The 57671-nt window shown below is 27.8% G+C and carries 46 protein-coding genes, 1 other RNA gene, 1 pseudogene and 1 other annotated feature (2 of these 49 only partly in view); of the genes and pseudogenes, 40 read left to right on the plus strand and 8 right to left on the minus strand.

Translation table 11 applies throughout. From position 1 onward, the window contains the following. The 4 genes in view from AC4FQV_RS04130 to AC4FQV_RS04145 are tightly spaced (at most 36 nt apart) and all read left to right on the plus strand, a layout consistent with a single transcriptional unit that may run on beyond the window. Positions 1-1491 carry the 3' portion of a serine protein kinase gene (locus AC4FQV_RS04130; RefSeq protein WP_491164586.1) on the plus strand. 432 nt of this gene lie to the left of the window's left edge, so only the last 1491 of its 1923 coding nucleotides appear in the window; its start codon lies off the left edge, out of view; the stop codon is at positions 1489-1491. A 3-nt stretch (positions 1492-1494) separates the two neighbouring features. Continuing rightward, a complete protein-coding gene (locus AC4FQV_RS04135) occupies positions 1495-2661 on the plus strand; it encodes a YeaH/YhbH family protein (RefSeq protein WP_491164588.1) in 1167 nt (388 codons plus the stop codon). Positions 2662-2697: 36 nt separating this feature from the next. Next, positions 2698-3993, plus strand: coding sequence for a SpoVR family protein (locus tag AC4FQV_RS04140; RefSeq protein ID WP_491164590.1), 1296 nt, complete (start codon positions 2698-2700; stop codon positions 3991-3993). Between the two features lie 31 nt (positions 3994-4024). After that, on the plus strand, positions 4025-4366 hold the full coding sequence (locus AC4FQV_RS04145) for a hypothetical protein (RefSeq protein ID WP_491138625.1): 342 nt from the start codon (positions 4025-4027) through the stop codon (positions 4364-4366). Between the two features lie 46 nt (positions 4367-4412). Here AC4FQV_RS04145 and AC4FQV_RS04150 read toward each other — a convergent pair whose 3' ends face one another. Then, positions 4413-4952, minus strand: coding sequence for a CDP-alcohol phosphatidyltransferase family protein (locus AC4FQV_RS04150; RefSeq protein ID WP_491138624.1), 540 nt, complete (start codon positions 4950-4952; stop codon positions 4413-4415). A 296-nt stretch (positions 4953-5248) separates the two neighbouring features. Between AC4FQV_RS04150 and AC4FQV_RS04155 the strand changes: the two genes are divergently transcribed. Both AC4FQV_RS04155 and AC4FQV_RS04160 read left to right on the plus strand, forming a co-directional pair. After that, a complete protein-coding gene (locus AC4FQV_RS04155) occupies positions 5249-6139 on the plus strand; it encodes a YegS/Rv2252/BmrU family lipid kinase (protein WP_491138623.1) in 891 nt (296 codons plus the stop codon). Between the two features lie 62 nt (positions 6140-6201). Beyond that, positions 6202-6873, plus strand: a complete 672-nt coding sequence (locus AC4FQV_RS04160) for a hypothetical protein (protein WP_491164593.1) — start codon at positions 6202-6204, stop codon at positions 6871-6873. Between the two features lie 51 nt (positions 6874-6924). Here AC4FQV_RS04160 and AC4FQV_RS04165 read toward each other — a convergent pair whose 3' ends face one another. The 3 genes from AC4FQV_RS04165 to AC4FQV_RS04175 are packed head-to-tail and all read right to left on the minus strand — an operon-like array spanning position 6925 to position 9056. Further along, complete coding sequence (locus tag AC4FQV_RS04165; protein ID WP_491164596.1) at positions 6925-7602, minus strand: amino acid ABC transporter ATP-binding protein; 678 nt, start codon at positions 7600-7602, stop codon at positions 6925-6927. 11 nt (positions 7603-7613) lie between these two features. Further along, positions 7614-8258: an amino acid ABC transporter permease gene (locus tag AC4FQV_RS04170; RefSeq protein ID WP_491164598.1), complete on the minus strand. Its 645-nt coding sequence runs from the start codon at positions 8256-8258 to the stop codon at positions 7614-7616. A gap of 18 nt (positions 8259-8276) precedes the next feature. Then, positions 8277-9056 carry an amino acid ABC transporter substrate-binding protein gene (locus AC4FQV_RS04175; protein ID WP_491164601.1) on the minus strand — a complete coding sequence of 260 codons (780 nt, stop codon included), beginning with the start codon at positions 9054-9056 and terminating at the stop codon, positions 8277-8279. A gap of 325 nt (positions 9057-9381) precedes the next feature. Here AC4FQV_RS04175 and AC4FQV_RS04180 point away from each other — a divergent pair, with 325 nt between their 5' ends. The 6 genes from AC4FQV_RS04180 to nth all read left to right on the plus strand — a co-directional run bounded on the left by AC4FQV_RS04180 (position 9382) and on the right by nth (position 14908). After that, on the plus strand, positions 9382-10653 hold the full coding sequence (locus AC4FQV_RS04180) for a magnesium transporter (protein WP_491138615.1): 1272 nt from the start codon (positions 9382-9384) through the stop codon (positions 10651-10653). 60 nt (positions 10654-10713) lie between these two features. Further along, positions 10714-10952, plus strand: a binding site (T-box leader). A 42-nt stretch (positions 10953-10994) separates the two neighbouring features. Then, positions 10995-11897, plus strand: a complete 903-nt coding sequence (gene cysK / locus AC4FQV_RS04185) for a cysteine synthase A (protein WP_491164604.1) — start codon at positions 10995-10997, stop codon at positions 11895-11897. Between the two features lie 18 nt (positions 11898-11915). Further along, the gene (gene epsC, locus AC4FQV_RS04190) at positions 11916-12425 is read left to right on the plus strand and encodes a serine O-acetyltransferase EpsC (RefSeq protein ID WP_491164606.1); all 510 of its coding nucleotides are present in this window, start codon (positions 11916-11918) and stop codon (positions 12423-12425) included. Positions 12426-12528: 103 nt separating this feature from the next. Next, the gene (queG, locus tag AC4FQV_RS04195) at positions 12529-13521 is read left to right on the plus strand and encodes a tRNA epoxyqueuosine(34) reductase QueG (RefSeq protein WP_491164608.1); all 993 of its coding nucleotides are present in this window, start codon (positions 12529-12531) and stop codon (positions 13519-13521) included. 37 nt (positions 13522-13558) lie between these two features. Next, positions 13559-14260, plus strand: a complete 702-nt coding sequence (locus tag AC4FQV_RS04200; RefSeq protein WP_491138610.1) for a lysophospholipid acyltransferase family protein — start codon at positions 13559-13561, stop codon at positions 14258-14260. Positions 14261-14278: 18 nt separating this feature from the next. Beyond that, positions 14279-14908 carry an endonuclease III gene (nth, locus tag AC4FQV_RS04205; RefSeq protein ID WP_491164611.1) on the plus strand — a complete coding sequence of 210 codons (630 nt, stop codon included), beginning with the start codon at positions 14279-14281 and terminating at the stop codon, positions 14906-14908. A gap of 30 nt (positions 14909-14938) precedes the next feature. Here nth and AC4FQV_RS04210 read toward each other — a convergent pair whose 3' ends face one another. Beyond that, positions 14939-15802: a DMT family transporter gene (locus AC4FQV_RS04210; RefSeq protein ID WP_491138606.1), complete on the minus strand. Its 864-nt coding sequence runs from the start codon at positions 15800-15802 to the stop codon at positions 14939-14941. A gap of 190 nt (positions 15803-15992) precedes the next feature. Here AC4FQV_RS04210 and AC4FQV_RS04215 point away from each other — a divergent pair, with 190 nt between their 5' ends. The 21 genes and pseudogenes from AC4FQV_RS04215 to smpB all read left to right on the plus strand — a co-directional run bounded on the left by AC4FQV_RS04215 (position 15993) and on the right by smpB (position 42073). Then, positions 15993-18356 carry a sensor histidine kinase gene (locus AC4FQV_RS04215; RefSeq protein ID WP_491138605.1) on the plus strand — a complete coding sequence of 788 codons (2364 nt, stop codon included), beginning with the start codon at positions 15993-15995 and terminating at the stop codon, positions 18354-18356. Between the two features lie 116 nt (positions 18357-18472). Beyond that, positions 18473-19378, plus strand: a complete 906-nt coding sequence (locus AC4FQV_RS04220; RefSeq protein ID WP_491164613.1) for a D-alanine--D-alanine ligase — start codon at positions 18473-18475, stop codon at positions 19376-19378. Positions 19379-19459: 81 nt separating this feature from the next. Then, a complete protein-coding gene (locus AC4FQV_RS04225; protein ID WP_491138603.1) occupies positions 19460-20407 on the plus strand; it encodes a glycoside hydrolase family 25 protein in 948 nt (315 codons plus the stop codon). 168 nt (positions 20408-20575) lie between these two features. Then, positions 20576-22048: a VanW family protein gene (locus AC4FQV_RS04230; protein WP_491138601.1), complete on the plus strand. Its 1473-nt coding sequence runs from the start codon at positions 20576-20578 to the stop codon at positions 22046-22048. 79 nt (positions 22049-22127) lie between these two features. Continuing rightward, positions 22128-22958 carry a Cof-type HAD-IIB family hydrolase gene (locus AC4FQV_RS04235; protein WP_491164614.1) on the plus strand — a complete coding sequence of 277 codons (831 nt, stop codon included), beginning with the start codon at positions 22128-22130 and terminating at the stop codon, positions 22956-22958. A gap of 87 nt (positions 22959-23045) precedes the next feature. After that, positions 23046-23507, plus strand: a complete 462-nt coding sequence (locus tag AC4FQV_RS04240; RefSeq protein ID WP_491138598.1) for a tRNA (cytidine(34)-2'-O)-methyltransferase — start codon at positions 23046-23048, stop codon at positions 23505-23507. A 14-nt stretch (positions 23508-23521) separates the two neighbouring features. Beyond that, positions 23522-24361 carry a DegV family protein gene (locus tag AC4FQV_RS04245; protein WP_491164617.1) on the plus strand — a complete coding sequence of 280 codons (840 nt, stop codon included), beginning with the start codon at positions 23522-23524 and terminating at the stop codon, positions 24359-24361. Between the two features lie 220 nt (positions 24362-24581). Continuing rightward, positions 24582-25541, plus strand: a pseudogene (locus tag AC4FQV_RS04250) (BMP family lipoprotein). A 321-nt stretch (positions 25542-25862) separates the two neighbouring features. After that, entirely contained in the window at positions 25863-26435 is a 573-nt protein-coding gene (locus AC4FQV_RS04255) for an ECF transporter S component (RefSeq protein WP_491138594.1), read from the plus strand. Next, the gene (locus AC4FQV_RS04260; protein ID WP_491164618.1) at positions 26422-27189 is read left to right on the plus strand and encodes a hypothetical protein; all 768 of its coding nucleotides are present in this window, start codon (positions 26422-26424) and stop codon (positions 27187-27189) included. The genes AC4FQV_RS04255 and AC4FQV_RS04260 overlap by 14 nt, the downstream gene beginning before the upstream one ends. Positions 27190-27401: 212 nt before the next feature. Next, a complete protein-coding gene (rpoN, locus tag AC4FQV_RS04265; RefSeq protein WP_491138591.1) occupies positions 27402-28781 on the plus strand; it encodes an RNA polymerase factor sigma-54 in 1380 nt (459 codons plus the stop codon). A gap of 212 nt (positions 28782-28993) precedes the next feature. Beyond that, positions 28994-30028 carry a sugar-binding transcriptional regulator gene (locus AC4FQV_RS04270; protein WP_491139517.1) on the plus strand — a complete coding sequence of 345 codons (1035 nt, stop codon included), beginning with the start codon at positions 28994-28996 and terminating at the stop codon, positions 30026-30028. Between the two features lie 90 nt (positions 30029-30118). Further along, the gene (gene gap, locus AC4FQV_RS04275) at positions 30119-31117 is read left to right on the plus strand and encodes a type I glyceraldehyde-3-phosphate dehydrogenase (protein WP_491138589.1); all 999 of its coding nucleotides are present in this window, start codon (positions 30119-30121) and stop codon (positions 31115-31117) included. 141 nt (positions 31118-31258) lie between these two features. After that, a complete protein-coding gene (locus tag AC4FQV_RS04280) occupies positions 31259-32452 on the plus strand; it encodes a phosphoglycerate kinase (RefSeq protein WP_491138588.1) in 1194 nt (397 codons plus the stop codon). A gap of 221 nt (positions 32453-32673) precedes the next feature. Beyond that, positions 32674-33420, plus strand: a complete 747-nt coding sequence (tpiA, locus tag AC4FQV_RS04285) for a triose-phosphate isomerase (RefSeq protein ID WP_491138586.1) — start codon at positions 32674-32676, stop codon at positions 33418-33420. 123 nt (positions 33421-33543) lie between these two features. Then, positions 33544-35082, plus strand: a complete 1539-nt coding sequence (gene gpmI / locus AC4FQV_RS04290) for a 2,3-bisphosphoglycerate-independent phosphoglycerate mutase (protein ID WP_491138585.1) — start codon at positions 33544-33546, stop codon at positions 35080-35082. A gap of 320 nt (positions 35083-35402) precedes the next feature. Then, on the plus strand, positions 35403-36860 hold the full coding sequence (gene gadC, locus AC4FQV_RS04295) for a glutamate/gamma-aminobutyrate antiporter (RefSeq protein ID WP_491138584.1): 1458 nt from the start codon (positions 35403-35405) through the stop codon (positions 36858-36860). Positions 36861-37084: 224 nt separating this feature from the next. Then, positions 37085-38377, plus strand: a complete 1293-nt coding sequence (gene eno / locus AC4FQV_RS04300) for a phosphopyruvate hydratase (RefSeq protein WP_491138583.1) — start codon at positions 37085-37087, stop codon at positions 38375-38377. A gap of 278 nt (positions 38378-38655) precedes the next feature. Next, entirely contained in the window at positions 38656-38886 is a 231-nt protein-coding gene (secG, locus tag AC4FQV_RS04305) for a preprotein translocase subunit SecG (RefSeq protein ID WP_491138581.1), read from the plus strand. Positions 38887-39106: 220 nt separating this feature from the next. Beyond that, positions 39107-41362, plus strand: coding sequence for a ribonuclease R (gene rnr / locus AC4FQV_RS04310; protein ID WP_491164620.1), 2256 nt, complete (start codon positions 39107-39109; stop codon positions 41360-41362). 240 nt (positions 41363-41602) lie between these two features. Further along, positions 41603-42073: an SsrA-binding protein SmpB gene (gene smpB / locus AC4FQV_RS04315; RefSeq protein WP_491138578.1), complete on the plus strand. Its 471-nt coding sequence runs from the start codon at positions 41603-41605 to the stop codon at positions 42071-42073. An 84-nt stretch (positions 42074-42157) separates the two neighbouring features. Here smpB and AC4FQV_RS04320 read toward each other — a convergent pair whose 3' ends face one another. Next, entirely contained in the window at positions 42158-43147 is a 990-nt protein-coding gene (locus AC4FQV_RS04320; protein ID WP_491164623.1) for a tetratricopeptide repeat protein, read from the minus strand. A 168-nt stretch (positions 43148-43315) separates the two neighbouring features. Between AC4FQV_RS04320 and AC4FQV_RS04325 the strand changes: the two genes are divergently transcribed. The 3 genes from AC4FQV_RS04325 to AC4FQV_RS04335 all read left to right on the plus strand — a co-directional run bounded on the left by AC4FQV_RS04325 (position 43316) and on the right by AC4FQV_RS04335 (position 47227). Continuing rightward, positions 43316-43894, plus strand: coding sequence for a xanthine phosphoribosyltransferase (locus AC4FQV_RS04325; RefSeq protein ID WP_491138576.1), 579 nt, complete (start codon positions 43316-43318; stop codon positions 43892-43894). 302 nt (positions 43895-44196) lie between these two features. Next, positions 44197-44557: a transfer-messenger RNA gene (gene ssrA / locus AC4FQV_RS04330) on the plus strand. 183 nt (positions 44558-44740) lie between these two features. Further along, positions 44741-47227: a hypothetical protein gene (locus AC4FQV_RS04335; RefSeq protein ID WP_491164625.1), complete on the plus strand. Its 2487-nt coding sequence runs from the start codon at positions 44741-44743 to the stop codon at positions 47225-47227. Positions 47228-47310: 83 nt separating this feature from the next. On the opposite strand, the gene AC4FQV_RS04340 is transcribed toward AC4FQV_RS04335, so the two are convergent. Continuing rightward, entirely contained in the window at positions 47311-47763 is a 453-nt protein-coding gene (locus AC4FQV_RS04340) for a DUF1097 domain-containing protein (RefSeq protein WP_491138558.1), read from the minus strand. A gap of 331 nt (positions 47764-48094) precedes the next feature. Between AC4FQV_RS04340 and AC4FQV_RS04345 the strand changes: the two genes are divergently transcribed. Then, positions 48095-49216, plus strand: a complete 1122-nt coding sequence (locus AC4FQV_RS04345) for a S41 family peptidase (RefSeq protein WP_491164627.1) — start codon at positions 48095-48097, stop codon at positions 49214-49216. A gap of 408 nt (positions 49217-49624) precedes the next feature. Next, positions 49625-50806, plus strand: coding sequence for a NupC/NupG family nucleoside CNT transporter (locus AC4FQV_RS04350; RefSeq protein WP_491164629.1), 1182 nt, complete (start codon positions 49625-49627; stop codon positions 50804-50806). Between the two features lie 42 nt (positions 50807-50848). Here AC4FQV_RS04350 and AC4FQV_RS04355 read toward each other — a convergent pair whose 3' ends face one another. Beyond that, entirely contained in the window at positions 50849-51598 is a 750-nt protein-coding gene (locus AC4FQV_RS04355) for a GntR family transcriptional regulator (protein ID WP_491138554.1), read from the minus strand. 506 nt (positions 51599-52104) lie between these two features. Between AC4FQV_RS04355 and AC4FQV_RS04360 the strand changes: the two genes are divergently transcribed. Both AC4FQV_RS04360 and AC4FQV_RS04365 read left to right on the plus strand, forming a co-directional pair. Continuing rightward, complete coding sequence (locus AC4FQV_RS04360) at positions 52105-53487, plus strand: MFS transporter (protein WP_491164632.1); 1383 nt, start codon at positions 52105-52107, stop codon at positions 53485-53487. Positions 53488-53920: 433 nt separating this feature from the next. Further along, a protein-coding gene (locus AC4FQV_RS04365; RefSeq protein ID WP_491164634.1) for an NPCBM/NEW2 domain-containing protein crosses the window boundary here: on the plus strand, positions 53921-57671 show its 5' portion. The gene runs 1889 nt beyond the window's last position; the window shows 3751 of its 5640 coding nt (coding positions 1-3751); it begins with the start codon at positions 53921-53923; its stop codon lies beyond the right edge, outside the window.

Below are 57671 nucleotides of genomic sequence, written 5' to 3' on the forward strand. Positions count from 1 at the left end.
CCTATGAATGAGGAGCCTCTTCACCTAATACCAAGGCATTTAAGAGAAGAATTTAGCAAGATTTTAGGAGTTAAAATAGAAGGTGATTTATGTCCTGTCTGCAAGGAAAGATTATTAAGAGAATTTTCCGGTGAATATGAAAGATTTCCAGTAACAACTAAAAATTTTTCTGTAAGGTCTAGAAAGGGAATTGGGGTTGTACCTCCAGTAGACCCTAATAATCAAGACACCTCAATTTTAACAGGGTCTATTGATATTTCTAAAATGGATATTTATTCAGAGGAAGACCCAAGAATTTTTTCTTTAAATGGAGCTTTTAATGTAGGAAATAGAGGGTTGGTTGAATTTATTGAAATATTTAAAAATGATATTGAGTATTTACACACAATAATAACAGCTACTCAAGAAAAGTTAATACCTTCTCCAGGAAAGGGAGCTATGATATATTTTGATGGGCTTATAATAGCTCATTCAAATGAAGCGGAATGGAATAGATTTAAAGCAGACCATACAAATGAAGCTATTTTAGATAGAATAGTTAAAATAGAAGTTCCTTATTGCTTAGAACTTGATGAGGAAATTAAAATTTATGAAAAAATATTAAAAAAATCAAATTTTAAGGCCCATATAGCTCCTCACACCATGGAAATTGCAGCTATATTTGCTATATTAACAAGATTAATACCTTCTAGTAAGGTTGATTTAATGACAAAGTTAAAGCTTTATAATGGCTCTGAAGTTTTAGAAAATGGAAGTATAAATAGAGTGGATATTTCAGAACTTAAGGAAGAATATGAAAATGAAGAAGGTATGAAGGGGATTTCAACAAGATTTATAATAAAAGCTATAGATAATTCTTTATGTAATGCAGAACATAATTGTATAAATCCATTAAGTCTTATGGATAGTTTGATAAAAGCTATTAAGGATATGGATGTTTATATAGAAGAAAAGAAAAAGTATTTAGGATATATTAAGGACATTGTTAGAAAGGAATATAATATAATTCTTCAAGATGAAATAACAAAGGCTTTTATTCATTCTTTTAAGGAACAAGCTGAATGTTTATTTAATAATTATATAGATAATGCAGAGGCCTATGTAAATAAAACAAAGATTAAAGATTTTACAACAAAAGAAGACTTAGAGGTAGATGAAGACTTTATGAGAAGTATTGAGGAACAGATAGGCATATCAGAGGCTTCTTGTAAGGGATTTAGAAAGGATGTAACATCTTACATGTTTTATATGGTTAGAAATGGAGGGAAAATAGATTATAGTTCTTATGAACCTTTAAAAGAGGCTATTGAAAAGAAACTTACTTCTTCTGTTAAGGACTTATCTAGAATAGTAACAAAATCTAGAATAAGAGATAAAGGACAGGAGGAAGAATATAATTTAATGGTAAAAGAACTTGAAAAAATAGGTTACTGTCCTCATTGTTGTGATGTTATATTAAAATATGCTTCAAATAATTTGTGGAAGGATTAAAATATGGCTATATTCAGAGGAATAGAAGATTATTATATAGAATATGATAGAGCCTTAGAAGATAAAAGAAGACATAAAGAATTAGTTGAAAAGCTAATTAAGGAAAATCTAGGAGATATTTTATCAAAGGAAAGTATCTTAGAGGAAAATAAAAATAAGATTTATAAAATACAGATTAAAGGAGTAAAAGAATATAAGTTTATCTTCGGAGAGGGTAATAAGGGAGTAACAACAGGAAATGGAGAAGAAAAAAGAGGAGATAGAATATCAAGTGATAAAAGAAAGGCGATTTCTGATAAAAAGGCAGGAAATGAAGAAGGGCAAGACTTTTATGAAACAGAAATTACTTTAGAAGAAATAATGGAATATATGATAGAAGATTTAAATTTACCTAATTTAGATAGAAAGAAGTATTCTGAAATAAATATAGAAAAATCAAATAAAAAAAGAGGCTATAAAAGGCATGGGATTAAATCAAGAATTTCAAAAAAGAAAAGCTCAATGTGTAAAATAGCTAGAGCTAAGGGAAGAAAAAGGATTTTAAAGGAAAAAGATAAAGATTATTTCTTAGAAAGAGTACCCTTTAGAGAGGAAGATTTAAGGTATTATAAAACAAAGAGGGCTCCTAAAAAAGAAAGTAATGCAGTTATGATATTTATAATGGATGTATCAGGTTCTATGGATAATACAAAAAAATATTTAGCAAGGTCATTTTTTTTTCTTTTATCTAGATTTATAAAAAGAAAATATAATAATTTAGAATTTGAATTTATATCCCATACAACTAAGGCTAAAAATGTTAGCGAGTATGAGTTTTTTCATAAAGGTGAATCAGGAGGGACATATATATCTTCAGGAATAAATAAGGCTATAGAGTTAATAGAGAATAAGTATGATAAAGGAAGATGGAATATCTATCCCTTTTATGCATCAGATGGGGATAATTGGAGCGAGGATAATGAAAAAGCTATGAAGTCTGTAGAAGAAATTTGTAGGATAAGTAATATTTTTGGTTATATAGAGCTTCTTCCTTCAACATATTCTACAACAATGTTTTACAGATTTAAAAAAGAAATAAAAAGTGATAAATTTGTTTCTGTTAAGATAAAGGATAAGAAAGAGTTGTGGAATTCTATAAAATATATACTATCTAAAGAGGACGGTGAATAATAAGTAGTAAGTAAAATTTAACAAGGGGCTTTAAATATGGATTATACCTTAAAGGATTTAAGATTTTTTAGTGAAAAAATAGAGGAGATAGCTAAGGAAGAAGGATTAGATTTTTATAATCAAGAATTTGAAATTATAAATTATAAAGAAATGTTAAGTTACATGGCTTATTTAGGTATGCCTTGTAGATATCCTCATTGGAGTTATGGAAAAGCTTATGAAAAAAATAAAACTTTATATTCTTTAAAGCTTATGGGACTTCCTTATGAAATAGTTATAAACTCTAATCCTTGCATAGCTTATTTAATGAAAAACAATAATTTGCTTTTGCAAATTTTAACTATGGCTCATGTATATGGACATAATGATTTTTTTAAAAATAATAGGTTGTTTAAAGAAGAAACAAAGGCTTCTACTAGCCTAGAAATGTTTAAATTAAATGAAGATATAATAAGAAAATATATAAAAGAAAAAGGCTATGAAAGGGTAGAAAAAATTTTAGATGCTGCTCATTCAATAAGGTATCAAGTAAGCAAAGAGTTTAATAAAAAAGAATATAAGTCTTTAAATAAAGAAGTTTTAAAGGAAGAAGAAAAAGAATTTAAAAGCGATGAGGTTATTTGTTTTGATGGATATGATGATATATTGAAGTTCTTAATAGATTATAGCGATTTAGAAGAATGGGAAAAAAATATTCTAGAAATAGTTAGAAGAGAAAGCCTTTATTTTAATCCTCAAATTGAAAGTAAAATAATAAATGAAGGTTGGGCAAGTTATTGGCATTATAATATTTTGAAAAAATTGAATTTAAATCAAGGAATGCATTTAGAATTTTTAAAAAGACATAATGATATAGTTTGTCCTATAGGTTATGGCATTAACCCTTATTACTTAGGATTTAAAATTTTTCAAGATATAGAAAAAAGGTATGGAAAAGAGGAGCTTTTTAAAGTTAGAACTTTAGAAAGAGATGCATCTTTTATAAGAAAGTATTTAACTAGAGAACTATGTATAGAACTTAATCTTTTTAAATATGGGAAAAGAGGTTTTGATTATATCGTAGAAGAAGTATCAGATGATTTAGGTTGGGAAGATATTAGAAATTTAATTTCAGATAGATGTGGAAAGGGAAATATTCCCTATATAAGAGTTGAGAAGGTTGATAAAAAAAATAAGATTTTATATTTAGAACATGTTTTTGATGGAAGATATTTAGAAACAAAAAATGCAAAAAAAACTTTAGAACATATAAATTTTTTATGGAGAGGAAAAGTTGTTTTAAAAAGTAAAGGAAAAGATTTTAAAGATGTAGTATTTACTTGTGATTTATAATTTTAAATTTAAAAAGTAAAGGGGAGAATTTATGGCGAAAAATGAGGTTTTTAGAGAGCATTTTAAGGAAATAAATAGTTTGAGTTCTGTTTTAAATAGTTATGCAAACACTTATAGACTTTTAGTTGGAGCTACAGGAGAGTTAAATAATATATGTAAGGTTAGGAAAAGAGATTTAGATGAAGCTTTAGATAGAGTAAATGAGATGGGTAAAATTATTGACTCAATTTTAGATGTAATTAAGGATAATGAAGAAGCTTATATTAAATACATTAAATTAAAGTCTAAATTTATAATGGAAAAAGTTTCAGAGGATAAAATTTTAACTGAAGTTCAAGAGGATGTTCTTTTCGAAAACTCTAATAGAGAATAGCAAATTAAAAAGTCTACTTATGAATTTTTCATAAGTAGACTTTTTATTAAAATTTCTTTAATTCAATATTACTAACCATTAAGTAAGAAAAGATTAATAAAATTACAATTGGGAAAATTATGTTAAAATTAATTACTAAAGATAATAAAATAAATAAAGCAACTACAGCTCCAGCTATAGTTATAGGTACTCCTCTAAAAACACCATCAAATTGTGTTGCATTATATCTAGCTAATCTAAAAGCACCACAAATTGGGAAACAAAGCAATAAAGCATATCCTATAATAATTAATATAATATGTGATCCTGAAAAATCAAGGTCAAAAAATCCGAAACGTAAGAAAGTTAGTACTGCAGGTGCAACACCAAAAGATACTAAATCTGCTAAAGAATCTAACTCTTTACCAAGGTCGCTAGAAACCTTTAAATAACGGGCAACTCTACCATCGTATCTATCTACTAAACCAGCTAAAATTATAAATATTGCAGATAGTAAATAGTTTCCTCTAAAGCTTTGTAATAATGATAATATACCAAAAGATAGGTTTATAAAAGTAAATATATTTGGTATACTACTTTTTCTCATATAATCACTCCTAATAAAAATATTAACAATATAAAATTATACTAAGTTAAATCTTAAAAATATACTTTAAATTTAATATATACTTTAATGAGATTAAAAAAATAATTATTATTTCATAAATTTAGTATAAGTCAAAATTTAATTACTTATACTAGATTATCGACAATAAGATTAACAAATGATATAATTTTATAATATTGCAGGGTTTTATAATATATTAAAAATCATACCATTAATTGAAGGAAATATCAATTTAATTTATTTATAACAAAGAATTAAAAGTGGAGGGAAAAACATTGAAAAAGGTAAGATTTATATATAATCCATATTCGGGAGAAAATGCTATTTTAAAAGAACTTGATAAAATAATAACTATGCATCAAGAACAAGGATACACCATAGTTCCTTATAGAATACAAAGGGGAGTAGATGTTATAAATGCTTTTGATATTGTAGACTCCTCTTATGAATACATACTTATAGCAGGTGGAGATGGAACAATAGATACTGTTGTAAATGCTATGAAAAAAAGAGGTTTAGATATTCCTATAGGAATAATACCAGTTGGAACTGCTAATGATTTTGCAAAGCATTTAGAGATGCCTCAAGATGCAGGAGCTTGTGTTGAGAAGATATTAAATTCTCATGCAGTTGGTGTTGATTTAGGAAAGGTTAATGATAATTACTTTGTAAATGTATTATCTACAGGACTATTTACAGATGTGTCTCAAAAAACAGATACAAATTTAAAAAATACTATAGGAAAACTTGCATATTACCTAAAGGGTTTAGAGGAAATACCTAATTTTAGAAAATTAGAGGTTAAGATAACAGCAAACGGAAAGGTGTTTGATGAACCTATATATTTAATGCTTGTTTTTAATGGGCAAACAGCTGGGAACTTTAAATTAGCTACAAAAGCTAAGGTTCAAGATGGACTTTTAGACATAGTAATTTTTAAAGCTTGTCATATACCAGAATTAATACCTATGTTTATAAAGGTTTTAAAGGGAGAACACTTAAATGATTCTAGAATTGAGTACATAAAAACAGACGAACTTCTTATAGAATCTAATGAGGATATAGTAACAGATATAGATGGGGAGAGAGGACCAGATTTTCCTTTAAGAGTTCAATGTATCAAAGATGGAATTCAAGTTTTAGGAATAAATAGTAAAGATAAATAATACTTTATAGTAATGAGATTAATATGTAAACAAGAAAGGTAAAAATAAATTAGGAGGGCTTTATGAATGAAAGATTTATTTATTACACAATATTGTTTCTTATAATTTTCATTGCTATAAATAATTTAGTTGGAAATTATAAATATTCACCTAAAAAATTAAAAGGTACTATATATTTAGTATTTTTTTTACAGTTTTTAAAAGCAGTTACCTTAATAGTGCTATCAGTATTTAATAAGCAAGAGTATATAAATCTTTTTAAATATGTAGTTTTTTTAGATATAATCTATATTCCTATATTAAGTTTAATTGCTTTTTTTATTTTTCTTAGAAGTGATAAAAAAGAATTTAAAATATTTAAGTTTATGCCTTTTTTAATTTTAATATCTTTAATATTTTTTATAGGATTTTCTAGAACTTATTTTGAAATTTCTTTAGACTATGGGTACTTAGTAAGTGCTTTAGGAGAAAACATTATAAAGTCTATCTTTATAATATTATTATCAATTTTATTAGGTTTTTTTATTTTTTTAGAAAAGGAAAGTCATTCAGATAAAAGAGGACTTTTTATTTTAAGTGTAATTTTAGCCTTTGTAATAATTGAAAATTCTTTAGGATTTTTAGGGATGAAATTTTTAAATGGGTATATAGTAAGTGATTTGATTTTAGGAATGTTAGGAAGTTACTTACTTATTAGCTTTAAGAAAAATAGAATTTTTAAAAGACTATATTAAGTTTTAAGATTAAATTTTATCTTTTAAAGACTTTAATATAGTCTTTATCTTTTAAGGTAAAAAATTTTTTTCTAGGTTTCCTTGATTTAATTTTATAATTTTACTTGAAACATCCTTTGCAAAGTTTAAATCATGAGTTATTATTAATATTCCTATATTTTCTTTTGAAAGTTTCTTTATTAATTTAGAAACTTCTAAAGAAAGAATAGGGTCTAAAGCAGAGGTTGGTTCATCAAAACATAAATATTTAGGATTTAGCATTAAAGCTCTTGAAATTGCAACTCTTTGTTTTTCTCCACCAGATAGTTCAAAAGGGTAGGAAAAAGCTTTATCTTCTAAAGAAAGTTTACATAAAATATCCTTAGCCTTTTTAGTAGCTTCTTCTAAGGGCATTTTTAAATTGTTAACAGGAGCTAAAATTAAATTTTCTAAAACATTTATATGAGGAAAGAGATTAAAGTTTTGAAAAACTAAGCCAACCTTTTTATGTAAGAAGGAAAAAGCTTTAGAATCTTTATATATACCATCTTTGCAAAGTTTTAAAGAGTCTATAGTTATATCGCCATAATCACACTTTTCTAAGCCATTTAAAATTCTAATTAAAGTTGTTTTACCAGCTCCCGATTTTCCTAATAAGGTAACTATTTCTCCTTCTTTTATATTTAAATTTATGTTATTTAAAACTTTTTTTCCTTTAAAGGATTTTTCTAAATTTTTTATTTCAATCATTTTAAAACCTCCTAATTTTCATAATAAGAATATTTTTTTTCAAGAGTATTAAATAGGTAAGTTAAAATTATTATAAGGATTAAATAAATAATTCCTACTAAAAATAAAGGCATAAGAGAAGCATCTCTATTACTTGCTATTTTCCCTGCTCTTAAAAGTTCTCCTATACCAACTACATAAACTAAAGAAGTATCCTTAATTAAAGTTATGGTTTCATTGCCTAAAGAAGGAAGAATTTTTTTAAAGGCCTGAGGTAATATTATTTTTTTAAAGGTAAATAACTTTGAAAAACCTAAGATTTTACTTGCTTCTAATTGTCCTTTATCTATATCCTTAATACCAGACCTAAAAATTTCTCCAAAATAAGCAGAATAATTTAGTGTAAAGGCTATAATAGCAGCAGGAAATCTATCTAAAGTTATTCCTATTAAAGGTAGTCCAAAAAATATAAAAATTAATTGTAAAAGTAGAGGGGTTCCTCTTAAAATTAGAACATATATGTAAGATATATAATTTAAAAATTTATTTTTGCATAATCTAAAAATAGCAATTAAAATTCCTAAGGGAATAGATAATATTAAGGTTAAAATAAACACTCCTAAGGTATTTTTTAAACCTTCTAAAATTGAAGGTATTAAAGAAATTATATAGTTCAAAATAAAAACCTCCTTAATTTAATTATTTCCAAACCATTTTTCATAAATTTTATTAAAGGTACCATCTCTTTTCATTTCTTCTAGAGTTTTATTTATATTTTCTAGTAAATTTGAATTTTTTCTAAGACCTACATTATAACTTTCCTCTCCTAAATCTTCCTCTAAAATATAAAAGTTTTTAGGATTCTTTTTAGAAATATAGTATTTAGCTAAAACTTCATCACAGAGAATAGCATCACTTCTTTTAGATTCTAAATCCATAAAGCAATCATTAAAATTATCATAAAGCACAGCTTCTTTATTTTTTAAAATATTTAGAATATCCTCCCTTTTAAAAAGAGTATGAAGGGAACTAGAACCATCTTGCGTTGTTAGAGTCTTGCCTTTTAAATCTTTTAGAGATTTTATATTAGAATTAGATAAGGTTACTACAACTTGTCTATTTTTTAAGTAAGAATTAGAGAAAGAAACTTTTTTTTCTCTTTCCTTTGTAAAACTATATCCATTCCATATAAGGTCTATATTTCCATTATTAAGTTCAGTCTCCTTCATAGACCAGTCTATAGGTTGAAATATAGGTTTTAAATTAAGTCTTTTTAAAGTTTCTTTAGCTAAATCAATATCAAAGCCTGTAAGCTCTCCCTTTTCATTTCTAAAGCCCATAGGCACAAAGGTATCATCTATTCCAACTATAACTTCATTTTTTTCTTTAGGATTTATTCTTTTATTTTTTGAACAACCTAAAAAACATAATGAAAGTATTAAAAAAGAGATTGTTAAAAATAATGTTTTTTTCATAAATAAACCTCCTTGCTTTGTTAGTTTATTACTTTATCATATTAAAGTAATAAAGTCAAATAAAAATAATTTTATTTAAATATTTACAAAACGTTGCATTTTAAAGTTTATATAATATAATAAATTAGAGAGTTATGTAATTTAAGTAATTATAGGTGGTGAAACTAAATGGAAGATAGCCCTCGAGAAGATAGGTGCATTTTAAAATTAAATATTAAGAAAAGAGGGAAGTTCTTTTTAGCTCTATAAACCTTTTAACTTCCTCCTTTTCTTAGAGGTAATTTTAAAAATTGAAAATTTAAAATTAAAAAGGAGGAGAGCTTATATGAATAAATTAACAATGTTTTTATATAGTAATATAATAAACAAAAAGATTTATGATGAATTTAATGAAGTTCTAGGAGTTTTAAAGGATGTTTACGTAACTACAGAGGATGGTTACCCAAGAATTATAGGATATAAAGTTAAAAGAGATGGGGTAATATTCGATTACGAATTTAAAAGTATAGACTTTTATCAAAAGGATAATGGGAAATTTAAAATACAAATAAGAGGAAGTAGAGAGATACTTCCAAGAAATTATACTTATCTTTTATCACAGAATTTACTAGATAAAAAGATAGTTGATTTAAAGGGTAAAAAAGTTGTAAAGGTTGATGATTTAAGAATAGTAAAGATTGCAGGAGAGTTTAGAGTAATAGCTGTTGAAACAGGTAAAATAGTAAAGTTTAGACGTAGAGGTTTAGAGGGCTTAGGAAAATTGTTAGCTAGGTTTTTTAAGGAAAAATTCCAAGAAAAAGTTATTATGTGGGAAGATGTAGAATCCTTAGAAATGATAAATGATAACTTAAAACTAGCTCTTCCATATAAAAAGCTTCAGAAACTACATCCTGCTGACTTGGCAGATATCTTAGAAGAACTTGATGCAATTAACAGAAAAAAAGTTTTTGATAGCTTAGATGAAGACTTAGCAGCAGATACTTTAGAAGAAATAGAACCAGAGGTTCAAAGTAGTATAATAAAAGGGCTTTCTCATTCAAAAACAGCAGAGCTTTTTGAAAATATACCAAATGATGAAATTGCAGATATTATAGATGAACTAGATGAAGAAGAAAGAGAAAAGGTATTAATAGCCTTAGAAAATGAAGATGCTAAGGAAGTTAAGGAACTTATGGCATATTCAGATGAATCTGTAGGAAGTATAATGAATAAGGATTTTATATCCTTTAATTTAGACCTTACCCTACAAGAAACCGTGGAACTTTTAAGAGAATTAAAGGCTGATGAAGAAGTTATGTACTATGTTTATATAACTGATGAAGAGGATAGATTAAAGGGTGTAGTAACTTTAAGAGACTTAATTATGAATGAAGGAGATAAAAGACTTAAAGAAGTTATGCATACATCTTCTATAAGCGTTAATATAGATAGTACTATAGAAGACGCTATAGAAAAATCCACAAAATATGATTTAATATCAATTCCAGTTGTAGATTATGAAGAAAAGTTAGTTGGTATGGTGCTTATTCATGATATAGTAGATGAACTTATTCCAAATAATATGAAAAAGAAATTTAAGAAAAAGTATAATGATTAGTTGACAAATTTTAATAAAAGAATATAATAAAGTATATAATTCATATCAAAATAGTCAGAGATAAATGTTGTGATAAAGTAGAGTATTATAAAGAGAGGTTACAGAGAGAAAGTGGTGCTGGAAATCTTTCACTGAATCTTTATAAGAAGTGCACTTTTGAACAGAAATTTTGAAATTTTTGAAAAGTAGGAATTTTCGAGTATCACCCGTTAAAGTGATTTAAGTATTTTTTAGTACTTTAAATAAGTGAGGTCTTTACCTAATTAGAGTGGAACCACGGAGTAAAATCCGTCTCTAAATAGAGTAGAGACTTTTTATTATATTTTTTAGGAGGATTTTATATGATTTTTAATAATGTTTTAGATCTAATAGGAAATACACCAATTTTAAAAGCGAATAATCTATTTGAAGGAGAAAAGGTTTTTGTAAAACTAGAGAAGTTTAACCCTGGTGGAAGTATAAAGGATAGAGCGGCTTTAGGTATGATAGAAGAAGCGGAGAAAAAGGGGGTATTAAAAGAAGGTGGAGTTATAGTTGAGCCAACTAGTGGAAATACTGGTATTGCTCTTGCAATGATAGGAAAAATTAAGGGATATAAAGTTATTATAACTATGCCAGAGACTATGAGTAAAGAAAGAAGAGATATGATTAAGGCCTATGGAGCAGAGATAATATTAACAGAAGGAAGCAAAGGAATGAAAGGTGCTATAAGTGAAGCAGAAAGATTAGCAAAGGAAAAGGGATATTTTATGCCACAACAGTTTTTAAATAAGGCAAATGCAAAGAAACACTATGAAAGTACTGCAGAAGAAATAATAAAAGAAATGCCAGATTTAGATATATTTATAGCTGGAGTTGGAACAGGAGGAACTATTACAGGTGTTGGAAGAAAGTTAAAAGAATACAATAAAAATATTAAAGTAATAGCAGTAGAACCTAAGGATTCAGCTGTTTTATCAGGAGAAAATCCAGGACCTCATAAAATACAAGGAATAGGAGCAGGATTTGTACCAGGAATATATGATTCAAGTATTGTTGATGAAATAATAAAGGTTACAAATGAAGAGGCTTATTCTATGGCAAAAGCCTTTGCAGATAAAGAAGGTGTTTTAGTTGGAATATCTTCAGGGGCAGCTTTATTTGGTGCTAAAGAAGTTTTAAAAAATGTAGACAAGGATAAGAAGGTTTTAGTTATAGCACCTGATGGAGGAGAAAAGTATTTTTCAACAGGCTTATATGATTAATTTTTAGGAGTGAAAAATTTGTTCAAAAATTTAAGATATGATATAGAAAATGTTATGAAAAATGATCCCGCAGCTAGAACAAAGATAGAAGTTTTATTGCTTTATCAATGCATACATGTTTTAATTTTTTATAGAATAGCTCATAAACTATATAATATAAAAATGTTTTTTCTAGCAAGGTTAGTTTCTCAACTAGGAAGATTTTTTACAGGTATAGAAATTCATCCAGGAGCTAAAATAGGAAGAGGTTTATTTATAGACCATGGAATGGGAGTAGTAATAGGAGAAACAGCAGAAATAGGAGATAATGTTACTATATATCATGGAGTTACCCTTGGAGGAACAGGAAAGCATAAAGGTAAGAGACATCCAACTGTTAGTAATAATGTTATTATTGGATGTGGAGCAAAGGTTTTAGGACCTATACATATAGGAGATGGTGCAAAGATTGGAGCTAATGCGGTAGTTTTAAAGGATGTGCCAAAGGGTAAAACAGCAGTTGGAATACCAGCTAAATTTAAAAATTGATTTATAGAATATTTAATATTTTGTTTTATAATAGGACTATAGTTTTAATTAACTTTATAAAAAGTCAATTAAACTATAGTCTTTTAAATTTGAGGTGAACATATTGAAGGAAAAAATTTTAAGTTTTTGTAATTCTTTAGGACTAGATACAGTAGGCTTTATAAAATGTAGAGAGTTTACAGAACTTAAGGAAGTTTATGAAATAAGAAAAGAAAAGAATTTTGAAAATGAATTTGAAGAACAAGATATAGAAAAGAGAATTAATCCAAATATATACATGGAAAATGGTAAAACTATAATAAGTATAGCTTTTCCATATCTACATGATAGAGAAAGTAAAGAGAATGGTTTTTCTATTTATACAAGGGGAAGGGACTATCATTTTGTACTAAATAATTATTTAGAAAAAATAGTAAACTATATAAAATCCTTAGGAGGAGAAGCTATAGCTTTAGTAGATAGTAACTCTTTACCAGAGAGATATATTGCATATTTAGCTAAGGTTGGTTTTATAGGGAAAAATAATATGCTTATAACTAAAAAATATGGTTCTTATGTTTTTTTAGGAGAAATAATTACTGATTTAGATATTCCTTGTGATGAAGAAAGAAGTTTAGAGGAGTTAAGAGAATATAAGGAGTGCAATGATTGTGAAATTTGTTATAAAGCTTGTCCTAGCAAGGTCTTAAATAGAAGTAAAATGACAAATACTAATTCTTGTATGTCTTATATAACACAAAAAAAGAATGTAGAAGAGAAATATTTAAAACTTTTCAATGGAAGAATTTTTGGCTGTGATAGTTGTCAAAAAAAATGTCCTTATAATGAAAATATATTCTACTCTAAAATAGAGGATTTTAAGCCTTTAGATTTTATGGAAAAGGATTCCTATGATGATTTTCATAAATTAAGTAAAAAAGAATTTAACGAAAGTTTTAAAAAAACTTCCTGTGGATGGAGAGGAAAAAATGTTATTTTGAGGAATATAATGATTAAGAAGGTATTAATAGATAAGGAGGATATATCAGATTATCAATTAAATTCTAAAAATCTTAAAGATTTTAAAAATAGACTTTTAAATTTTTATGATGTATAATAATATATTGTTAAAATTTGATACAGGAGGTAAAGTTATGTTTAGTCGTATAGTAGCTAATGTATTAGTTAAATTACCAGACAGTATTTTTAAACCAGTAGCAGGAAATTTAATCGGTGGATGTTTAAATAAATATGCTGACCTTAATGTTTATGGACTTGATGAAATAAAAAAAGAGGAGGGTCCTTTTATATTTATAGGTAACCATTTAAGTAATGCAGATGGATTAGTTTTAGATAAGGTTTTACAAAAGCCCTTTGATCCATATTTTATAGCTGGTGTAAAATTAAATGATAAAGCCTTAACTAATATAGGCACAAGACTAGTTAAGAATATAGAAATAAAACCAAACTCTGCAGATAGAGAATCTTTAAGTAAAATTGTAAAGGCTGTTAAGGGAGGAGAAAATATAGTAATTTTCCCTGAAGGCACAAGAAGTAGAAATGCAAAAATGATAGAAGGTAAAAAAGGAATTATACTTATAGCAAGACTTACAAAGGCAAAGATAGTACCTTTTGGAATGACAGGAACAGAAAAGCTTATGCCAATTAATGATAAAAATATGGGAGCTGAGAAGTTTCATCATGCAAAGGTTAATATAAAGTTTGGAAATCCTATAGAACTTCCTAAAAAAGAAAAGGATGAAGGAAAACATGAATATGAAGAAAGAGCTTTAACTTATCTTATGAAAAGTATAGCAAAACTTTTACCAGAGGAATATAGAGGTGTGTATAAATAAAAACTAGGGGGATATGCTATGAAAAAGAGAACTAAAGAGGTTTTAGAAATTTTAAAAAAAGAGTATCCAGATGCTAAGTGCGAATTAAATTATGAAACTCCTTTTCAACTTTTAGTTGCAACAATTTTATCAGCTCAAACTACTGATAAGAAGGTAAATGAGGTTACTAAGGGACTTTTTAAAGACTATCCAGATGTAGATTCCTTTTTAAAGATAACTCAAGAGGAGTTAGAAGAGAGAATAAAGCAAATAGGTCTTTATAGAAATAAGGCTAAAAATTTAATTATGATGGCTAGGCAGCTTAAGGAAAATTTTAATGGGGAAGTTCCAAAAACTATGGAAGGAATAACTTCTCTAGCAGGGGCAGGAAGAAAGACTGCAAATGTAGTATTATCAAATGCTTTTAATGTTCCATCTATTGCTGTAGATACTCATGTTTTTAGAGTTTCAAATAGAATAGGTTTAGCTCATGCAGATAATGTGCTTGAAACTGAAAAACAACTTCAAAAGGAGTTGCCTAAAAAAGAATGGTCTTTAACCCATCATCTTTTAATTTTTCATGGAAGAAGATGTTGTATAGCTAGAAAACCTAAATGTGATATATGTAAGATAAATGAATACTGTGATTATTTTAAAAATAATAAATAAAAAGCTACACAAAAGAGTGTAGCTTTTTATTTATTTACTAGATTCTTTTTTGTTATATAAAAATATACAAAAAGATGATAATAAAATTAATCCATAACCTATTAAGGATATGCTACTAGGAATGTCTCCAAAAAGAACAAAGCCTATTAAACCTGTAAAGATAACCTGTGTATAGTCATAAATTGAAATATCTCTAGCAGGAGCGTATTTATAAGCTGCTGTTAAAGCAAATTGAGCACAAGAGGCAGCAACACCTGCAAGGATTAAAAATAAAAATTCCTTTAAGGTAAACATTTTAAATTGAAATAGCATAATAGGGAAAGTTGTAACTATTGAGAAAAAGGAGAAGAAAAACACAATAGTAGCTCCCTTTTCTTTCCCACCTAAATATCTAACAAAGGTATAAGCACCACCAGCAAAGGCTGCAGAGCATAGTCCTATTATAGAAGGAATAAAATTACCTGCTAAACTTCCACTAGGTCTTACTATAAATAATACCCCAGAGAAAGCAACTAAAAGACATATTATATGAATAGGTTTTAGTTTTTCCTTTAAAAATAAATATGAAAATATAATAACAAAAAATGGACTTAATTTATTAAGAATTGTAGCATCTGATAGTATTAATCTATCAATTGCATAATAGTTAGCCCATATTCCTAAAGTTCCTAAGGCGGAACGGCCAAGTAGTGCAAGCCTATTTTCTTTATGGCCAAAAAGTAATGCTTTATCTTTTCTTACTAAATAAAAGGCCACAATACAACTAACTAAATTTCTAAAAAAGCTTTTTTCTATAGACGGTAAATCACCAGATAATTTTACAAAGGTACTCATAAGTGCAAAGCTAAAGGCAGATATGGTTATTAAAATTATCCCTTTTGTTTTATTATTCATTAAATCCTCCTATTAAATTGTTAAAATTTTTATAATAACATTTTATTTCTTAAAAATAATTAGGTCAACATTAATAATATATAGTAATTTTATGAAGAAATGAATAAATTTTTGCAAAAAAGGTTTATTTTTTTTCTTTTAATATATAATGTAATTATCATTATGATTTAAGAATGGGGAAAGTTTATATATGTTAAATGGGCTTTTTAATAATTTAGATGTTAAAGAAAAAACATTAAAACGAATTGTCATAATTACTATAATAATTCTTACTTTATTCTTCTTAAAGGTATTAGGGATTATTTATTGTTTAAATAAAAATACCTTTAAGGGAGGAAATACTGTTTATGGTGCAGAGGAGATTATAGTAATAACACAGGTTATTCTTTGTGTTATGATTTTAGCTATATGCTTTTTATATTATAAGGGACTTAAAAGAAAAGAATTTTTTGGTATATCCTTAGTTTATGTAAGTTTTATAACTAAGATGATATTTATAATTTTTACGGGCGGTTTAATAGATAGTCAGCTTTATGATTTGAATTTATTTAGTTTCTTATTTAGAGGAGTTCTTCTTTTATTAGCACTTTCTTGCATCGAAAAGTTTGATTCCTTTATAGATAAGTATAAAAAGACTGTATTGCTTTCTGTAATTTTGATAACGATTTTATTACAATGGTTAAATCTTAATTATGGGCTAGGAACTTATAATTATAGTCTTTTATATAATTTTACTTTAGTTATAATATTTTTTGTTTATACTTCAAGTATAATAATTTGTTTAATAAAAGTATTTAAAACAAAGGAAATATATTACTTAGTGATTATGGTAAGTTCCTCTGTTATGTTATTAAAATTAATTTATGGAATATCTTTAATTTTTACAGGAAACCAACTTATAAAACTAAATATAGTATTTTTTAACTTTATATCTATTATTATATTTGTTTTTGGTATGTTTTTTGATTCTTTACAGATTATAAAAAAGAAGGATTTTGTTCAAGAAGAATTAAGTGTATTTTTTAATTTAATAGAATTTGATTGTAATAGCGAGGTTATACTTCTAAGCAATGGATTAAAGGTTATATATGCAAATGAAAAGTGTAGAAATAAGAGAATTAAAGAGGAAATATCTAGAGATAAGGCTTATAAAGATTTAGAATTTAAAATTAAGGGCTTTTTATATGAAAAAAATATTTTAAGTATTGAGAGCATACTTAGAAAATCTAAAGAGTGGAATGGTGTTGCAAAGCTTAATGAGGGAGAAGAAGTTCTAGATATAAATGTTCAAAAGATAGAAAAGGGAGAAAACTTATATTATGTTCTTAGAATAAATGATATTACTGAAGAATATATTATGGAGAAAAAATTAAGGTTAGAAGAACAAAGGTTAAGAGGAGTTACAGAGAATATAAAAGACCTTATTTTTACAATAGATAACTTTGGAAAAATAAGCTATGTAAATAAGGCAGTTACAGAGGTTTTAGGCTATAAGGAGGAGGAGTTATTAGGGAAAACATATTATGATTTACTTCTTGTAGAATCTAATTTAAACATTATAGATAATAAGTATTTTAGTGAGGATAAAATACTTACAATAGATAAGGTAAGAGCTAAGAGTGGAATGGTTGAATTAGAATCTATATCTAGTAGAATTACGGATAATAGAAACAATACCTTAGGATGGGTAAGAGTTGCTAGAAATATACAAGATGTTAGAGAAATAGAAGTTTTAAAAAATAAATTTAAGGAGATAAAGCAGTACGACAGAATAAGAGGAGAGTTTTTTGCAAATTTATCTCATGAGCTTAGAACTCCTATAAATATAATTTATTCTTGCATACAACTTTTAAATAATAGTAAAAATAATGGAGAAAATTTTGAAGTAGTTTATGATAAGTATGAAAAAACTTTAAAGCAAAACTGTTTTAGAATGCTAAGGCTTGTAAATAATCTTATAGATATAACTAAGATTGATGCTGGTTTTATAAAGATGAATTTTGTAAATTGTGACATTATAAAGTTAACAGAGGATATAAGTTTATCTATAATACCTTATTTAGAAGCTAAAAATATAGAGATAATTTTTGATACAGATTGTGAAGAACTTGAGATTGCTTGCGACCCTGATAAAATAGAGAGAATACTTTTAAACTTATTATCTAATTCAATAAAGTTTACTGAAGCTGGAGGAAAAATTGAAGTTAATATATTTACAGATGAAAAGTGGGTTGATATAAGGATTAAAGATAGTGGAATTGGAATTCCAAGTCATATGAAAGAGTTTATTTTTGAAAGATTTATACAAAATGATAAATCCTTAAATAGAAATAAAGAGGGAAGTGGCATAGGACTTTCTCTAGTAAAATCCTTAGTTGAGTTACATGGTGGAAAGGTCTTTTTAAGAGAAAGTAGTAAAAAGGGAAGTGAGTTTTCTGTATTATTGCCTAACATTAGAATGGAAGAAGAAGAAAAGGAAACAAGTAATTTAGAGTATAAAAGAGGGGTTGAAAAGATATCTATAGAATTTGCAGATATTTATGATATATATTAGCTTTTAAAAAGTAAAATATTTTCATTAACTTTATATTTTAAAAATATAGTGATATAATATTAAAGGTTTGTTTATAAAAGACAAGTCCTTAATTATTTCTATTTGGAGGTAAAAATATGAAAGTTGGAGTAATAATGGGAGGCATTTCCTCAGAAAGAGAGATATCAATTCAAAGTGGTAATTCTGTAGTTGATGCTTTAGATAAAGATAAATATGAGGCTATTCCTATAGTCTTAAATAAGAAGGAAGATTTAATAGAAAAGGTTCGTGGAATAGACTTTGCACTTTTAGCCTTACATGGTAAATTTGGTGAGGATGGAACTGTTCAAGCTGTTTTAAAAACTTTAGGTATACCTTTTTCAGGCTGTGGTCCTTTAAGTAGTGCTATATGTATGGATAAAGATATGACAAAAAGAATCTTAGCCTTTGGAAATGTTAGAACAGCAAAGTGGTTAATGGTTTCATCTTTAGAGGAAGTAGATTATGAAAAGATAGAGGCTTTAGGATATCCTGTCTTTATAAAACCTAATAATGGAGGGTCTTCAGTTGCTACAACTTTAGTTGAATCTAAAGAAGGAGTTAAGGATGCTGTTTTAGAAGCTTTAAAATATGATGAAGAAGTTATGATTGAAGAGTATATTAAGGGAGACGAGATAACTTGTCCTATAATTGATGGAAAAATGTTACCAGTTTTAGCTATAAAACCAAAGGGTAAGTTCTTTGATATAGCTTCAAAATATGAAGATGGTGGAGCAGATGAATTTATAGTTAATCTAAATGATGAGCTTCACAAGGAAGTAGAAAAAATGGCTTTAGAAACTTATAAACTATTAAAGTGTGATGTTTATGCTAGAGTTGATATGTTAGTAAAGGATAATATACCATATGTATTAGAAGTGAATACATTACCAGGAATGACAAAAAATAGCTTATTCCCAAAAAGTGCAGCTGGTATAAACATGAGTTTTAAAAAACTTTTAGATACAATAATAGAAAAATCTTTAAAAGTTAATAGAGAATAAAATAATTAACATATAGTTTAGTAACAACTTTCTAAAAAAAATTATATTTTATATAGTAATAATATTTTTTGGAGAGTATTAATGCAAGATAGAAATCCATTAAGTACTTTTGGACCAGATTTAAATGAATTTAGTAAAGATGTTGACTTTTTAACTCTTTCTAAAAATTCAGATTTTGTATATTTAAGAGCTTCTGGTTCTGGAAGTGGAAAGTTTAGAGTTGATAGGAAATTTTTATTTTTTGCAAAGGAATGTAGAAGATTAGGCATACCTTGTGGTGCCTATCATTTTGGAAAGCCTTCTAAGGATTTAGAAAGTGCTAAGTTACAAGCAGATAAATTTATTGAAATTTTACAAGAGGCCTTTGGTCCTTTAGATTATGGGGACTTATTTCCTGTAATAGATGTTGAAGTACCAGTTGATAGAAGCTTAAGTACTAGTGAGCTTGTAAAATGGATAGATACCTTTAGATACAGATTTGAAGAAAAAACAAGAAGAAGATTAATGTTATATACAGGATTGTTTTTCATAGCTTTATATGATGATTTTAAAGTAGAGGGAAAATATCCTCTAAGCGATATGCCTTTATGGCTTGCTATGTACACAAAAATACCTTCAAATCCTAAAATTCCACCTAATATAGGAGGATGGAGAAGATGGACAATGTGGCAATACACAGAAGAGGGTAAGTTAGATGGAGTTGGAAATTTAGTTGATTTAAATTGGGGGCCAAATAGTATAGATAGCCTAAAGCCACCAAATTCTGTAACAGGGCTTAAGGCTTATATGGTAGGAAATAAAATATATGTATCTTGGTATCCTAATAGAGAAATAGATTTAAATGGCTATAATGTTTTTATAAATGATAATTATGCAGGAACTTTACCAAGAAAAGCAACAAAGATTGTAATTGATAAAAATAGATTTAACTTACCTCTAGGAAAAGTTATAAAGGTGTCCATAGAAGCTTTTGATATTGCAGGAGATTTTTCAAAGGAGAGAAGTGAATACTTTTTAGATAACATTTAAAATGGTATGTTTTTAGAGTAAATAGAGTTAAAGTTTTTTAGCTCTATTTAATTTTATTCCAAAAAGTATAAAAAATTTGTTATAATAATAAATGTTATTATATTGTAATGATTTTTAGCAAATTTTAGATTATAGTTTTTTTTATAAGGTTTAGAGAGGAGTATAAAGGTGAAAGAAAACAAGGAAAATCCAAGCACAGTCAAAGGAAGAAATAAAAAAATAGTAATAATTTTAGTTGCTATTTTAGCAATTATTGCAATAGCTGTTTTTGCGTATATATTTAGTATTCAAAAGAAAGTTGATGCATGGAATAATAAAATTTATCCAAATGTATATGTTGAAAATATAAATTTATCGGGAATGACAAAAGATGAGGCTGTTAAAACTTTAGATGAAGAAGTTAAAGTACCTTTAGAAAGCAAGAGCATTAAGGTTCAAGCTGCAGATAAAAGTATTGATATAAAATACTCTGATTTGTCACCACAGTATAATATAGAAGAAACTGTAGAAGAAGCTTTAAATTATGGAAAAGATTTAAATCTTTTTGAAAAAAATAAATTAATAAAAGGAAAAGATAAAAAAGAATTAAATTTAGACTTTAAGTATGATGAATCAAAATTAGGAAGTTATGAAAAACAACTTTCAGATATGGTTAATCAACCAGCTAAAAATGCTACAATAAGTATAGATGGAGGCAACATAAGTGTTGTTGCAGGACAAGATGGACGAGTTATAGAACAGGATAAGATGGTTTCTTTAGTTAAGGATGCTATAAATGGCGATCCAAAGGGAACAGAGCTTGTAGAAGTTCCTGTAGATGTTACAAAACCTAAAATAACTAAGGATATGCTATCAAAAATAGATGGAGTTATAGGAAGTTTTACAACAAGTTATGCAAGTTCAAATTCAGATAGAAGTGCTAATGTAGAGATTGCAGCAAAGGCAGTTAATGGTACAATCTTAATGCCAGGAGACACTTTTAGCTATAATGATACCTTAGGAGAGAGAACTACAGATAAGGGATATAAAGATGGAGCAGCTTATATAGGAAATAAGGTTGTTATGGTTACAGGTGGAGGCATATGTCAAGTTTCAACAACTTTATATAGAGCTGTATTAAAAGCAGGTATAATGCCAACAGAGAGACATAATCACAGTATGACAACTACTTATTCAGGACCAAGTGAAGATGCTACAGTATCTTGGGGTTCTTTAGACTATCAATTTAAAAATCCTTATGATTTTCCTATATATATACAAGGGTATACAAGCGACAAACATGTTACATTTAACATTTATGGAAATGTAGAAGGAATGGATGGAAAAACTTATGAATTACAAACTGTTGTAAATGAAACTTTAAAACCATCAGTTCAAACTATTGAGGACCCAAATTTACCAGCAGGGGAAAGAGTTGTAGAGCAAAATCCAGTTACAGGATATAAATCTACAGGATATTTAGTTACTTATCAAAATGGAAAAGAAATAGATAAGAAATTAATAGGTCATGATGTTTATAAACAAAAGGATGAAATCATAAAGGTTGGTACAAAAAGAGGAGAAAGTAGACAGGCAGAAGCTCCAAAACAAGAAAGTCAAAATGCAGAGGGACAAAATAATAACCCTAAGCCTAATAACTAAAATTTAAAAAATGTATAATAATATTTTAAGGGGAAGGTTTTAATTAACCTTCTCTTTTTTTATAGGAGGAGAATTTACTATGTATAAAATGGTCTGTGTTGATATGGATGGAACTTTATTAAATTCTAAAAAATCTATTTCACAAGAAAATAGACAGGCTTTAAAAAAGGCTTATGAAAAAGGTGTACATATAATAATATGCACAGGAAGAAATCTTAAAAATGCTATTTATTTTTCAGAATTCTTAGGAGTAAATTGTGCAGTTATAGCTAATAATGGAGCTTGGATAATTGATGAGGATAAGAAAACTGTAATAAGCAAAAATTTATTAAATAAAACTCAATGCTTTAAAATAATTAATATTTGTAAAGTTTATAAAGGAGTTCCAAGTTTTCATTCAAAGGATAAGGTTTATTGGCCTTCTAACTTTAGAAAGTGTTTATGTAATGTTATTTTAAATAAAAATATTAAAAAAGAGCATAGAATTGAGAATTTTTATGTAAATACAAAAGAAAAGTGGGAGAAGGTTTTTAAGGATAATAGTATTGGAAAGTGTATAATAATAGATTTAAACAAGAAAAAACTTAAAAAAATAAAGGAAGAACTTCTAAAAGAAAATATTTATGAAGTTTGCAAATCAGGGAAGTATGCCTTAGAAATTAATAATAAAGGAGTTAATAAAGGGAGAGCTGTTAAGGCTTTAGCTAAAAAATATAAAATAGAAAGAGAAGAAATAATATGTATAGGAGATAATGAAAATGATATATCTATGATTGAGTATGCAGGTTTAGGTGTTGCTATGGGAAATTCTATAGATATTTTAAAGGAAAAAGCAGATTATATAACCTTTAGTAATGATAAAAATGGAGTTTCTAAAGTTATAAATAAGTTTATATTAAAAAATGAATAACTTGCATTTTAATTAATTAGATAATATCATATACTTATGACTTAAGTTAAAAAAATTGTTTTTTTACATTTATTTGGAGGGACAAAGGTGAATCTTAATATAGTATTATATCAACCAGAAATACCACAAAACACTGGAAATATTGCAAGAACTTGTGTTTTAACAAATTCAAAGCTTCACATAATAAAACCTATGGGCTTTGTTATAGATGATAAACATTTAAAAAGAGCAGGATTGGATTATTGGAGTCAATTAGACCTTGAAATTCATGAAAGCTATGAAGACTTTATGAAAAAGTATGGGGATAAGAAAATTTATTTATCTACAACTCATGCAAAGGACCATTATGATGAAGTAAAATATGAGGAGGGAGCTTTTATAATGTTTGGAAGAGAATCCGCTGGAGTTCCAGAAGAGGTTCATAATGCTCACCATGGAATAAAGGTACCAATGATAAATACAACTACTAGAAGTTTGAATTTATCAAACACAGTAGCTATTATAGCTTATGAAGCTTTAAGACAAATTGGATTTCCAAACATGAAATAAGGGGGAAATATATTTTGGATAAAATAAAGATCATAACAGATAGTACTTGCGACTTATCTAAGGAGATTATAGAAAAGTATGACATAGATGTAATGCCTATGTTAATAAACTTTGGAGAAGAGAGCTATTTAGATGGTGTTGAGATAAAAGTAGATGCTATGATGGATAGAATAGAAGCTGAAAATGCTCTTCCAACTACAGCACAGATAGTTCCAAATAGATTTATAGAAAAGTATAAAAGCTACTTAGAAAAGGGGTATAAGGTTATATCTATACACATCTCATCTAAGATGAGTGGAACTTATCAATCAGCATGTTTAGCTAAGATGGAATTAGAAAGTGATAATATAGTCGTAATAGATTCAAAAAGTGTAACTGTTGGTCTTGGATTAATTGTATTAAAAGCAGCTAGATTAATAGAAGAAGGAATAACTTTAGAAGAACTAGAAGAGGAAATTTTAGAATATAGAAATCATATTAAAAGTACTATAGCTTTTGAAAGTTTAGATAACCTAGTAAGAGGAGGAAGACTTTCAAAGGGAAAAGCCTTATTTGTAAATGCTTTAGGTATAAAACTTATGCTTAATATTTTAGAAGGCGAGATGAATGTTCAAGGTAAGATAAGAGGAACTAAAAAGATGGTTAAGGCAATGATTGAACAGTTTGATTCAATAGCTAAAAAAACTGGAGAGCCTATAGTTTTAGTTGAACTTGAAAATGAGGATATTTATATACCTATAAAGGAATATTTAGAAAGCAATAATATTGAATATATAAAACTTTCCTTAGGGTGTTCTGTAGCTATTCATTCAGGACCTAAGGTAATTGGATTATTTTATGTAGAGGACTATTAAAATAAAAAGAAGCTCAAAAATATTGAGCTTCTTTTTTTATACTTTTTTCTTACATAAATTTTATTTTAAAAGAAAATAATAAGTTTTATTAAGAAAAAAAGGAGAGGGTGAAATGAATTTTAAGAAATTTTTAAAAGGTATTTTCTTTGTTTTAATTCTTTCTTCTATGGTTTTAGGTTGTTCTAGGGAAGAAGGAATAAAATTAAAAAGAATAAGCTTTATGGAGAAGAAAAAGTATAATTTTGCCTTAGTAAGAGATGATTTTTCTAAGGAAGATAATTACTTTGTGGATTTAGCTATGGAAGGCTTAGAGAAAATAAAAAAGGAATATGGGGCAAAAATTGAAATTTTTGATACTATTTCTTCAAAAGATAATGAGAAAAAATTAAGAGAGGCTGCAAAAAATAATGATTTAACCTTTGCTTCCTCCTTTAAATTTTTAAATAGTTTAAATAAGGTAGCTAAGGATTATCCAGAGAAAAATTTTGCCATAATTGATACAATATCTAATCTTCCAAATGTTAAATCTATAGATTTTAAAAATGAAGAGGGAGCTTTTTTAATGGGGATAATTGCAGGATAAACAACTAAAACAAATAAGGTTGGTTTTCTAGGAGCTACTAATAATGAATTAATGGAAGACTTTTTATCTGGTTATTTATCAGGAATAAAGCTTTCAAATAAAGAAGCTTATAAAAATATAATAGAAGAAAATTTAATAGAATATATTGGGGATTTTAAAGATGAAAATAAGGGTATGCTTCTTTCAAAAAATATATATGATAAGGGAGCAGATATAATATTTGAGGTAGCAGGAGAAGGGGGAAAAGGGCTTTTTAAAGTAGCTAAAGATAAAGGGAAGTATGCTATAGGTTCTGATATTGATTGGGCAAAAAAATTTCCAGAGTATAGTGATTTTATTTTAACCTCTACTATAAAAAACTTAGATGTTGCTCTTTATAAAAGTGCAAAGGAGATTATAAATAGTGATTTTAAAGCAGGACCTAAAAATCAAATGGAACTTGGCATAAGAGATAAAGGAATTGAAATTGGTAAAATAAATACTTCTTTAATTAAAGAGGAAACTTTAATTAAGCTTAATAAATATAAAGAAGATATTATAAAGGGAAGAATTAATATACCTAGTAGCTTAGATGAAGTTGAAAATTTTAAAATTTAGTTAAATAAATATTAACAATAAGGTTGACAAAAGACAGAAAATTGTGCAATTATAAAGTGAAAATAAAAGCTTAAACTTTTAAAAATAAATTTTATACCTTTAATAAAATAAAAGAGAAATCTTTTTAACTGGTATGGTTAAAAGTCTATGCCAGTTTTTTTATTTTATCTAAGTATTAAATTTAAAAAGAAGTTAAATTTTATTTTCTAAAATATTTAAATTTAATTTTAAAAAGCTTATTAATAAAAGAGATTAAAAGAATATTAAATAAATTTTTAAAATTAAATTAGGAAGAAATTTTATTTAGGAGGGAAAAGACCTATGAATTTTACTAAAGACAAATCTGTTAATTCTAGTAAAAAGAAATTCGAAAAAGAAAAAACAATGATTTTTACAAAGGAGAAAAAAAGACTAGACCTTAAAAGTTTATGTTTTTCTGCTATGCTTATAGCAATAAGTGTTATATTAGCAAATTTTCCTATATTCTCTAGTATAGCTTTAGATTCTATGCCAGCTTTTGTTGGAGGGATAATAATATCACCTGTGGTTGGAGGAATAATAGGTATTTTAGCTCATTTATTTGTAGCTTTAAGAACAGGTTTTCCTTTAAGTTTACCAGTACATATTTTAATAGCTATAGAAATGTTTATAGTTGTTTATATAACATCTTTTATCTTTAATAAGGGAAAAGTTATCTTAGCAGGGATTATTGGTACTCTTTTAAATGGAGTAGTATTTACTCTTATAACTGGGGAATTTATTCATTATTTCTTAGGAGGAGTTGCCCCTTTAGATTTTTTAAAACTTTTAGGATTACCACTTACTTTAGCAAGTTTAGTTAATATAGTTATAGCCTTTATAGTTAGCAAAGGATTAAAAAATGCAAATATCTAAGTTTAGAGATTTAACTTTACTAAAAAATAAAGAAAATACCTTAGTAATAGCTTGTGATAGCTGTGGTGGTATAGGAGAGTGTGAAGGAGATTTTGTAAAAGCTAAAAATGAAATAGTTTCATACTTTTCTTCTAGAGTATGCCTTTTTGAACTTTTATCCTTTAGAGCAAAACCTTTAGTTATAATAAATAACTTAGGAATGTCTATGGAAAATGGAGGAGAAAAGATAATAAAGGGTATAAATAAAGCTATAAAAGAATATAATGATGAAAAATTTTTCTTAGATGAATTTAAACTAGAAGAATGTATAACAGGAAGTACAGAGGATAACTTTAAAACCTATGAAACCTTCTTAGGTCTTACAGTAATAGGAGAAAAAATAGAAAACAGGGAAAGTTCTTTTAAAGAAGGAGATTTAATATGTCTTTTAGGATTGCCGAAGGTTGGACAAGAAGTTATTGAAGATATAGAAAATGATTTAGGAGAAATTGCAACCTTTAAAGAACTTAAATTATTAATGAAGAATAAGGCTGTAAAAGATATATTACCAATTGGCTCAAAGGGAATTCTTCATGAAATAAGAGAATTAGAAAAAAGTAATTTTATAAAAATAGATATAAAAGCTAAGGGAGATTTTTTAAATAAATCTGCAGGACCTTCTACAGCTTTATTATTTATTTTAGAAGAAAGTTCTTTTGATTCTTTAAAAAGGGACATAAATGTTCCCATAAAGAAAATAGGAAATATAGTTTAAATATTAGAGTTATAGCTATCTTTAAAAGAAGGAATTAAATTTAAAATATTTTTAATTTTTCATAAGGAAAGGATCTTTTTAAAGGTCCTTTTTTATTTTAGCAAGATTTTTAAATTATTGAAAAATAAATTTATTTAGTAGATAATTAAAAAAGAAAGGTTAAAATATAAAAGACAAATAAATTATAACTATATATTTTAGGTGATATACATATGTTAATGGATTTTAATTTAAACTTAACTCAAGCACAAAAGCTAATTATGACTCAAAATATGCAACTTTCAATAAGAATTTTGCAAATGCCAACCTATGAATTAAGGGAGTATATTGAAAAGGAGTTTTTAGAAAATCCTCTTTTAGAAGCAAATTATGAGAATATAAAAGAGGGAAAAGAAGAAAAAGATAGAATAGAATATAAGGAGTTAATAAAATATTTAGAGTCAGATAACTATGGTTCTCAAAGTTATGGAGAGTATAATGAGGATGAAATATCACCCTTTACCTTTATAAGCAATAAAAAATCCTTAAAGGATTATTTAAAAGAGCAGTTATTAGAACTTCCTATAGAAGATTACATAAGAAGTCTATGCTATTACATGGTAGAATGCTTAGATGAAAAAGGATATTTAGACATAAAGAAAGAAGAAGTTATGGAAGATTTATGCTGTTCTGAGGAATTATATGAAAAAGCACTTTTGATTTTACAAAATTTAGAGCCCTTAGGAATTGGAGCTCGTAATTTAAAGGAATGTTTAAAAATACAGCTTAAAAGAAAAGGTTTATACAATTCTTTTCTAAAAGAAATTATAAATAATCATTTAGATGACTTAGGCGATAATAGATATAAAGTTATATCAAAGGAGTTAGGTATATCTTTAAAGGAGACTCAAAGATATGGAGATATAATAAAATCTTTAGAGCCAAAACCATCTAGAGGTTTTTATACAGGGGAAGAAGTTGGCTTTTTAATTCCAGATGCAGAAATTAGAAAAATTGATGGAGAGTTTTTTGTAATAATGAAGGAGAATACTCTTCCAAGATTATCTATAAATCCAATTTACAAGGAAATATTAAATAAAGATAAAGAAAATAATTATGAAAAGGAATATGTAAAAGAAAAAATAGATAGTGCTTTATTTTTAATTAAAAGTATAGAAAATAGGCAAAATACCTTATATAAAGTTTTAAAGTGTATTTTAAGTAAACAAGAGGAGTACTTTAAAAAGGGTATAAAATATTTAAAGCCAATGACTTTAAAAGATATTGCAAAAGAATTAGATATGCATGAGTCTACGGTTTCAAGAGCTATAAGAGATAAATATATTTTAACAGCTTTAGGAACTATAAAAATAAAGGATTTATTCATAAAGTCCTTAAAAGGTAAAGAGGGAAAAGAAGAAGAGTCTACAGAAAATATAAAGTTAAAAATAGAGGAAATAATAAAGAAGGAAAATAAAGAAAAACCACTTTCAGACAAAGATATAAGTGATTTTTTAAATGAAAAGGAAAAAATAAAAATTTCAAGAAGAACTGTAGCTAAGTATAGAGAGGAGTTAGGAATTAAAGCCTCTAGTAAAAGAAAAAGATTTTAATTACCTAGGATTTTAACTTGATTTTTAGGAAAAATTTTAATGAAAAAATATAGAGGCTTTTAGGCAGTTACCTATATTTTTTTATATATTTTAAAAAAATAAGAAAAAATTTTCTAAAAACCCTTTAATTTTTTCTTGATATGTTTTATAATAAACATGCGGGACATTTGAGAAGCAAGTGGGACTTAGAATGTCCAAAGGAGTTGTTAAGTTTGCTAGAGATTTTAAAATTGCAAAAGATAATAGTTCCTGAAATGGTTGAACTATTAGTTAAAAGATACAATATAATCAGAACAATTTATTATAATCAGCCAATAGGAAGAAGAGCCTTGGCAAACAATTTAAATTTAGGTGAAAGAATTGTAAGAACAGAAATAGGTTTTTTAAAATCTCAAAACCTTATAGAAATAAACACTCCAGGCATGTCTGTAACTCCAGAGGGAGAATTCATGCTAGAATCTTTAAAAGGATTTATACATGAAATAAAGGGACTATCTAGCCTTGAAAAGAAATTATGTGATATGCTTCATATAAGACGGGTAATTGTTGTTCCAGGAGACTGCAGTGAGGATGAAAATACCATAAAAGAGCTTGGAAAAGCCGCTGCAAATTATTCTAAGAATATCATTAAAGATGGCTATACAATTGCTGTAACTGGAGGAACTACCGTAAAAGAAGTTATAGATGAGTTACCTGATATGGCAAATCTTAAAAATATCTTAGTAGTACCTGCACGAGGTGGTATGGGTAAAAAGGTTGAGACGCAGTCAAATACAATAGCTGCAAATTTAGCTAAAAAGTTAAATGGAACCTATAAAATGTTACATGTCCCAGATAACATAAGCAAAGAAGTTATGGATGCTTTAATGAAACAAGAGGACATGAAAGAACTTATACAAAATATTAAAAGTGCAGATATGCTAATATATGGTATAGGTCAAGCTAAAAAAATGGCAAACAAAAGAGGAGTTCCTAAAGAAGAAGTTATTAAACTTTTAGATTTAGGTGCTATAGGAGAAGCTTTAGGTTGCTATTTTAATGATAAATCAGAAGTCGTTTATGTAATGCCAACTTTAGGGGTTGCAATAAATGATTTAAGACAAATAAAAAATCACATAGCTGTAGCTGGAGGAAGAAATAAGGCAGAAGCCATTTTAACTACAGTTTATGGCAATAAAAATGCTGTTCTTATAACTGATGAGGGAGCAGCTGAGGAAATTTTAAAATTTTTAAGTAGAGATGAATAAAAATATATTAAATCTCTAAAAATAACTTTGTTTAAAATATTTTTAAATATTTTATATATAAAAAACAACATCTTTTAGGAGGTATTTATAATGGTAAAAGTAGCTATTAACGGATTTGGAAGAATAGGAAGATTAGCATTAAGATTAATGATCGACAACCCAGAATTTGAGGTTGTAGCAATCAACGACTTAACTGATGCTAAAACTTTAGCACACTTATTCAAATACGATTCAGCACAAGGAAGATTCAATGGTGAAATAGAAGTTAAAGAAGGAGCTTTCGTAGTTAACGGAAAAGAAATCAAAGTAACTGCAAAAAGCAACCCTGCTGAATTACCATGGGGAGAATTAGGGGTAGACGTAGTATTAGAGTGTACTGGATTCTTCGCATCAAAAGAGAAAGCTTCAGCTCACTTAACTGCTGGTGCTAAAAAGGTTGTTATCTCAGCTCCAGCTGGAAATGACTTACCAACAGTTGTTTACAACGTAAACCACAACATATTAGATGGAAGCGAAGATGTTATCTCAGGTGCTTCATGTACAACAAACTGCTTAGCTCCAATGGCTAAAGCTTTAAATGATAACTTCGGATTAAACAAAGGTTTCATGACTACAATCCACGCTTACACTAATGACCAAAATACATTAGATGCTCCACACAAAAAAGGAGATTTAAGAAGAGCTAGAGCTGCTGCAGCTAACATAGTTCCAAACTCAACAGGAGCTGCTAAAGCTATCGGTTTAGTTATCCCAGAATTAGCTGGTAAATTAGACGGAAACGCTCAAAGAGTACCTGTAATAACTGGTTCATTAACTGAGTTAGTTTGTACTTTAGACAAAAAAGTAACAGTTGAAGAAGTAAACGCTGCTATGAAAGCTGCTTCAAACGAATCATTTGGATACACTGAAGATCCAATAGTATCATCAGACGTTATCGGAATAAGCTTCGGATCATTATTCGATGCAACTCAAACTAAGATAATGGAAGTTGACGGACAACAATTAGTTAAAGTTGCTTCATGGTATGACAATGAAGCTTCATACACTAACCAATTAATCAGAACTTTAAAATGCTTAGTTTCTAAGTAATTTTAAAATTAAATATTTAGACTGATTATATAAAGGGTCTGGTTTTATAGTTAAAGCTATGAGGCCAGACTACTTTAACATATAAATGATTTTTCTTTATATTAAAGGTGATTATAAAATATTATTTAAGAGGTGAATATAATGAACTTCAATAAAAAGACTATAGAAGACGTTCAAGTAAAAGGTAAAAAAGTTTTAGTTAGATGTGACTTTAACGTTCCATTAAAAGATGGTGTTATAACTGACGAAAACAGATTAAATGGAGCTATGCCAACTATTAAATATTTAGTTGACAATGGAGCTAAAGTAATCCTTTGCTCACATATGGGTAAACCAAAGGGAGAACCAAAACCAGAATTTTCATTAGCACCTGTAGCTAAGAGATTAAGCGAAATGCTTGGAAAAGAAGTAGTATTTGCAGCTGATGACAATGTTGTTGGTGAAAATGCTAAAAAAGCTGTAGCTGAAATGAAAGATGGAGATGTAGTTTTACTTCAAAATACAAGATACAGAAAAGAAGAAACTAAAAATGGAGAAGAGTTCTCAAAAGAATTAGCTAGCTTAGCTGATATGTTTGTTAATGATGCATTTGGTACTGCACATAGAGCACACTGCTCAACAGTTGGAGTAACTGAGTACTTAAATCCAGCTGTATGTGGATACTTAATTCAAAAAGAACTTAAATTCTTAGGAGATGCTGTAGAAAGTCCTGAGAGACCATTTGTTGCTATCTTAGGTGGAGCTAAAGTTTCAGATAAAATAAATGTTATAAACAACCTTTTAGAAAAAGTTGATACTTTAATAATAGGTGGAGGAATGGCTTATACATTCTTAAAAGCTCAAGGATACACAGTAGGAAGTTCATTAGTAGAAGAAGATAAAGTTGAATACGCTAAAGAAATGTTAGCTAAAGCTAAGGACAAAGGGGTTAAATTATTATTACCTGTAGACCATAGAATAGCTAAAGAATTTAAAGATGTTGAAGCTGTAGTTACTGAGGACCAAAACATTCCTGAAGGATTCATGGGATTAGATATTGGACCAAAAACTGAAGCTATATACGCTGAAGCTATAAAAGATGCTAAAACAGTTATTTGGAACGGACCAATGGGAGTATTCGAATTTGAAAACTTCAACAAAGGAACAATAGCTGTTGCTAAAGCTATGGCTGATTCAAATGCTACTACTATAATAGGTGGTGGAGATTCAGCAGCTGCTGTAAATATCTTAGGCTTTGGTGATAAAATGTCTCACATCTCAACTGGTGGTGGAGCTTCATTAGAATTCTTAGAAGGAAAAGTATTACCAGGAATAGCTGCTTTAAACGATAAATAATTTAAGTTTTAAAGTAGAAAAATTAGATTGAAGTATAAAGATTATTGTTTTATAAGGTAGGACTAAGTTTAATGAAATTAATTTCATTAAAACTTAGCCCTCTTATGCTAAAGACTTTTAAAAGCTTTTAAGTTTTTTAAGTTCTTTAGAGAAATAATATTTTAGGTATAAAGCCTTATAGTATTATTTAATATTTAAAATATTAATAGAGGTGAATATAGATGAGAACTCCAATAATCGCAGGAAACTGGAAAATGCACTATACAATAGATGAGGCTTTAAAATTAGTTGAAGAATTAAAGCCATTAGTTAAAGATGCTAAATGTGAAGTTGTTGTTTGCCCAACTTTTGTTTGTTTAGATGCTGTTAAAAAAGCTACTGAAGGAACAAACATAAAAGTAGGTGCACAAAACATGCACTTTGAAGAAAAAGGAGCATTCACAGGAGAAATAGCTCCAAGAATGTTAGAAGCTATGAACATAGATTACGTTATAATAGGACATAGCGAAAGAAGAGAATACTTCAACGAAACAGATGAAACTTGCAATAAAAAAGTTAAAGCTGCTTTCATGCATAACTTAACTCCAATCCTTTGCTGTGGAGAAACTTTAGAGCAAAGAGAAAATGGAACTACTAATGAAGTTATAAAAGCTCAAATAACTGCTGATTTAGATGGATTAACTAAAGAGCAAGCTGAAAAAGTTGTTATAGCTTACGAACCAATCTGGGCTATTGGAACTGGAAAAACTGCTACATCAGATCAAGCTAATGAAACAATAGCTGCAATAAGAGCTATGGTTGCTGAAATGTTTGGTAAAGAAGTTGCAGACAAAGTAAGAATCCAATACGGTGGATCAGTTAAGCCTAATACAATAGCTGAGCAAATGGCTAAATCAGACATAGATGGTGCTTTAGTTGGTGGAGCTAGCTTAGTTGCAGATGACTTTGCTAAAATCGTAAACTACTAATCAATATTAGTAATTAAATAGTAGCAATAGGCAAGTAATACCAATTGTCTATTGCTATTGTTTTTTAATTAGGTACACATTATAATAAATGTATAAATAGAAATTTAGTTTTGGAGGGTTATTATGAGTAAAAAACCTGTAATGTTAATGATACTAGATGGATTTGGAATTTCTCCAAATAAAGAAGGTAATGCAGTATTAGCTGCTAAAAAGCCAAATTATGATAGATTATATAATAAATATCCACATACAGAATTACAAGCTTCAGGTTTAGAAGTTGGACTTCCTGAAGGACAAATGGGTAACTCAGAAGTTGGACATTTAAATATAGGTGCTGGTAGAATAATATACCAAGAGTTAACTAGAATAACTAAAGAAATAAAAGAAGGAACTTTCTTCACAAATGAAGCTTTAGTTAAGGCTATGGATGAAGCTAAGGAAAACAACACTTCATTACACTTAATGGGCTTATTATCAAATGGAGGGGTTCACTCTCACATAGACCACTTAAAAGGACTTTTAGAGTTAGCTAAGAAAAAAGGACTTCAAAAAGTTTATGTTCATGCATTTATGGATGGTAGAGATGTTGCTCCTTCATCAGGTAAAGATTTCATTGTTGAATTAGAAAACTTTATGAAAGAGCTTGGTGTTGGTGAAATAGCTACTATAAGTGGTAGATATTATGCAATGGATAGAGATAACAGATGGGAAAGAGTACAATTAGCTTATAATGCTATGGTTTTAGGAGAAGGTGAAAAAGCTTCTTCAGCTATAGAAGCTATAGAAAAATCTTACCATGATAACAAAACTGATGAGTTTGTTTTACCTACAGTAATTGAGGAAGATGGACACCCAGTTGCTAGAATTAAAGATGGTGATTCAGTAATATTCTTTAACTTTAGACCAGATAGAGCTAGAGAAATAACTAGAGCTATTGTAGACCCTGAATTTAAAGGCTTTGAAAGAAAGCAATTACATGTAAACTTTGTTTGTATGACTCAATACGACAAGACTTTAGAAGGTGTAGATGTTGCATATAGACCAGAAAGTTATGCAAATACTTTAGGTGAATATGTTGCTTCTAAAGGATTAAATCAATTAAGAATTGCTGAAACTGAAAAGTATGCTCATGTAACTTTCTTCTTTAATGGAGGAGTTGAACAACCAAATCCTAATGAAGATAGAGCATTAATAGCTTCACCAAAGGTTGCTACATATGATCTTAAGCCAGAGATGAGTGCTTATGAAGTAACTGATGAATTATTAAAGAGATTAGATGAAGATAAATATGATATGATTATATTAAACTTTGCTAACCCAGATATGGTAGGACACACAGGTGTTCAAGAGGCAGCTGTTAAGGCTATAGAAGCTGTTGATGAATGTTTAGGAAAGGTTGCAGATAAAGTATTAGAAAAAGATGGTACTTTATTCATAACTGCTGACCATGGTAATGCAGAAGTAATGATAGATTACTCAACTGGTAAACCAATGACAGCTCATACTTCAGACCCTGTACCATTCTTATGGGTATCAAAAGAAGCTGAAGGAAAATCATTAAAATCTGGTGGAAAATTAGCTGATATAGCTCCAACTATGTTAAATGTTATGGGCTTAGAAGTACCAAAAGAAATGACAGGAACTTGTCTTTTAAATAAATAATTTATATAAAGAGGATGTTTTCTAATTAGAAGGCATCTTCTTTTTTATTTATATTAAAAATAAATTATCATTAAAATAATTTTTATATATATATAAAATATAAAAGTAAAAATTAAACTCCTGATAAAGTACTACTTTGGAATATTTTATGAAAACATTTAACAGGGAATAGAAAAAGAGGTATAATATATATAAATAAAGTGTTAATAAAATATTAAAATTTATAACTCATAAATTTAAAAGTTTCTTACTTCTTACTGAAGGAACTAACTTTTGATTTATTTGAGCTAATCAAATAACTTAAAAGGAGTTGAGTTTAAATGAAAGAGGAAGGAGCACCAAAAAAATCATTGACACTATTTGGATTTTTTGCTATGACAGCTTCTATGGTAATGGCTGTTTATGAGTATCCAACCTTTGCAACATCTAAATTGCACTTAGTATTTTATTTGCTTTTAGGAGGATTTTTGTGGTTTATCCCAGTTGCATTATGTGCAGCAGAAATGGCTACTGTAGATGGATGGGAAAAAGGTGGTGTTTTTACTTGGACAGGAAAAAACTTAGGTAAAAAATATGGTTTTGCAAATCTGTTTTTTGAGTTTTTTGAAATAACAGTAGGTTTTGTAACAATGATTTACTTTATTTTAGGAGCTTTATCCTATGTTTTTGATTGGCCTGCTTTAAACAGTAATCCACTTATAAAATTTATAGGCGTTTTAGTTATATTTTGGGTTTTAGCTTTATCTCAATTTGGAGGAACAAAATATACTGCTAAAATAGCTAAGATAGGTTTTGTTATAGGAATTCTTCTTCCAGCTGCTATTTTAATAATATTATCTCTTATATATATAGCAAAAGGAAATCCTATATACATATCTAGTAAGGATAAATTAGTTCCAGATTTCTCAAAAATTGATACATTAGTTGTTTTTGTTTCCTTTATATTATCTTATATGGGTGTTGAAGCTTCTGCAACTCATGCAAATGAAATGAAAAATCCTAAAAAGGAATATCCTTTAGCAATGCTTTTATTAGTTATAGTAGCAATTGTTGTAAGTACCTTAGGAGGACTTTCTATAGCAGCAGTTATACCAGAGGATAAGATAAATTTAAGTGCAGGTGTTGTGCAAACATTTGCAGTTTTATTAGGACACTTTACAGCAAACAATAGAATTTTAGTTAAGATAATAGCCCTTTTACTTGCCTTTGGAGTAATTGCAGAGGTTAGTTCTTGGGTTGTAGGACCTACAAGAGGAATGATTATAGCAGCAGAGGAAGGGGCTATACCAAAATCTTGGGCTAAAACAAATGCACATGACGTACCAGTATATTTAGTTATTGCACAGGGTGTAATAGTTAGTATATGGGCAGCTGTTTTAACCTTTGGAGCTGGTGGAAGTAATCTTTCATTTTTAGCTGCCATGTCTTTAACAGTTGTTATATATTTAAGTGGATATATACTATTTTTTGTAGGATATATAAAAGCTATCTTAGGAGAAGGATTAAAAGGTGCTTATGAAATGCCAGGAGGAAAACCTGTTAAGTTAATTGTTTCTATAGTTGGGCTTTTAACTTCAATATTTGCATTTTTTATATCCTTTGTACCACCAGCATCTATTGCAGGAAGTTTAAGTAAATCCCATGAGTATATGTGGATTCTTATAGTTAGCTATTTAGTTTCTTTAATATTACCTTTTGCAATTTATGACTTATGTCAAAGATATATGCACTCCCATGAACAAAACACTCCCCCTGCTGTCTTAAGACATAAGGATTAAATTTATAAGAAGGTTCTCCTAAATAAGTTTTTAAATTTTCTTTAGGAGAGCCTTTTTTATGAAGTTAAAGAAAAGGATTAATGATAATCATTTTCAGTAATGTGATTTAAATCATATTATTAATATTAAAAATACCTTAAAATTAAGGCATAAAATTTATTAGAAAAGTAAAGAATAAAAATAATTGATTATTAACTTGAATTTTCTTAAGGAGGAATTTAAAGATGAAACAATATATAGAAATAATTGACGTTGTAGCAAGACAAATCTTAGATTCAAGATGCTTTCCAACTGTAGAGGTTGAAGTTTATCTAGAAGATGGAACAGTAGGAAGAGCTGCAGTACCTTCAGGAGCTTCAACTGGTATATATGAAGCTGTAGAGTTAAGAGATGGAGATAAGGAAAAATATTTAGGAAAAGGCGTTGAAAAAGCAGTAGAAAATGTTAATGATACTATTGCAGAGGAAATAATAGGACTAAATGTATTAGACCAAGCCTACATAGATAAAACTCTTATAGAATTAGATGGAACTCAAAATAAAGGTAAATTAGGTGCTAATGCAATCTTAGGAGTTTCTTTAGCTGTAGCACAAGCGGCTGCTAATTATCTAGGACTTCCTCTATATCAATATATTGGAGGAGTAAATGCTAAGGTGTTACCAGTTCCTATGATGAATATTATAAATGGAGGAAGTCATGCTGATAACTCTGTAGATATTCAAGAATTTATGATTATGCCAGTTGGTTTTGATTGCTTTGAAAGAGCAGTTAGAGCTTGTGCAGAAGTTTACCATGCTTTAAAGAAAACTTTAAATGAAAAAGGATATTCAACTGGTGTTGGTGATGAAGGTGGTTTTGCTCCAAACTTAAAATCAAATGCAGAGGCAATTGAAGTTATTTTAGAAGCAATTGAAAAAGCTGGTTATGAACCAGGTAAAGAGTTCTTTATAGCAATAGATGCAGCTTCTTCAGAATACTATAAAGATGGAAAATATGTTTTAGAGCATGAAGGAAAAACTTTAACAGCTCATGAAATGGTTGATTTCTTTGAAGATTGGGTTAATAAATATCCTATAATCTCTATTGAAGATGGTATGGCAGAAGAGGACTGGGAAGGCTGGAAGTTAATGACTGAAAGACTTGGCAAAAAAGTTCAATTAGTTGGTGATGATTTATTTGTTACAAATACAGAAAGATTAAAAACAGGTATAGAAAAAGGAATTGCTAACTCAATTCTTATAAAACTTAACCAAATAGGAACTTTAACAGAAACTTTAAATGCCATTGAAATGGCTAATAGAGCTGGCTATACAGCTGTAGTTTCTCATAGATCTGGAGAAACTGAAGATACAACTATAGCAGATTTAGTTGTTGCAGTTAATGCAGGTCAAATAAAAACAGGTGCTCCTGCTAGAAGTGAAAGAGTAGCTAAGTACAATCAATTAATAAGAATAAATGAAGAATTAGGTGAAGTAGCAGAATATAGAGGAAGAAAAGCCTTCTTTAACCTAAAATAATAAATAATAAAAAACTCCTAAGTTTTTAGGAGTTTTTTTATTTTCTAAAATATAAAGCTTTTAAAAAGAAAGAGTATTTTATTTATATACTTTAGAAAATATTATCTTAAATAATATACTCGTAAATGATTATAAAAATAAAAATAATTAAAGTATATAATATGATTTATTATATAAAAGTTATACACTTAAGTATATAAATATTGTAAATTTTTAATTGGTGTGATATGATAAGTGCATGGAATTATGCAACTATACAAAGCTTAGGAGGTTTTCTTATGAACACATTTTTAGTAGTGGTCCAAACTATTTTAGCTATAGTAATTTTGGTTTCAATAATGATGCAACCAAGTAAAGCAGATGCCTTAAGTGGATTGATTCAAGGAAGTCAAAACAGCTTCTTTTCAAGAAATAAGGGTAGAACAAGAGAGGCTAGACTTATGAAAATTACAGTTATAGCTTCTATATTATTTGCTCTAAATACCCTAGCTATAAATTTAGTTAAATAGTTATTTTTTGGCCACCCATAAAAGAAAGGGTGGCTTTTAAATTATATTGGTTTAAATTTCCTTAAATTAAAGAGAACTTTTAAACATATTATATTACTATAATAAATAAGTTCTTATAAGGAGAAAAAATTAATTTAAAGATTAAGTGTAGTTAAGAAAAGCTTTTTAAAGCAAAATATAAAGTTGCCTTTAAATCTATATATAGAACGGAGGAAAAAGCATGAAAATAAAAGATATAATTTTAGGCTTTATGAAAGAAGAAGCCTATAGACCTATGACCATGTTAGAACTATCAAAGATATTTAACATAAATAAAGCTGAATATAAACAATTTAAGAAGGTCTTTAAGGCACTAGAACAAGAGGGACTAATAGCTAGAGATGAGGAAGATAAATTTGCTTTAATAGATAGAGCTGGTTTAATATCTGGAAAAATGCAAATACATCAAAAAGGCTTTGGCTTTTTAATACCAGAGGAAGAAGGATTAAAAGATGTATTTATTCCTAAAAACTCTTTAAATGGTGCTATGAACGGAGATAGAGTTTTAGGTAAGGTTGTAAAGGAAAGCCAAGAAGGAAAAAGACGCGAAGGGGAAGTTGTAAGAATAACTGAAAGAGTTAATAAAAAAATAATAGGAATATATGAAGATAACAAGAGTTTTGGTTTTGTTCTACCACAGGACCAGAGAATACAAAATGATATATTCATATCTAAAAAAGATAGAAATGGAGCTAAAAAAGGCAATGTAGTTGTTGTTGAAATAACTAAGTGGCCAGATGGTAGAAGAAAAAATCCTGAAGGAGTAGTAGTAGAAATATTAGGCAATAGAGGAGATTTAGGTCTAGATATTATAACTGTTATTAAAAAGTATGCTCTTCCTGAAGAATTCCCACCTCAAGTTTTAGCCTTTGCAGAAGAAATTCCAGAGGAAATCCCAGATGCAGAAATAAAAAGAAGAACAGATTTAAGAGATTTAAAAATGGTTACTATAGATGGAGAAGATGCTAAGGATTTAGATGATGCTGTATCTATTGAAAAACTTCAAAATGGAAACTATAAATTAGGAGTTCATATTGCAGATGTAACTCACTATGTAAAAGAAAATAATCCTTTAGATAAGGAAGCTTTTAAAAGAGCTACTTCTGTTTATCTAGTAGATAGAGTTATTCCAATGCTTCCTAAAAAACTTTCAAATGGAATATGTTCTTTAAATCCACAGGTAGATAGACTTACTTTAAGTTGTTTTATGGAAATAGATAAGAAAGGAAAAGTAGTTAATCATTCTATTCATGAAAGTGTAATTAGAACTAATGAGAGAATGACTTATACTGACGTAACTAAAATTTTAAGAGATAAGGATAAAGAGTTAATAGAAAGATACAAAGATTTAGTAGAAGATTTTAAGGATATGGAAGAACTTTGTAAAATATTAAATAAAAGAAGAATGGGCAGAGGAGCTATTGATTTTGAATTTGCAGAGAGCAAAATAATTTTAGATGAAAAAGGAAAGCCAATAGAAATAAAACCTTATGAAAGAGCCATAGCTAATAGAATTATAGAGGAATTTATGCTAGTTTGTAATGAAACTATAGCAGAGGCTATGCATGAAGTTGAGGTTCCTTTTGTTTATAGAGTGCATGAAGAACCTGATAATGAAAAACTTCAAAGGTTTAAAAACTTTGCTTATAGCTTAGGATATTCCTTTAATTTTGGAGAGGTTATAGAACCTTCTGATTTACAAAAGGTTGTAGAAGAGGTTAAGGGTAAAGATGAAGAACTTGTAATAAATACCTTACTTTTAAGAAGTATGATGCAAGCTAAATATTCTCCTGAATGTTTAGGACATTTTGGTTTAGCAGCTGAATATTATTGTCATTTTACTTCTCCAATTAGAAGATACCCAGATTTACAAATTCATAGAATTATAAAGGAATATATAAATAAAAAAATTGATGCAAAAAGAAGTAAGAAGCTTTTAAATATCGTAGATTCTGCATCTAAGCAATCTTCAGAAATGGAAAGAATTGCACAGGAAGCTGAGAGAGAAACAAATGATCTTAAAAAAGCTGAGTATATGAAAGACAGAATTGGAGAAGTATTTGATGGTATTATATCTTCAGTTACTGGTTTTGGAGCCTTTGTAGAACTTCCAAATACTATAGAAGGTCTTGTGCATGTAACAAGCTTTAGAGATGATTATTATATTTATGATGAAGAAAATCTCCAATTAATAGGTGAGAGAACTAAGAAAGTTTATAAACTTGGAGAAAAGGTTAAAGTTCTTTGTTCAAGAGTAGAGATGGATACTAGAGAAGTTTATTTTGAAATAGTTGAAGATAAATATATTTTAGAGGAAAAAGAAGCTGAAACTAAGAAAAGAGAAACTTTATTAGAAGAAGTTAAGAAAAGTCTTGAAAAAGAAGGTAAGGTTGAAATTATAGAACCTAGAGAGGCAACAGCAGAGGAAGAACTTTAAAAAGTTATAAAACTTTATAATAAGCCTTTATATTTAAAATAGACCTCTTTTTTATTTAGTATTAAAAGTAGTAATATAGGATAGATTTTAATCATTAAAGAGACTACTTTTAGGAAAAGCTTTATTAATTTACATTTAAATAGTAAATATGTTAAAATAATAAGCAAAGAGAGAAAATAAGAGGTCTTTTGCTTTTTAAAGTAAAAAATCCTTTTAATATAACCATAGTAGGTGAGATGTATGGCAAAGAGAAAAGACAATAAAACATTAGCAGAAAATAGAAAAGCTAGACATGATTACTTTGTAGATGAAGCTATGGAAGCTGGTATAGCTTTAGTTGGAACAGAGGTTAAGTCTATTAGAAATGGAAGAGTAAATTTAAAGGATTGTTATGCAGATATAAATAATGGAGAAATATTTATAAATAATATGCACATAAGTCCTTATGAGCAGGGAAATATATTTAATGTTGACCCTTTAAGAAAGAGAAAGCTTCTTCTACATAAAAGTGAAATTCAAAGATTAATAGGAATAGTTCAGCAACAAGGGGTTGCTTTAATCCCTCTTTCTTTATATTTAAAAAATGGAAGAGTTAAGGTTAATCTAGGAGTTTGTAGAGGTAAGAAAAATTACGATAAAAGAGATTCTATGCTTGAAAAGGCTCATAAAAGAGAGATGGACAGACAGCTTAAGGAAAGAAATAGATATTAATTTTTCTTTGAAAAAGCACTTAAAAGATTTAAAGGTCTTTTAAGTGCTTTTTATAAATTAAATTATTTTTTTAATTAATATTTTTTAAGTATCTTTAGAATCTAAAAGTTCTTTAAATTTTGAAAAGAACTTTAGGTTTGTCATCATATCATCTTTAAGAGCTACTTCTTTTAAAGAAGGAGAATGAGTAAAGGCTCTTTCTAAATAATAAAAAGCATTGTCAAAATCCTTTTGCATAGAGTAGACTTGTGCTTTGTGATAAAAGGCCATGAAATTATAAGGGGAAAAACTTAAAACCTTGTCTAAATTGACTAAGGCCTTATCATACTTTTCTAGGTAAATAAGAACCTTTGCATATTCAAAATAATAGTTTTCTTCTTTTTTCTCTAAGTGCAAAGCTTTTTCATACATTTTTGCACTTTTATTATAATTACCTAAAAGAAAATAACATTCACCTAATTTTTTATAAACTAAATGATTAGATTTATCTAGTTTAAGGAAGTCCTCTAAACAGTTAATGCATAAAAAGTATTCTTCTTTTCCAAATAAAGAAGAGGCTTTACCAAAGATTGCTTCTTTATAGGGCCTATAAATGTCTAAAGTCTTATTAAAAAAATAAAGAGCCTTGTCATAATCCTTAAATTCATTATAGTAGTATCCTTTAAGGTTTAAAGAATAAGGGTCTAGAGGGTCTATCTCTAAAGCTTTATCAACATATTCTAAAGCTCTATTATAAAGTTTTAGGTCAAAATAAACATAGGCTATGTTACATAAAAAGGATACATCATATTCTTCTTCTTTTATACTTTTTAAAGCTTCTATACAGGCTTCATAGGCCTTAGAAAATTCCTTTTCTTTTCTTAAGATAAGTATTTTAAAGGTATGAAAATATAAAGGTTCTAAATCTTCCTTATACATTTCTAAAATATAGTAGGCCATTTTATACTTTTTTGCATTATAATATCTTTCTACTCTTGCTTCTTTAATATTTTCATTTGTTTGTATTAAATATAATATTATAATTACGGCTAAAATACATAGAGGTATAATACTTAAGGATTTAAGGGAATTCATTTTTATCTCCTACATATTTATTTAATATATTATATAAAGAATTTATAAAAATGATTACATGTATAGAGATAATAAGTTATAATAAAATTAAATGGAAATAGGTTTTTCCATTATGATATAATAAAGTTATTAACTATAAATTAATAGTAAGAAAGGATGTAACCAAAAATGGAACTATTAAAAGATAAGATAAAAAAAGAAGGAAGAGTTACAGAAGATAATATTTTAATGGTTGATTCTTTTTTAAATCACCAAATGGATGTAGAATTTTTTAATGAAGTAGGGAAAGAATTTAAAGATAGATTTAAAAATGATAAAGTAGATAAAATCCTTACAATTGAATCTACAGGAATCGCCTTAGGAATAATAACTGCACAATATTTTGATAATGTGCCTGTTGTATTTGGTAAAAAAATTGAAAGATTGCCAAGAAACAAAAGAGAGGAAGTATTTCATTCAGAGGTTTATTCCTTTACTAAAAAAACAATATATAATGTAGTGGTTGATAAAAAGTTTATAAAACCAGGAGAAAAAATTCTTATAGTTGATGATTTTTTAGCAAATGCTTGTGCAGTTTTTGGCTTAATAGATGTTGTTAAACAAGCAGGAGCTGAAGTTGTTGGAGTTGGAATAGTTATAGAAAAAGGTTTCCAAAATGGAAGAACTCACCTAGAGGAAAAGGGAATAAGAGTTGAATCTTTAGTTACTATAGATAAGATAGAAGATGGGGAAGTTTACTTTAAGTAAATTTAATATTTAATCCTTAAGAAAATTATACTATTATAAAGAAAACAAAAGATGAAAAGTTTTAATTTAGGTAAATTTAACCATTGATATTTTTATGATAATTATGTATTATATAAATTGTCTGTTTTAAAGTGTTGAAAAGTTAATTAATTAGTCAAGGAATTATCTCTTACAAACAAAAATATATGTCCCTTGACTAAATTAATTAATTGATATATAATTAAAAAAGTAAATTTGTTACTATTATAACTTAAAAATTAAATATGGAATTTTTAGCGTTTAGACCATATTATCTCATATAAGGGGGCGTTTTGGCTTCGACGGGGGTAAGATGGGTTTGATAAGCGAGTCGAGGGAAGCATGGTGCCTCGATAATAAAGTATGCATTAAAGATAAACGCAGAAGATAATTTTGCATTAGCAGCTTAATTTAGCGCTGCTCATCCTTCCTCAATTGCCCACGGTTGAGAGTAAGGGTGTCATTTAAAAGTGGGGAACCGAGCTTAGCAAAGCTTTGAGCTAGGAACGGAATTTATGAAGCTTACCAAGAAGAAAGTTTGTCTGTGGACGTTCTTTGAGGGAATTTTAAAACACAAGACTACACTCGTAGAAAGTCTTACTGGTCTGCTTTCGGACACGGGTTCGACACCCGTCGCCTCCACCATGAAAACTACTTACATTTATTTGTAAGTAGTTTTTTTATTTCTTTTTTATTAAAAATTTAATTTAATTTTAAAAATCAATAAATTTTTTTTGCGTTTAATTTTTTTTATGGACTTATTTAACAGTTATGTATTAAAATTAAATAAATGTAATAATAAAATAAAAGTTTCGGAAAGGAAAGGTTATGAGTACAAAAGAAAGTTTTATGCAATTATATAAAGCAGAAACAGAAAAAGAAATAAATGAAATTATAAAAAACTTAAAAATGGATAATATAGAAGATTGGGTTCCTTATGGAAAAAATGAAAGTAATTTTAGTGTTATAGGTAATCAATCTTCTAATGCAGAGAGAGCTTTAATTGAAAAATTTACAAATTCTGTTGATGCTGTTTTAATGAAAAGATGTTATGAGATTGGTTTAGACCCTAAAGGAGAAAATGCACCTAAATCTCCTAGTGAAGCAATAGAGAAGTTTTTTGGATTAAAAAATGGAGATACATCTAATTTTAGTAAGGAGCTTGAAAAAGAATTAGGAAATAATATACTTTTTATGGCAACTAACAAGGATTGTATGCCTAATGCAAGTCAAAGTAGAAATAATGCCAATTTAATTATTTTTGATAGAGGAGAAGGACAAACACCAAAAAATTTACAAGATACAATCTTATCTTTATTAAAAGGAAATAAAAAATCAATTCCCTTTACTCAAGGTAATTATAATCAAGGTGGAAGCGGTGCTTTAATGTATTGTGGAAATTATGGATATTGCTTGGTTTTAAGTAAGAGAAATATTGATATTCCAAAAAGTTTTATTGATTTAAAGGATGATACTAGAAATAAGTGGGGATGGACTTTAATAAGAAGGGAAATAAGAGACGATGCTAAAGACCCGGTTTATACATATTACGCCCCTAATGGACAAGTACCTACAATTGATGAAGAGGAATTACCTATTTTACCAAAAGAACTTAATAGTATTGAATCTAAAAAATATCTAGATTATAAGGGGGCTTGTAAGGGATTTATACCTTATAGTGAAAATGCTAAGTGTGGTACAGCAATAAAATTATATAATTATAAATTATCTAAAAAAGGTCCTTTAAATAGTCATTTAAAATATGATTTAGCTTCATATATTAATGATACATATTTACCTATTAGATTTGTAGATTGTAGAAAAAATAAGTCAAGTAATAATTTATATTTTAGAGGATTTAAAAAGATAATAGAGGAAAATAGTAAAGATGATGAGCATAAAAATGAAGGCTTAGTTTATAATAAGATAGATGTTGAATTTAAAGTTAAAGAACAAGAAGTTTTAACTCATATATACTGTTGTAATAAAAGAGATTCTTCGAAATTAACTGCTTCAAAGTTAATTGAAGGTTCAAGAGCTATTAAATTTTGTTTAGGTCAACAATTTCAAGGAGGACTTACTGCTAGATTTTTAAATAATGCAGGGCTTGGTGCCATACAAGATTTAATTATAATAATAGTTGAATTTCCTAACATTTCTACAGAATTTAGAAGTAATCTATTTATGACAGATAGAGAAAGACTTTATGATAAGGCTCCTAAAAAAACTATTGAAAAAAAGCTTAAAGATATAATTGAAAAAAGTCAAGAACTTAGAGAATTTAGAAAATACATAATAAAATCTTCTGAAGATAAAAATGTATCTGATAATAAGGCTATTGAAGAAATAATGAAAGAATGGGTTGAAAAGGATCCAACTGTAAGTAGTTTGCTTTTAGGTAGTAATAATCCTTTTAATAATATAGAGTCAAGTGAAGAAAAAGAAACTGAAATAGATTCTGATGAAGATGATGGTGATTTAGGAACAACAGGAAATGTGAATAGTACATCAAGGAATAATCCTAAGAGAAAACCAGAGGAATATATAGAAAAAAAATATTATCCTACATACTTTTTTCCGCTTTTAAAAAATGTTAATAAAGGGGTATATAATAAAAAAGCTTATATTGATGAGTCCTTTAGAATAAGATTTAGTACTGATGCAGTAGATGATTTCTTTATAAGAAGCAGAGATAAAGGTAAGATAAAAGTATATATTGATAATAAAGAAATAACTGATTTTAGCAGAATTTTTAAAAATGGAAAAGTTACACTTATATTTTCAAAGAATATAGCTGGAAAAAAACTTTGTAAGAAAGATATTTTAGTATATCTTTATTGTGATGAAGAGGAGTATTTTGAAAGTAAAATATCTTTAAACTTAATAGAGAGAAAGAAAAAAGAAGTTAAAAAGGAAAAGGAAGATGTAAAAACTTCTATAGGACTTCCTAAATATAGAGTAGTTAAAAAAGAAGAGTATATATCTGGTATGAACGAAGAAAGTGGCGTAGTTTATGTTAAAGATTTTGAAGAATATATATATTATATAAATATTGACAATATATCTTTAAAAGAGAAATTAAATTCTTTAAAAGATGAAACAGATAAGGAATTGTATACTCAGATGTATATTTATATTATGTTGCTTTTATCTATAAGTATAAATAATAAAAAAGCTGAAGAGGATGGTAATAAGGAGTTAGATAGAAGTAAGGAGATATCATTAGTAACTAGAGATTATGCTAAATTTATGTTTATAGCAGAGAAGTTAATGGATGATTTAAAACAAAAAATAGGTAAATCTTACTTTAAATAAATTTATACTATTTATGTATTAAATAGTTTTTAGTTAAAAATTAGAAAGACTTTATATTAGTTTTCTAATATAAAGTCTTTCTTTTATTTTTTTGAAAAGATTTTGTGGCAGTATATTCCTATTTTTTGAGAGATATATCCTAGAATATTTCCACAAAGAAGAGCAGGTATTACAGCTTGCCAATCTCCATTTAATCCAAAGGTTGAGAAACAGCCACAAAATGCTCCAGATATAAATTCTAGCTTTTTAAGTTTCGCTTGAATTACCATCATAAAAGAGAAGAAGGCTGTTAAAAAGTAAGACCAGTATTCATTTGGAAATATAGAAGAACCTTTTATAATAAGAAGAGCATATATAATTCCTGTGGCATTTGAGAATAGTGATTTAAAAAGTCCTTTACTCATTCCCCCTGAGGAATAATAACTAGTCCATCCTACAAAACCAGTCCAACTTACCATATTAAAGGTTGAGGCCATCCATGCCCAAACTCCAGAAAGTACACCAACGCTAATAGCTACATATGAAAGTAAATCCATAAAAATCCTCCTTAATTTTAATCTTTTGTGTTTTTAAAGTTTTATCTAAGTTTAAAGGTATTTATTTTTACTTTAAACTTAAGTTTTATTTATTTTTCTTTTAGACTTTTATTAATATATTTAAGCCTAGACTTTATTTAAGTCTATTTTAATAAGAAAGTTAATAAAATATGTCGTACTTTAATATTTTATCCAAAAGTAAACCTTTAATCAACTTTATTATGTGTTAAAATATAAAGGTATAAAGAAATTTTAAAAAGGTTTTTATATAAATATTTAAGGAGAAGTTTATTAGTTTTATTAACTTTAGCTTTCTCCTAAAGGAGAAATTATGGAAAGTTTATGGGAGAAAAAATGGGTAGAAGATATTGAGTATTTAAGAGAGGAACTTAAAAAAAGGCATAAGAATTTATTTGCCTATACTAGTGAGGAAAGTTTTAATGAGAAGGTAGAGAGTTTAAAATCTATTGTTAATAGCTTAGATTATGAGGAGATGAAGGTTGAAATTTCTAGAATTGTTGCTTCTATAAAGGATGCTCATACATCTCTTGTATTTCCAGCTAAAAGATTTATTCCCTTAAAATTTTATTATTTTAAGGAAGGAGTTTATATTATAAATGCTTGTAAAGGATATGAGCATATGCTTTTTCAGAAAGTTTTAGCCCTTGGGGATATGGAAATTAAAGAGGTTTTATGTGAACTTTCAAAGATTATATCCTTTGAAAATGAGTATTTTTTTAAGGCTCAAAGTATGAAGTATATGCAAATAGCAGAGGTTTTATATGGACTTTTAGTAAGTGATACTATGGATAAAATAGATATAACTTTAGAAAGTGGGGAGTATAGCTTAGAAACTTGTTCCTTTGATAAATTAAATTATGTAAATCACAATCTTCCTTTGTATGCTAAAAAAGATTATTGCAATCTTTGGTTTAAGCTTTTAAATAAGGGGCAGTTATATATAAAATATAATAGTTGTAGAGAAAAGGGAGAGGAAAGCATAGAAAATAAAATTAAAAAAATTATAGATAAAATTGAAAAAGAGAAAATAGAGAAGGTAATTATAGATTTTAGGAATAATTTAGGAGGAGATTCAACTTTATTTACTCCTTTAATAGATTATTTAAAAGAGAATAAAAGGATAAATAAAAAAGGAAACTTAAAACTTATAATAGGTAGAGAAACCTTTTCTTCGGCACTTATAAATGCTTATGATTTGAAAAATAATACAGAGGTTAAAATAATTGGGGAGCCAACAGGAGGAAAGCCTAATTCTTATGGAGAAGTTTTAAGGTTTCCCCTTCCTAATAGCAAGTTTTTAATATCTTATTCAACAAAATTTTTTAGACTTATTGACGAGGATTCTGTTATGTCTCTTTATCCAGAGGAATATGTTTATGAGGAATTAAGTAATTATAAAAATCCTTGTGAAAAGCTTCCTTGTTTAGAGTAAATTAATATTAGTTTTTTAAATTTAAAAGCAAATAAAAAAATTAAACCACCCTTTAAAATTTAGAAAAAGGGTGGTTTTTTTTATAAAAAATTCCTAAGAAGGAATAAAATCTGTATTTTTTTGTTCGAAACGTATTCATACCCTTTAAATTATAATAAGGACTACTTCTTCTTTGATTTTAAATGTTAATAAGTCTTTACAGAATTTTAAAAGAAATTTATAATTGAAATGTTTATAATTGTGTCGAAAAAATGTACAAATTAATATTTTTTTAAAAGTTTTTTTAAAGGTTTTCTTTAAAAGCTTTTTAAAATTTATTAAAAAATCAATCTACTAAAGGTGTATTTATTTAACCATATGCACAAAATAAGGGTGCTTAAATTTATGGTTATAAAAAAGGAGGAAAAAATGAAATATATTATTGGAGTTGTAGGATTAATAGTTATTTTAGCCCTTGCCTGGATTGGAAGTAGCGACAAGAAAAATATAAAATATAAGCCCGTTGTTTTAATGCTTATTTTACAATTTATATTAGGCTTTCTACTTTTAAATACTGAGGTTGGTAACTACTTAGTAGGAAGTATTGCAAATGGCTTCCAAGTTCTTTTAGAGTGTGCAGGAGATGGAGTAAACTTTGTATTTGGTGGATTAGTTAATAATGATCAATTTTCATTCTTTATTAGTGTTCTTTTACCAATAATCTTTATTTCTGCCTTAATCGGTATTTTACAATACTTAAAAATACTTCCTTTTGTAATTAAGTACATAGGCTTAGTTTTAAGTAAGATAAATGGTATGGGTAAGTTAGAGTCTTATAATGCTGTAGCTTCAGCAATCTTAGGGCAATCTGAAGTTTTTATTTCTGTAAAGAAAGAACTTGGATTACTGCCAAAGCATAGATTATATACTCTATGTGCCTCTGCAATGTCTACAGTATCTATGTCTATAGTAGGTTCTTATATGGTTTTATTAGAGCCTAGATATGTTGTAACTGCTATTGTTCTTAACTTATTTGGAGGCTTTATAATAGCTTCTGTTATAAATCCATATACAGTATCAGAGAAAGATGATATTTTAATTGTGGAGGAGGAAAAGAAGCAAAGCTTTTTTGAGGTTCTTGGAGAATATATTTTAGATGGATTTAAGGTAGCTGTTATAGTAGCTGCTATGTTAGTTGGTTTTGTTGCAATTATTGCCGTAATAAACATGATATTTACAGCGATTTTTGGAATGAGCTTTCAAGAGATTTTAGGATATGTATTTTCTCCTTTTGCTATTTTAATGGGTGTGCCTGTAAATGAATCTATACAAGCTGCTAGTGTAATGGCAACAAAACTTGTATCTAATGAATTTGTAGCTATGAATTTATTATCAAGTGGAAATTTACATTTATCTCAAAGAACTATAGGAATTGTTTCTGTGTTTTTAATTTCCTTTGCAAACTTCTCTTCAATTGGAATTATTTCAGGAGCTGTAAAGGGGCTTAATCAAAAGCAGGGAAATGTAGTTGCAAGATTTGGTCTTAAATTATTATATGGAGCAACTTTAGTAAGTATGTTAACAGCTACCATAGTAGGACTTATAATATAATTTAAGATAAAAAAATAAGGTAGTTATTTGCTACCTTATTTTTTATTCCTTTTTTCTAGCCTTTATTTTAAAAGTGCTATATTGAGAAGGGATATAGTATTTATTAAATAGAATAGGATAAGCATCTTCCTTAGTGTAAAGACTTTCTAAAATTAAATCACATTGATTTCCCCCAACTAATTTATATTTTGGGTTAAGGGAGTTTCCTGCTGAGGAGTGTTTTATTTCTAAAAAGGAGCTTTCTGAAAGTTCATAGGACTTATTTTCAAGAAAGTCTAAAAGTTCTTCTTCTTTATGAAGGTCTAAATTAAATTCCTCTGCTCTTTCTAAATCCATAAAGGTAAAGGCATAGGCTAAAACTTTATCTCCTTTTTTATAATAACGCTCACAGGCAACTACAGCCTTGGAATCCTTTTCTAAAACCTCCTTAGTATAATCACTAGGAAGTTCTAATCTAAATTCTAAATCTATATCCTCAATTTTTTCTGTATGACATTTATATATAGGATTTCCTATTAACTCTAAAAAGTCTTTTTTTAAAGATTTTTCAGGAGTTGTTATGAAATTTCCCTTTCCCCTTATATTTTTTACTAGGCCATCATCTTGAAGAAGGGCTAAAGCCTGTCTTAAGGTCATACGGCTAACTCCAAAGCTTTTTGCAAGGTCTGGCTCTGAAGGAAGTTTTGAATTTAGGGCATATTCACCCTCTATGATTTTTTTGTAGAGTTTATCATAAACTTCTCTATAGAGTAATTTTTTTGAATCTTTAGTATCTTTTATAGTGAATTTCATCTTAACACCTAACTTATTTTAATTTTATATTATATACATTCTTTAACAAAAATAGTATATCATAAATTTTTCTTTATTTAAATTAAGTAGATTTTATTTTGTTAAAGTATATAAAAATAGAAGAAAATTTAGGAAAAAATATATATTTTTTATTTTTATTAAACATATCTTTTTAAAAGTAGACAAGTTTCTTAGACAAGTTACTAGGTTTTGTATGAGATGCTTTTCTTGATTTTAGTTAAAAACTCTATTAAATAGCTTATTTTCCCATAAAATGAAGGAAAATAAAGCTTAATAAAAAGTGTTGAAATTGAAATAAAGATATGATAGTATTAACTTGTCTAAAAAATAGACTAAAAATAGACAAGTTAAATAAATGTGCTAAAGCCTTGATTTTAGTATATTTTGTAAACGATATTTAGGGAGGATGGATTAAAAATATTAGACAAGTTAGTGAAGATTATTAGTAAATTAAATTAAAACAAAGGAAAAGAGAGGGTTTTAAAATGGATATTTCACTTAATGCCTTAGAAAAGGTAGAAGAAGTAAAAGTTAAAAAGGCAGTACCTGCTGTATTAGCTTTAATGATTTTTGCTTTAGTTATTGACAACTCATTTAAAATTATTTCGTCGGACTTAGCTAAAGCTTTTAATATTTCAGCTACAGAAGTTAGTTGGCAAGTTACTTTAGCTGGTTTAGTAATTGGAATTGGAGCTGTTGTTTATGCTTCTTTATCAGATACTATAAGCGTTAGAACACTTTTAGTTTTAGGTATTATATTAATATGTGTAGGTTCTTTATTAGGATTTATTTTTCAGAACTCATTTTTAATTATTGTTATATCAAGAATAATTCAATCTGCAGGTCTAGGAAGTGCAGAAACTTTATATGTAATATTTATAGCTAAATATTTTAAAGAAAGTGAACATAAGAAATACTTAGGTTTTAGTACAAGTAGTTATGCGATATCTCAAGTAATTGGAGCAATTGCAGGAGGATATATCTCAACATATTTAAGATGGCAAGTACTATTTTTAATTCCTTTATTAACTCTACTTATATTACCTTTTATCTTAAAGTATATCCCTAAAGAAGAAATTAAAAAGAGTAATGTAGATTATGTAGGCTTTATTTTAGTAGGTGCAGTGGCTGCAACTTTAATGGTTTTTGTATCAGGCTTTAACTGGTTTGTTTTAATAGGATTTTTAGTTGCACTTTCCTTATTTTTAATATACATAAGCAAAAATGAAAATGCTTTTATAAGCATTAAGTTTTTCACGAATAGAAACTTTATATCAGTATTACTTGTAGCCTTTGTTATATATAGCGTACAACTTGCATTTATATTTATGTTCCCATTCCTTGTGGATACTTTATATGGATATAAGTTAGACCAAATATCTTTACTTTTAGTACCTTCTTATGTTATTGCAGCTACAGTCGGTGCTTTATCAGGAAAGGTTTCTAAAAAAATAGGAAGTAAACAATGTATTCAAGGGGCTATTTTAGGAATAATAATAAGTCTTTTAATTGGTGCTTTCTTTGTTAAAAGTAATATTTTTGTACTTATCCTTGTTATGGTATTATTCTCAAGTTCTTTTGCCTTAATGTATGCACCTATGATTGACACTTTAACAAGAACTATACCAAAGGAAAAGACAGGAACTGCTATAGGTTTTTATAACTTCTGTTTAAACATAGCAACTTCTATAGGAATAGCTTATGTTGCAATACTTATGGAAACTAAGCTTTTAGAAAATAACATAACAGGATTATTTAAGGAAAATCTAGTAGTTCATTACAGCAATGTATTAATAGTTTTAGCTATTATTTCTTTAATAGCACTTTTACTATATTTCTTCTTAGTAGGAAGAAAAGAGAAAAATTAAGAATATAGGTTTTTCTAAATAAAAAAGATTTTTTAAAAATATAAATAACTATAACTTAAAAATACTAAACACACACACTTTACAAATAACATATAGAACCTAGAAAATTACCTTTAAAGAGGGTATTTTCTAGGTTTTTCTTTTTTTAGAAAAAATAAATATTGTTAAACTGTTAAAATTGTGAATATAATTTAAAAAGAACCTATTATTTATGAATTTTCTTACAAAAGTGATAATGATTATTAGAAAATATGATATTATATTTTTAAAGCTTTAAAGCGAATTTTAATTTTATTATAAAAAATATAAAAAATTTAGATGAAAAGATTAAACTAATAAATTTTTTGTAGAAATTTAGCATAATTAAATTTAAAGGTTTTTTCTTAGTGCACTTTTAGATAAGCCAAATATAAAACTAATAGGAGGAAGAAAAATGAATAAGAAAAAAATAGCAGCTATGCTTTTAGCAACAATGTTTATTAACGTTTCCTCTACAACTATGAATGTTTTTGCAGAGGATATAAATAAAGAGGCTTCTAAAATAGAGTCAAATAAAGATGAGGTTGAAAATTCTAAAGCAACTGTAAATAAGTTTGACTTAGAAAATAGCAAAAGTCTAAAGGAATATGACAATCAGTTTAAGGTAAAGAGAGATGAAATAATCTCAATTACTAATAACGGAGGAGTATATGGAAATTCTACTATTGATAAAGCAATAGATGGAAGATTAGATACTCATTGGGAAACAGGAAAGCATAATGATGCAAACTTTAAAAATGAGGTTGTTGTAACCTTTAAAGAACCTGTAGAATTAGATAGAATTGTTTATTCAGCAAGAAGAGACGGAACAAGAGGAAAGGGGTTTGCAAAGAAATTTAAGGTTTACGCATCTTTAGAGGATTCTGGTAATAATTTCAATTTAGTTACTAGCGGAGAGTATAATGGCTCTATAAATGATATGATTGAAATTAAATTTAACCCAACAAAATTTAAAAGATTAAAATTCGTTTTTGACGAGGCGGAAAGAGATTGGGCTTCAGCTTCAGAGTTTTCTTTCTATAAGGAAGATAAAGTAAGAGATAATATGAAGGGGCTTTTCACAGATGGAAAAATGAATAAGGTTTCAGAGGCTTATCAAACTGAGGAAAGTATTGATGCCTTAGAGAAGGAAGCAGAAAACCATCCTTTACATGCTCAATATGTAGAAGAATGTGAAAATGCAAAGGCTTTATTAAATTCACAGGAAATAGAAGCTACAAAAACTACTATGACTAAGTTTGCACCTTATTATTCAATGGAAAGAGGTGCTTATGACCAAGCCTTTAAAATGGACAATAGCAATATTGAAAGTATAACAAGTACTGGTGGAAAATTAAATGGAAGTGTAGGAACTGAAAATATAATAGATGATAATTTAAATACTTACTGGGAAACTGGAAAGCATACTTCAGATTCCTTTAAAAATGAACTTATCTTCACTTTAAAAGAACCTACTGTTTTAAATAGAATAGCTTATAGGTCAGCTTGGAATACTGTAGGTTTTGCAGAAAACCTTGAGGTTTGGGCTTCTGATACAAGTAAAGGAGATACCTTTAAGTTAGTGGCAGAAGGAACAGGTAAGAAAACTGCAGATGTTGAAGAAATTAGATTTAACCCTACTAAATTTAAGAGAATTAAGTTTGTATTTAAAAACAATGGAACAGCTACTGCTTCAGAAATGATGTTCTATAAGGAAGACCCTGTTTTAGATGATATGAACTCAATTTATGCAGATAACACTTACACTAAACTTTCAGATAAGTTTAATAATGAAGAGGGAATGAAAAAGCTAGAAGAAGAAGCTAAAAAACACCCATTATATACAGATTATAAAGATAGCATAAATGATGCTAAGGCTATTTTAAGCCAAGAGGATGTAAAAGCTGTAGCAACTAATGGTATAAGCATAAATTACAATAAAAATGATGAGTATAATAAGCTATATAGAGTGCCTTATGACAATATAAAATCTATTAAAAATAATGGTGGACATTATGCAGATAAAAAGATTGAGGCTGCAATAGATAATAATTTAGATACTTACTGGGAAACAGGTAATTTAAATACAAATTCCTTTAAAAACACTGTAGAGGTTGAATTTAAGGAACCTGTAGTTTTAGATAGAATCTTATATGGTGCAAGACAAAGCGATTTAAAAGGTTTTGGGGAAGATGTTTCTATATATGCATCTAGAACTAGCAAGGGAGACACTTATAATTTAGTAGCAAATGCAACTTCTCAAGATGTTTCAGGTTTAGTTGAAGTTAAATTTAACCCAACTGAGTTTAAGAGAGTTAAAATTGTATTTAATAAATCTTCTCAAAACTCTGCATCTATAAATGAATTAATGTTCTATAAACCAGATGAGGTTTATTCCTACATACCAAAATTATTTACAGATGGTACTATGAGTGAAGTTAGTGAAGAATTTAATAGTCTTGATAAAATAAATGCTTTAAGAGAGGCTGCAAGTAAGAATCCTTTATATGAAACTTTTAAACCTAATATAGATTTAGCAGAATCTATACTTTCATCTCCAAGAAAGGAAGAAGTATTTACTTTAGAGAGAAGAGGAAATTCTGTAGAAGAAGCTGTAAAGAGAAAGGTTTGGCGTTTCCAAGACTGGCAAATAACAGGTTATAGTGCAAGACCTGGAGATAAAATAAAGGTTTATGTAGATGTTAAACCAGGTGAGCCTACACCAACTTTATTATATAAACAAGCTCTTACTCAACATGGTGGTTCTGTAAACTTTAAATTAAAACCAGGATATAATGAAATAGTTATACCAACTGTAGATTATGATTCAAATGGAATACCTAAAAATGTAATACAAGGTGGAGAATTATACTTTACAAACTATGAAAGTGACAGACAAACAGAAGCTCCAAAGGTTAGAATAGAAGGTGCTTCAAAATACCCTGTATTTATATTAGGAAAATCTGATGACCAAGAGGTTATGAAAGAATTAGAAGCTTATGTAGAGAAAATTAAGAAAGAGCCTGATACAACACCTAATATCTTTGCAGTAAGTGGAGATAAATCTCTTGAATTTACTGAGGCTACTTACGCTTTAGATTGGTATAAGAAAACAGGAAAAACTCCAAAATATACTGCTGAAGCTTGGGATGCTTATGTTAAAGAAGCAATGAATTATTGGGGATTTGATAATTCAAATGAGGTAAACTCAGACTTTAACTTTAGAATAATGCCAATGGTTAAGAACTTAAGCGGAAATGCCTTTATGAATGCTGCAAATGGTGTTTTAGGTATAAGACCTGGAAACCAAGATTGCATATTAAATGCAGATAAAGGATGGGGAGTTGCCCATGAGCTTGGACACAACTTTGATACTAATGGAAGAACTATTCCAGAGGTTACAAATAATATGATGTCTTTACATTTCCAACAAGAAAATGATGGAAAAACAAAGATGACTTATGAAGATGTATGGGGTAAGAGAATCTATCCTAAAGTAGGTTTAGATGATTACTCAAACAATAAGCTAGGTGGCGGTACTGATTTAACTCAAATAGCACCATTATGGCAATTAACAATTTATGATGATACTTTCTATGGAAAATTTGAAAGAGAATTTAGAAATAAAGACTTTGGAAACCATAGCAGAGAAGATATTTATAAATCTTGGGTTGTTGCAGCTTCTGATGCTATGCAATTAGACCTTACAGAGTTCTTTGCTAGACATGGTATCTTTGTAGATGAAAAAGTAAAAGAAGAAATAGGTAAAAAGTATAAAAAACCAGATAAGAAGATTTACTTCATAAATGAAACTGCTTATAAGTATAAAGGTGATGGATTTACTGATAAGGCAAAGGTTGATATAAAAACTGCTAATGAAGATGGAAAAGTTAAGTTTATATTTGATGTAAATGATGAAGATAAAAATAATATCTTAGGTTATGAAATACGTAAAGATGGTAAGTATGTAGGTTTTGCATATAAGAATACCTTTGTAGATGGAAACTCAACAGTAGATGGAAATGGAGTTTATGAAATCACTCCTTATGACAAGAAGTTAAATACTTTAGACACAATAACTGTAGAATCTACAAAACCTCGTTTAGTTGTAAATCCTGTAATTACCCTACAATTAGGTGAAGAATTTAAACCTGAAAATTATGTAA

The organism is Clostridium sp. TJA038, from assembly GCF_058310255.1.

Excerpts from the sequence above, each read along its gene's own strand:
- AC4FQV_RS04200 (WP_491138610.1), top strand. The coding sequence starts at position 13,559 with ATGTTTAGTCGTATAGTAGCTAATGTATTAGTTAAATTACCAGACAGT.
- AC4FQV_RS04280 (WP_491138588.1), top strand. The coding sequence starts at position 31,259 with ATGAACTTCAATAAAAAGACTATAGAAGACGTTCAAGTAAAAGGTAAA.
- AC4FQV_RS04215 (WP_491138605.1), top strand. The coding sequence starts at position 15,993 with ATGTTAAATGGGCTTTTTAATAATTTAGATGTTAAAGAAAAAACATTA.
- AC4FQV_RS04255 (WP_491138594.1), top strand. The coding sequence starts at position 25,863 with ATGAATTTTACTAAAGACAAATCTGTTAATTCTAGTAAAAAGAAATTC.
- AC4FQV_RS04335 (WP_491164625.1), top strand. The coding sequence starts at position 44,741 with ATGAGTACAAAAGAAAGTTTTATGCAATTATATAAAGCAGAAACAGAA.
- gap (WP_491138589.1), top strand. The coding sequence starts at position 30,119 with ATGGTAAAAGTAGCTATTAACGGATTTGGAAGAATAGGAAGATTAGCA.
- AC4FQV_RS04350 (WP_491164629.1), top strand. The coding sequence starts at position 49,625 with ATGAAATATATTATTGGAGTTGTAGGATTAATAGTTATTTTAGCCCTT.
- rpoN (WP_491138591.1), top strand. The coding sequence starts at position 27,402 with ATGTTAATGGATTTTAATTTAAACTTAACTCAAGCACAAAAGCTAATT.
- AC4FQV_RS04150 (WP_491138624.1), bottom strand. The coding sequence starts at position 4,952 with ATGAGAAAAAGTAGTATACCAAATATATTTACTTTTATAAACCTATCT.
- AC4FQV_RS04225 (WP_491138603.1), top strand. The coding sequence starts at position 19,460 with ATGCAAGATAGAAATCCATTAAGTACTTTTGGACCAGATTTAAATGAA.
- gpmI (WP_491138585.1), top strand. The coding sequence starts at position 33,544 with ATGAGTAAAAAACCTGTAATGTTAATGATACTAGATGGATTTGGAATT.
- gadC (WP_491138584.1), top strand. The coding sequence starts at position 35,403 with ATGAAAGAGGAAGGAGCACCAAAAAAATCATTGACACTATTTGGATTT.
- AC4FQV_RS04325 (WP_491138576.1), top strand. The coding sequence starts at position 43,316 with ATGGAACTATTAAAAGATAAGATAAAAAAAGAAGGAAGAGTTACAGAA.
- secG (WP_491138581.1), top strand. The coding sequence starts at position 38,656 with ATGAACACATTTTTAGTAGTGGTCCAAACTATTTTAGCTATAGTAATT.
- AC4FQV_RS04175 (WP_491164601.1), bottom strand. The coding sequence starts at position 9,056 with ATGAAAAAAACATTATTTTTAACAATCTCTTTTTTAATACTTTCATTA.
- AC4FQV_RS04180 (WP_491138615.1), top strand. The coding sequence starts at position 9,382 with ATGAATAAATTAACAATGTTTTTATATAGTAATATAATAAACAAAAAG.
- AC4FQV_RS04360 (WP_491164632.1), top strand. The coding sequence starts at position 52,105 with ATGGATATTTCACTTAATGCCTTAGAAAAGGTAGAAGAAGTAAAAGTT.
- AC4FQV_RS04135 (WP_491164588.1), top strand. The coding sequence starts at position 1,495 with ATGGCTATATTCAGAGGAATAGAAGATTATTATATAGAATATGATAGA.
- eno (WP_491138583.1), top strand. The coding sequence starts at position 37,085 with ATGAAACAATATATAGAAATAATTGACGTTGTAGCAAGACAAATCTTA.
- AC4FQV_RS04140 (WP_491164590.1), top strand. The coding sequence starts at position 2,698 with ATGGATTATACCTTAAAGGATTTAAGATTTTTTAGTGAAAAAATAGAG.
- AC4FQV_RS04235 (WP_491164614.1), top strand. The coding sequence starts at position 22,128 with ATGTATAAAATGGTCTGTGTTGATATGGATGGAACTTTATTAAATTCT.
- AC4FQV_RS04210 (WP_491138606.1), bottom strand. The coding sequence starts at position 15,802 with ATGAATAATAAAACAAAAGGGATAATTTTAATAACCATATCTGCCTTT.
- AC4FQV_RS04355 (WP_491138554.1), bottom strand. The coding sequence starts at position 51,598 with ATGAAATTCACTATAAAAGATACTAAAGATTCAAAAAAATTACTCTAT.
- AC4FQV_RS04165 (WP_491164596.1), bottom strand. The coding sequence starts at position 7,602 with ATGATTGAAATAAAAAATTTAGAAAAATCCTTTAAAGGAAAAAAAGTT.
- AC4FQV_RS04345 (WP_491164627.1), top strand. The coding sequence starts at position 48,095 with ATGGAAAGTTTATGGGAGAAAAAATGGGTAGAAGATATTGAGTATTTA.
- AC4FQV_RS04160 (WP_491164593.1), top strand. The coding sequence starts at position 6,202 with ATGAATGAAAGATTTATTTATTACACAATATTGTTTCTTATAATTTTC.
- rnr (WP_491164620.1), top strand. The coding sequence starts at position 39,107 with ATGAAAATAAAAGATATAATTTTAGGCTTTATGAAAGAAGAAGCCTAT.
- AC4FQV_RS04220 (WP_491164613.1), top strand. The coding sequence starts at position 18,473 with ATGAAAGTTGGAGTAATAATGGGAGGCATTTCCTCAGAAAGAGAGATA.
- cysK (WP_491164604.1), top strand. The coding sequence starts at position 10,995 with ATGATTTTTAATAATGTTTTAGATCTAATAGGAAATACACCAATTTTA.
- AC4FQV_RS04260 (WP_491164618.1), top strand. The coding sequence starts at position 26,422 with ATGCAAATATCTAAGTTTAGAGATTTAACTTTACTAAAAAATAAAGAA.
- smpB (WP_491138578.1), top strand. The coding sequence starts at position 41,603 with ATGGCAAAGAGAAAAGACAATAAAACATTAGCAGAAAATAGAAAAGCT.
- tpiA (WP_491138586.1), top strand. The coding sequence starts at position 32,674 with ATGAGAACTCCAATAATCGCAGGAAACTGGAAAATGCACTATACAATA.
- AC4FQV_RS04340 (WP_491138558.1), bottom strand. The coding sequence starts at position 47,763 with ATGGATTTACTTTCATATGTAGCTATTAGCGTTGGTGTACTTTCTGGA.
- AC4FQV_RS04145 (WP_491138625.1), top strand. The coding sequence starts at position 4,025 with ATGGCGAAAAATGAGGTTTTTAGAGAGCATTTTAAGGAAATAAATAGT.
- nth (WP_491164611.1), top strand. The coding sequence starts at position 14,279 with ATGAAAAAGAGAACTAAAGAGGTTTTAGAAATTTTAAAAAAAGAGTAT.
- AC4FQV_RS04320 (WP_491164623.1), bottom strand. The coding sequence starts at position 43,147 with ATGAATTCCCTTAAATCCTTAAGTATTATACCTCTATGTATTTTAGCC.